General features: G+C 71.6%; 61 protein-coding genes, 1 tRNA gene and 1 pseudogene (2 of these 63 cut by a window edge). 23 read left to right on the plus strand and 40 right to left on the minus strand.

Features of this window, described 5'->3' with window-relative positions:
* The 4 genes in view from DQ244_RS04105 to DQ244_RS04120 are tightly spaced (at most 42 nt apart) and all read left to right on the plus strand, a layout consistent with a single transcriptional unit that may run on beyond the window.
* Positions 1–1,111, plus strand: the 3' portion of a protein-coding gene (locus tag DQ244_RS04105; protein WP_113810133.1) for a copper resistance CopC family protein. 659 nt of this gene lie to the left of the window's left edge; only the last 1,111 of its 1,770 coding nucleotides appear in the window; its start codon lies off the left edge, out of view; it ends in the stop codon at positions 1,109–1,111.
* Between the two features lie 42 nt (positions 1,112–1,153).
* On the plus strand, positions 1,154–1,885 hold the full coding sequence (locus DQ244_RS04110; protein WP_113810134.1) for a YcnI family protein: 732 nt from the start codon (positions 1,154–1,156) through the stop codon (positions 1,883–1,885).
* Complete coding sequence (locus DQ244_RS04115) at positions 1,882–2,556, plus strand: SCO family protein (RefSeq protein WP_113810135.1); 675 nt, start codon at positions 1,882–1,884, stop codon at positions 2,554–2,556. Before DQ244_RS04110 ends, DQ244_RS04115 begins: the two co-directional genes overlap by 4 nt.
* Positions 2,553–3,656, plus strand: coding sequence for a hypothetical protein (locus DQ244_RS04120; RefSeq protein ID WP_113810136.1), 1,104 nt, complete (start codon positions 2,553–2,555; stop codon positions 3,654–3,656). Before DQ244_RS04115 ends, DQ244_RS04120 begins: the two co-directional genes overlap by 4 nt.
* Here the strand turns inward: DQ244_RS04120 and DQ244_RS04125 are convergent.
* From DQ244_RS04125 to DQ244_RS04140, 4 genes are read right to left on the minus strand one after another with little or no spacing between them, the layout of a single operon-like run.
* Positions 3,653–4,468, minus strand: a complete 816-nt coding sequence (locus DQ244_RS04125) for an NTP transferase domain-containing protein (protein WP_233491155.1) — start codon at positions 4,466–4,468, stop codon at positions 3,653–3,655. The genes DQ244_RS04120 and DQ244_RS04125 overlap by 4 nt on opposite strands.
* A complete protein-coding gene (locus DQ244_RS04130; protein ID WP_113810138.1) occupies positions 4,455–5,585 on the minus strand; it encodes a CDP-glycerol glycerophosphotransferase family protein in 1,131 nt (376 codons plus the stop codon). The genes DQ244_RS04125 and DQ244_RS04130 overlap by 14 nt, the downstream gene beginning before the upstream one ends.
* The gene (locus DQ244_RS04135) at positions 5,582–6,343 is read right to left on the minus strand and encodes an HAD family phosphatase (protein ID WP_233491156.1); all 762 of its coding nucleotides are present in this window, start codon (positions 6,341–6,343) and stop codon (positions 5,582–5,584) included. Before DQ244_RS04135 ends, DQ244_RS04130 begins: the two co-directional genes overlap by 4 nt.
* Before the next feature lie 44 nt (positions 6,344–6,387).
* Positions 6,388–7,911 (minus strand): mannitol dehydrogenase family protein, encoded by a 1,524-nt coding sequence (locus DQ244_RS04140; protein ID WP_233491157.1) that lies wholly within the window; start codon positions 7,909–7,911, stop codon positions 6,388–6,390.
* Between the two features lie 502 nt (positions 7,912–8,413).
* Between DQ244_RS04140 and DQ244_RS04145 the strand changes: the two genes are divergently transcribed.
* The 4 genes from DQ244_RS04145 (at position 8,414) to DQ244_RS04160 (ending at position 10,287) form a co-directional block, all read left to right on the plus strand.
* Entirely contained in the window at positions 8,414–9,196 is a 783-nt protein-coding gene (locus DQ244_RS04145) for a M23 family metallopeptidase (RefSeq protein WP_113810141.1), read from the plus strand.
* 54 nt (positions 9,197–9,250) lie between these two features.
* On the plus strand, positions 9,251–9,682 hold the full coding sequence (locus DQ244_RS04150; protein ID WP_113810142.1) for a helix-turn-helix domain-containing protein: 432 nt from the start codon (positions 9,251–9,253) through the stop codon (positions 9,680–9,682).
* A 2-nt stretch (positions 9,683–9,684) separates the two neighbouring features.
* A complete protein-coding gene (locus DQ244_RS04155; protein WP_113810143.1) occupies positions 9,685–10,098 on the plus strand; it encodes a VOC family protein in 414 nt (137 codons plus the stop codon).
* Positions 10,099–10,214: 116 nt separating this feature from the next.
* A tRNA-Ala gene (locus DQ244_RS04160) sits at positions 10,215–10,287 on the plus strand.
* Positions 10,288–10,439: 152 nt separating this feature from the next.
* Here the strand turns inward: DQ244_RS04160 and DQ244_RS20210 are convergent.
* From DQ244_RS20210 to DQ244_RS04190, 6 genes and pseudogenes are all read right to left on the minus strand, one after another.
* Positions 10,440–10,682: pseudogene (locus DQ244_RS20210) on the minus strand (tyrosine-type recombinase/integrase); the annotation flags it as partial.
* Between the two features lie 12 nt (positions 10,683–10,694).
* On the minus strand, positions 10,695–11,513 hold the full coding sequence (gene xerC / locus DQ244_RS20215) for a tyrosine recombinase XerC (RefSeq protein ID WP_113810144.1): 819 nt from the start codon (positions 11,511–11,513) through the stop codon (positions 10,695–10,697).
* 74 nt (positions 11,514–11,587) lie between these two features.
* Positions 11,588–11,830: a helix-turn-helix domain-containing protein gene (locus tag DQ244_RS04175; RefSeq protein WP_113810145.1), complete on the minus strand. Its 243-nt coding sequence runs from the start codon at positions 11,828–11,830 to the stop codon at positions 11,588–11,590.
* 172 nt (positions 11,831–12,002) lie between these two features.
* Positions 12,003–12,179 (minus strand): hypothetical protein, encoded by a 177-nt coding sequence (locus tag DQ244_RS04180; protein WP_233491158.1) that lies wholly within the window; start codon positions 12,177–12,179, stop codon positions 12,003–12,005.
* A 537-nt stretch (positions 12,180–12,716) separates the two neighbouring features.
* On the minus strand, positions 12,717–13,385 hold the full coding sequence (locus tag DQ244_RS04185) for a hypothetical protein (protein WP_113810146.1): 669 nt from the start codon (positions 13,383–13,385) through the stop codon (positions 12,717–12,719).
* Positions 13,386–13,467: 82 nt separating this feature from the next.
* Positions 13,468–14,112, minus strand: coding sequence for a hypothetical protein (locus DQ244_RS04190; protein ID WP_147251460.1), 645 nt, complete (start codon positions 14,110–14,112; stop codon positions 13,468–13,470).
* A gap of 488 nt (positions 14,113–14,600) precedes the next feature.
* On the opposite strand from DQ244_RS04190, the gene DQ244_RS04200 reads away from it, so the two are divergent.
* The 6 genes from DQ244_RS04200 to DQ244_RS04235 all read left to right on the plus strand — a co-directional run bounded on the left by DQ244_RS04200 (position 14,601) and on the right by DQ244_RS04235 (position 20,909).
* A complete protein-coding gene (locus DQ244_RS04200; protein ID WP_147251461.1) occupies positions 14,601–15,344 on the plus strand; it encodes an HNH endonuclease signature motif containing protein in 744 nt (247 codons plus the stop codon).
* 248 nt (positions 15,345–15,592) lie between these two features.
* A complete protein-coding gene (locus DQ244_RS19170; RefSeq protein ID WP_147251462.1) occupies positions 15,593–15,910 on the plus strand; it encodes a hypothetical protein in 318 nt (105 codons plus the stop codon).
* Positions 15,911–16,071: 161 nt separating this feature from the next.
* Complete coding sequence (locus DQ244_RS04210; protein ID WP_199580156.1) at positions 16,072–17,202, plus strand: DUF3644 domain-containing protein; 1,131 nt, start codon at positions 16,072–16,074, stop codon at positions 17,200–17,202.
* Positions 17,203–18,195: 993 nt separating this feature from the next.
* The gene (locus DQ244_RS04220) at positions 18,196–18,384 is read left to right on the plus strand and encodes a hypothetical protein (RefSeq protein WP_147251463.1); all 189 of its coding nucleotides are present in this window, start codon (positions 18,196–18,198) and stop codon (positions 18,382–18,384) included.
* Between the two features lie 513 nt (positions 18,385–18,897).
* On the plus strand, positions 18,898–19,464 hold the full coding sequence (locus tag DQ244_RS04230) for a hypothetical protein (protein WP_113810154.1): 567 nt from the start codon (positions 18,898–18,900) through the stop codon (positions 19,462–19,464).
* Positions 19,461–20,909: a hypothetical protein gene (locus DQ244_RS04235; protein WP_113810155.1), complete on the plus strand. Its 1,449-nt coding sequence runs from the start codon at positions 19,461–19,463 to the stop codon at positions 20,907–20,909. Before DQ244_RS04230 ends, DQ244_RS04235 begins: the two co-directional genes overlap by 4 nt.
* Positions 20,910–21,331: 422 nt before the next feature.
* Here DQ244_RS04235 and DQ244_RS19175 read toward each other — a convergent pair whose 3' ends face one another.
* Complete coding sequence (locus DQ244_RS19175; protein ID WP_147251464.1) at positions 21,332–22,456, minus strand: hypothetical protein; 1,125 nt, start codon at positions 22,454–22,456, stop codon at positions 21,332–21,334.
* Between the two features lie 849 nt (positions 22,457–23,305).
* Between DQ244_RS19175 and DQ244_RS19800 the strand changes: the two genes are divergently transcribed.
* Positions 23,306–23,587 carry an ANTAR domain-containing protein gene (locus DQ244_RS19800; protein WP_233491159.1) on the plus strand — a complete coding sequence of 94 codons (282 nt, stop codon included), beginning with the start codon at positions 23,306–23,308 and terminating at the stop codon, positions 23,585–23,587.
* Here DQ244_RS19800 and DQ244_RS04245 read toward each other — a convergent pair.
* The 5 genes from DQ244_RS04245 to DQ244_RS04265 form a co-directional block, all read right to left on the minus strand.
* Positions 23,584–24,771: a PP2C family protein-serine/threonine phosphatase gene (locus DQ244_RS04245; RefSeq protein ID WP_113810647.1), complete on the minus strand. Its 1,188-nt coding sequence runs from the start codon at positions 24,769–24,771 to the stop codon at positions 23,584–23,586. The two genes, DQ244_RS19800 and DQ244_RS04245, sit on opposite strands and share 4 nt — an antisense overlap.
* A 401-nt stretch (positions 24,772–25,172) precedes the next feature.
* On the minus strand, positions 25,173–26,159 hold the full coding sequence (locus tag DQ244_RS04250) for a sensor histidine kinase (protein ID WP_233491160.1): 987 nt from the start codon (positions 26,157–26,159) through the stop codon (positions 25,173–25,175).
* 204 nt (positions 26,160–26,363) lie between these two features.
* Positions 26,364–28,904 carry a SpoIIE family protein phosphatase gene (locus tag DQ244_RS04255; RefSeq protein ID WP_113810156.1) on the minus strand — a complete coding sequence of 847 codons (2,541 nt, stop codon included), beginning with the start codon at positions 28,902–28,904 and terminating at the stop codon, positions 26,364–26,366.
* Positions 28,901–30,031: an acyl-CoA dehydrogenase family protein gene (locus DQ244_RS04260; RefSeq protein WP_233491161.1), complete on the minus strand. Its 1,131-nt coding sequence runs from the start codon at positions 30,029–30,031 to the stop codon at positions 28,901–28,903. Before DQ244_RS04260 ends, DQ244_RS04255 begins: the two co-directional genes overlap by 4 nt.
* Positions 30,032–30,185: 154 nt before the next feature.
* On the minus strand, positions 30,186–30,827 hold the full coding sequence (locus DQ244_RS04265) for a dihydrofolate reductase family protein (RefSeq protein WP_113810157.1): 642 nt from the start codon (positions 30,825–30,827) through the stop codon (positions 30,186–30,188).
* Positions 30,828–30,980: 153 nt separating this feature from the next.
* On the opposite strand from DQ244_RS04265, the gene DQ244_RS04270 reads away from it, so the two are divergent.
* Together DQ244_RS04270 and DQ244_RS04275 are read left to right on the plus strand one after the other, a co-directional pair.
* A complete protein-coding gene (locus DQ244_RS04270; RefSeq protein WP_113810158.1) occupies positions 30,981–31,847 on the plus strand; it encodes an SGNH/GDSL hydrolase family protein in 867 nt (288 codons plus the stop codon).
* 154 nt (positions 31,848–32,001) lie between these two features.
* Positions 32,002–32,655 (plus strand): ScbR family autoregulator-binding transcription factor, encoded by a 654-nt coding sequence (locus DQ244_RS04275; RefSeq protein WP_113810159.1) that lies wholly within the window; start codon positions 32,002–32,004, stop codon positions 32,653–32,655.
* Between the two features lie 3 nt (positions 32,656–32,658).
* Here DQ244_RS04275 and DQ244_RS04280 read toward each other — a convergent pair whose 3' ends face one another.
* From DQ244_RS04280 to DQ244_RS04295, 4 genes are all read right to left on the minus strand, one after another.
* The gene (locus DQ244_RS04280) at positions 32,659–32,931 is read right to left on the minus strand and encodes a flagellar FlbD family protein (protein ID WP_158544459.1); all 273 of its coding nucleotides are present in this window, start codon (positions 32,929–32,931) and stop codon (positions 32,659–32,661) included.
* 127 nt (positions 32,932–33,058) lie between these two features.
* Positions 33,059–34,363: a hypothetical protein gene (locus DQ244_RS04285; protein WP_113810161.1), complete on the minus strand. Its 1,305-nt coding sequence runs from the start codon at positions 34,361–34,363 to the stop codon at positions 33,059–33,061.
* Positions 34,360–34,788 (minus strand): hypothetical protein, encoded by a 429-nt coding sequence (locus DQ244_RS04290; protein ID WP_113810162.1) that lies wholly within the window; start codon positions 34,786–34,788, stop codon positions 34,360–34,362. The genes DQ244_RS04285 and DQ244_RS04290 overlap by 4 nt, the downstream gene beginning before the upstream one ends.
* The gene (locus DQ244_RS04295) at positions 34,785–36,620 is read right to left on the minus strand and encodes a hypothetical protein (protein WP_113810163.1); all 1,836 of its coding nucleotides are present in this window, start codon (positions 36,618–36,620) and stop codon (positions 34,785–34,787) included. The genes DQ244_RS04290 and DQ244_RS04295 overlap by 4 nt, the downstream gene beginning before the upstream one ends.
* Before the next feature lie 108 nt (positions 36,621–36,728).
* Between DQ244_RS04295 and DQ244_RS04300 the strand changes: the two genes are divergently transcribed.
* Positions 36,729–37,496 carry a MerR family transcriptional regulator gene (locus tag DQ244_RS04300; protein WP_158544460.1) on the plus strand — a complete coding sequence of 256 codons (768 nt, stop codon included), beginning with the start codon at positions 36,729–36,731 and terminating at the stop codon, positions 37,494–37,496.
* Here the strand turns inward: DQ244_RS04300 and DQ244_RS04305 are convergent.
* Positions 37,474–37,692, minus strand: coding sequence for a hypothetical protein (locus DQ244_RS04305; protein ID WP_113810165.1), 219 nt, complete (start codon positions 37,690–37,692; stop codon positions 37,474–37,476). The genes DQ244_RS04300 and DQ244_RS04305 overlap by 23 nt on opposite strands.
* Before the next feature lie 45 nt (positions 37,693–37,737).
* Positions 37,738–38,667 (minus strand): siderophore-interacting protein, encoded by a 930-nt coding sequence (locus tag DQ244_RS04310; protein WP_113810166.1) that lies wholly within the window; start codon positions 38,665–38,667, stop codon positions 37,738–37,740.
* A 135-nt stretch (positions 38,668–38,802) separates the two neighbouring features.
* Between DQ244_RS04310 and DQ244_RS04315 the strand changes: the two genes are divergently transcribed.
* The gene (locus DQ244_RS04315) at positions 38,803–39,756 is read left to right on the plus strand and encodes an ABC transporter substrate-binding protein (protein WP_113810167.1); all 954 of its coding nucleotides are present in this window, start codon (positions 38,803–38,805) and stop codon (positions 39,754–39,756) included.
* A gap of 69 nt (positions 39,757–39,825) precedes the next feature.
* Here the strand turns inward: DQ244_RS04315 and bfr are convergent, their stop codons facing one another.
* The 3 genes from bfr to DQ244_RS04330 form a co-directional block, all read right to left on the minus strand.
* On the minus strand, positions 39,826–40,311 hold the full coding sequence (gene bfr / locus DQ244_RS04320) for a bacterioferritin (RefSeq protein WP_113810168.1): 486 nt from the start codon (positions 40,309–40,311) through the stop codon (positions 39,826–39,828).
* Entirely contained in the window at positions 40,298–40,528 is a 231-nt protein-coding gene (locus DQ244_RS04325; RefSeq protein ID WP_113810169.1) for a bacterioferritin-associated ferredoxin, read from the minus strand. The genes bfr and DQ244_RS04325 overlap by 14 nt, the downstream gene beginning before the upstream one ends.
* A 119-nt stretch (positions 40,529–40,647) precedes the next feature.
* Positions 40,648–41,715: a response regulator gene (locus DQ244_RS04330; protein WP_199580160.1), complete on the minus strand. Its 1,068-nt coding sequence runs from the start codon at positions 41,713–41,715 to the stop codon at positions 40,648–40,650.
* A gap of 251 nt (positions 41,716–41,966) precedes the next feature.
* On the opposite strand from DQ244_RS04330, the gene DQ244_RS04335 reads away from it, so the two are divergent.
* Positions 41,967–42,674 carry a response regulator transcription factor gene (locus DQ244_RS04335; RefSeq protein ID WP_113810170.1) on the plus strand — a complete coding sequence of 236 codons (708 nt, stop codon included), beginning with the start codon at positions 41,967–41,969 and terminating at the stop codon, positions 42,672–42,674.
* 73 nt (positions 42,675–42,747) lie between these two features.
* On the opposite strand, the gene DQ244_RS04340 is transcribed toward DQ244_RS04335, so the two are convergent.
* The 14 genes from DQ244_RS04340 to DQ244_RS04405 all read right to left on the minus strand — a co-directional run bounded on the left by DQ244_RS04340 (position 42,748) and on the right by DQ244_RS04405 (position 53,340).
* On the minus strand, positions 42,748–43,173 hold the full coding sequence (locus DQ244_RS04340) for an Hpt domain-containing protein (RefSeq protein WP_147251465.1): 426 nt from the start codon (positions 43,171–43,173) through the stop codon (positions 42,748–42,750).
* Positions 43,167–43,766, minus strand: a complete 600-nt coding sequence (locus tag DQ244_RS04345) for a hypothetical protein (RefSeq protein ID WP_113810172.1) — start codon at positions 43,764–43,766, stop codon at positions 43,167–43,169. The genes DQ244_RS04340 and DQ244_RS04345 overlap by 7 nt, the downstream gene beginning before the upstream one ends.
* 37 nt (positions 43,767–43,803) lie before the next feature.
* Positions 43,804–44,406 carry a TasA family protein gene (locus tag DQ244_RS20120; RefSeq protein ID WP_113810173.1) on the minus strand — a complete coding sequence of 201 codons (603 nt, stop codon included), beginning with the start codon at positions 44,404–44,406 and terminating at the stop codon, positions 43,804–43,806.
* 168 nt (positions 44,407–44,574) lie between these two features.
* Positions 44,575–45,000, minus strand: coding sequence for an Hpt domain-containing protein (locus DQ244_RS04355; RefSeq protein ID WP_113810174.1), 426 nt, complete (start codon positions 44,998–45,000; stop codon positions 44,575–44,577).
* Positions 44,994–45,482, minus strand: a complete 489-nt coding sequence (locus tag DQ244_RS04360; protein WP_113810175.1) for a hypothetical protein — start codon at positions 45,480–45,482, stop codon at positions 44,994–44,996. Before DQ244_RS04360 ends, DQ244_RS04355 begins: the two co-directional genes overlap by 7 nt.
* Complete coding sequence (locus DQ244_RS04365; protein ID WP_199580162.1) at positions 45,479–46,123, minus strand: signal peptidase I; 645 nt, start codon at positions 46,121–46,123, stop codon at positions 45,479–45,481. Before DQ244_RS04365 ends, DQ244_RS04360 begins: the two co-directional genes overlap by 4 nt.
* Positions 46,124–46,155: 32 nt before the next feature.
* Complete coding sequence (locus DQ244_RS04370) at positions 46,156–46,758, minus strand: TasA family protein (RefSeq protein ID WP_113810176.1); 603 nt, start codon at positions 46,756–46,758, stop codon at positions 46,156–46,158.
* Between the two features lie 161 nt (positions 46,759–46,919).
* Positions 46,920–48,698 carry a cell wall metabolism sensor histidine kinase WalK gene (locus tag DQ244_RS04375; protein WP_113810177.1) on the minus strand — a complete coding sequence of 593 codons (1,779 nt, stop codon included), beginning with the start codon at positions 48,696–48,698 and terminating at the stop codon, positions 46,920–46,922.
* Positions 48,695–49,111: a response regulator gene (locus tag DQ244_RS04380; protein WP_199580164.1), complete on the minus strand. Its 417-nt coding sequence runs from the start codon at positions 49,109–49,111 to the stop codon at positions 48,695–48,697. The genes DQ244_RS04375 and DQ244_RS04380 overlap by 4 nt, the downstream gene beginning before the upstream one ends.
* A gap of 208 nt (positions 49,112–49,319) precedes the next feature.
* The gene (locus DQ244_RS04385) at positions 49,320–49,985 is read right to left on the minus strand and encodes a DUF3618 domain-containing protein (protein ID WP_113810178.1); all 666 of its coding nucleotides are present in this window, start codon (positions 49,983–49,985) and stop codon (positions 49,320–49,322) included.
* A 41-nt stretch (positions 49,986–50,026) separates the two neighbouring features.
* Complete coding sequence (locus DQ244_RS04390) at positions 50,027–50,545, minus strand: phage holin family protein (protein ID WP_113810179.1); 519 nt, start codon at positions 50,543–50,545, stop codon at positions 50,027–50,029.
* A 1-nt stretch (position 50,546) separates the two neighbouring features.
* On the minus strand, positions 50,547–51,338 hold the full coding sequence (locus tag DQ244_RS04395) for a hypothetical protein (RefSeq protein ID WP_113810180.1): 792 nt from the start codon (positions 51,336–51,338) through the stop codon (positions 50,547–50,549).
* A gap of 296 nt (positions 51,339–51,634) precedes the next feature.
* Positions 51,635–52,423, minus strand: a complete 789-nt coding sequence (locus tag DQ244_RS04400) for an enoyl-CoA hydratase/isomerase family protein (protein WP_233491162.1) — start codon at positions 52,421–52,423, stop codon at positions 51,635–51,637.
* Complete coding sequence (locus DQ244_RS04405) at positions 52,420–53,340, minus strand: neutral zinc metallopeptidase (protein WP_113810181.1); 921 nt, start codon at positions 53,338–53,340, stop codon at positions 52,420–52,422. The genes DQ244_RS04400 and DQ244_RS04405 overlap by 4 nt, the downstream gene beginning before the upstream one ends.
* A 110-nt stretch (positions 53,341–53,450) precedes the next feature.
* Between DQ244_RS04405 and DQ244_RS04410 the strand changes: the two genes are divergently transcribed.
* The gene (locus DQ244_RS04410; protein WP_113810182.1) at positions 53,451–53,897 is read left to right on the plus strand and encodes a nitroreductase family deazaflavin-dependent oxidoreductase; all 447 of its coding nucleotides are present in this window, start codon (positions 53,451–53,453) and stop codon (positions 53,895–53,897) included.
* Positions 53,898–53,901: 4 nt separating this feature from the next.
* On the opposite strand, the gene DQ244_RS04415 is transcribed toward DQ244_RS04410, so the two are convergent.
* Positions 53,902–54,960, minus strand: coding sequence for a winged helix DNA-binding domain-containing protein (locus DQ244_RS04415; protein ID WP_113810183.1), 1,059 nt, complete (start codon positions 54,958–54,960; stop codon positions 53,902–53,904).
* Between the two features lie 65 nt (positions 54,961–55,025).
* Between DQ244_RS04415 and DQ244_RS20055 the strand changes: the two genes are divergently transcribed.
* Both DQ244_RS20055 and DQ244_RS04420 read left to right on the plus strand, forming a co-directional pair.
* Positions 55,026–55,151 (plus strand): hypothetical protein, encoded by a 126-nt coding sequence (locus DQ244_RS20055; protein WP_255411588.1) that lies wholly within the window; start codon positions 55,026–55,028, stop codon positions 55,149–55,151.
* A gap of 9 nt (positions 55,152–55,160) precedes the next feature.
* Positions 55,161–55,540: the 5' portion of a DUF1801 domain-containing protein gene (locus DQ244_RS04420; protein WP_113810184.1), read on the plus strand. It continues 52 nt past the right edge of the window; only the first 380 of its 432 coding nucleotides appear in the window; the start codon lies at positions 55,161–55,163; its stop codon lies off the right edge, out of view.

Consider the following 55,540-nt stretch of genomic DNA (forward strand, 5'->3'; position numbering starts at 1 on the left):
CCTGCGGGCCACCCTGGGGTCCGGGGCCGGCTGGGTCGCGCTGGTCCGTGCGGCGCTCGCCCTGGCGTTCCTGCTGGTGCTCAGCCGGGTGCCGCGGCGTCCGGAGAACCCGCCGCGCCCGGTGCTCGTGGCGACCGGGGTGCTCGCCGTGGGGCTCGTCGTCGCGACCGCGGCCACCGGTCATCCCGTCGCCGGTCCGTGGCCGGGCCTCGCGGTGCTGGTCGCCTCCGCCCACGCCGCGGCGATGTGCGTCTGGCTGGGCGGGCTGGCCGGCCTGCTCCTGGCCCTCCTGCGCCCGTCGACGCCGCCCGCCGAGGTGGCCACGGCGATGCCGGCCTTCTCCCGGCTGGCCTTCGGCGCGGTCGGCGTCCTCGTCGTGTCGGGGGTCGTGCAGTCGGTGCGCGAGGTCGGGTCGCCCTCGGCCCTGGCGGCCACCGGCTACGGGCAGCTGCTCATGGGCAAGCTGCTGCTCGTGGTGCTCGTGCTCGCCGCCGCGGGCGTGTCGCGGGTGTGGGTGCAGCAGCGGCTGGGGATCCGCCGGCCCCGCTCGCGCCGCACGATCACCGCGCACGCCTTCTCCGCTCCCGCCGAGCCCCGCCCCGAGGAGCTCTTGGCAGCGGCCGAGCGCGACCGGGCGCAGGCGGAGAACGCCGCGGAGCACCTGCCCACGCTGCGCCGCTCGCTCCTCGTGGAGGTCGGGCTGGCCGCCGTCGTGCTCGCCCTGACCGCCGTGCTCGTCGGCACCCCGCCGGCCCGTTCGACCCTCGCCCAGCCGGTCGACACCGTGCTGCCCCTGCAGGGCGGCAGCGCCTCGGCCTCGGGCAGCGTCCAGGTGTCGGTCGACCCGGCCCGGCCGGGCGCGAACACCCTGCACGTCTACCTCTTCGACGACGAGGGCCGGCTCACCCAGCCCACGGAGATCCGGGTGACGCTCACCGAGCGCAGCCAGGAGATCGGACCCCTCGACGTCGATCTCGAGCCGGCCGGGCCGGGCCACTTCGTCGGGGACGGCATGACCATCCCCGGCGCCGGCACCTGGTCGCTCGCGGTCACCGTCCGGCTCGACGAGTTCACCGCCCTCAGCGCGGCCACCGAATTCCCGGTGCGCTGACCGGCGATCCCGCACGACCCCCTCACGACGAACTGGAGAACTGTGTCCCTGCCCCGCCCGCTCACCCGCCTCGCCGTCGTGCTGACGGCCGCCGGGAGCGCACTCGCGGCCACCGTGGTGCTGCCCGCCACCGCGTCCGCCCACGTGACCGTCTCCTCCGCGGACGCCACCGCGGGCGGCTACGGGAAGCTGACGTTCCGGGTGCCGAACGAGAGCGACACCGCCAGCACCGTGGCGCTGCGGATCCAGATCCCCGAGGACGCCGCCATGGGTTCCCTGCGCGCCCAGCCGGTCCCGGGCTGGACGGTGACCACGACGAGCGCCGACCTCGCCGAGCCCCTCGAGGTGCACGGGCAGGAGATCAGCTCCTACGTCTCCGTGGTCGAGTTCCGCGCGGCGGCCGGCGGTGGCATCGGACCCGGTCAGTTCCAGGAGTTCGCGCTCTCCGGCGGCCCGTTCCCCGAGGCCGACCAGCTGAGCTTCCCGGCGGTGCAGAGCTACAGCGACGGTAGCGAGTCGGCGTGGATCGAGCCGACCGTCGCCGGCCAGGAGGAGCCCGAGCGCCCCGCTCCGGTGCTGTCGCTGGCCTCGGCGGCCGGCACCGCCGACCACTCCGCGACGGAGGAGGCCGCCTCCGAGGAGGCCGGCCACGAGGGCGGCCACGCCGACGACCCCGGTGCCCTCGCCCTGTTCTTCTCCATCCTGGCGTTCCTCACCGCCCTCGCCGGTGTCGTCCTCGGGGTCCGTGCCAATCGACGTACCGTGTCCTCGTGAATTCCGCCCTCCGTCGCCGTCCTCGCCGTTCCCTGCCGGCCCTTCTGCTCGCGGCGGGCCTGCTCGTCGGCGGCTGCGGGACGTCGGCGGAGGGCGACAGCAGCAGCGGGGACCACGACCACTCGGGGAACGCGCCCGCCACCGTGCAGGGGCCCGAGGACCGGTACGCCGGGCTGGACCTGGCCGAGCCCTACCGCCGTCCGTCCTTCACGCTCACCGACACGACCGGCGCTCCGTACGACTTCGCCGCCGAGACCGCCGGCCGGCCGACCCTGCTGTTCTTCGGCTTCACGAACTGCCCGGACATCTGCCCGACGACGATGGCCGACGTCATGGTGGCGCTGCGCGGGCTGGACGCGACGCTGGCCGAGCAGGTGCAGGTGGTCTTCGTGACCACCGACCCGGCGACCGACACCCCCGAGGTCCTGGGTGAGTACCTGGAGCGGTTCGACGCCGGCCTGCCCACCTCGTTCGTCGGGCTCACCGGCGACCAGGACGCCATCGACCAGGCCCAACTCGCGGCCGGGGTGCCGCAGGCCGAGGACAACGGCCGGCTGCACTCCACGTTGCTGCTCCTGTACGGCGAGGACGACGAGGCGCACGTGGCCTTCGACGGGGGGAACAGCGCCCGCGACATCGCCGACGACCTGCGGCGGGTGGCGGGCGCGTGAGCCGGGGGCCCGCCCGGCTCCTGACGGTCCTGGCCTTCGTCGTCGTGCTGCTGGCGGTGGCAGGCCCCGCCTCGGCGCACGTCGGGGGAGGGGCGGCCGGCAGCGACTTCGACGGCAGGATCGTCTCGGTGACGCCCGAGCTGCCCGGCGTGACCGTGCGGATCCTGCAGTTCGGTGACGAGCTCGAGCTGGTGAACGACTCCGGCACCGAGGTGCTCGTGCCCGGGTACTCCGACGAGCCCTACCTGCGCATCGGGCCCGAGGGCGTGTGGCGGAACGCGAACAGCCCGGCGACCTACCTCAACCTGGACCGCTACGGGCGGGCCGCCATGCCCGAGGGCGTCGACCCGGAGGCGGAGCCCGCGTGGGAGCAGGTGTCCACGCAGCCGGAGTACGTCTGGCACGACCATCGCACGCACTGGATGAGCGAGGGCGTGCTGCCGCCGCGCGTCGCCGCGGACCCCACCCGCGAGCACGTGGTCTCGGAGTGGCTCGTGCCGCTGCGGCAGGGGGGCACCGAGGCCGAGGTGGCCGGGGTGCTGACCTGGAGCCCGCCGCCCTCGCCGTGGGCCGTCTGGCCGGTCGTGGCCGCGCTCGTCCTGGTCGCGGTCGCCGCCGGCCTCGTGACCCGCACGCCGCGGCTGCTCGGCGCGCTGATGGCGGTGGGGGCGGCCGCGGCGCTGTGGCACGCCCTGGCGACGCCGGAGCCGTCGGTGATCGCCGGCTCGCACGCCGGTGCCGTCGTCTCCGCGCTCATGCCGTCCCTCGCCGCGGTGCTGTGCGCGGTCCTGGGGGTGCGGGCGGCGCTGCGCGGCCGCGGCGTGATGACCGGGCTGCTCGCGGTCGTGACCGGCTGGCTGCTGCTGGTGCAGGGGCTCCCGGACGTCGACGTCCTGTGGACGGCGAACGTCGCCTCGGGAGGGCCGCAGGTGCTCGGCCGCATCGCCGTCACCCTGCTGGCGACCCTCGGGGTCGGGCTGGTGATCGGCGGTGTCGCCGCTGCCCGCCGCTTCCGCGAGGCCGACGCACCCGCCGCGGGAACGCGCGAGGCGCGCGCCCCCGCGGGGGACGCGCGCCTCGACGGTCGCACGGGTCGCTAGCCGAGCTCGGCCACGACGTTCGGGGCGTCGGCGGCGAACATCGAGTTGGCCCGCTGCAGGTCGCCGTCGAAGTCGACCTCGACCGCGGCGTACTGCGAGATGTCCACCGGGAGCACGCGCAGCCCGCGCTCGGTGATCGCCGTCTCGATGCCGCGCTCGAAGTAGTCCTCGTGCGAGCACTGCTCGAGGTGCTCGATGAGGACGGCCTTGTCGGCGGCGGAGATGTAGTTGATGCCCACGGCCTCGCCCAGGCCACCGCGGACGATCTTGGACAGCTCGCGGATGCAGCCGTCGCCGTCGAGGGTGTACTTGACCTCCTCCTCGGCGACGGTGCTGGTGTCGACGCAGACGAAGCTCTGGTCGGCCGCGATGTAGGGCTGGGCGACCTCGAGCACCGCCGGGTCGAACACCACGTCGCCGTTGAGCCAGAGCACGCCGCCCTCGCGCGTGGTGCGCAGACCGCGCAGCAGGCTCTTCGACGTGTTGGTCACCGCGAAGTCGGGGTTGTAGGTGAACAGCAGCTCGGGGGCGGCCTTCATGATCCGCTTGCTGCGGTAGCCCACGACGGCGGTCACCGAGACCTCGGCGCCGAAGACGGAGCGCAGGCCGTCGAGCTGGCGCTGCATGATGCTGCGGCCGTCGTCGAGCTGGGTCAGGGGCTTGGGGTCCTTGCGCCCCAGCCGGGTGCCCATCCCCGCCGCCAGGATGATCACCTGGACCGACTGCGTCGGCGTCCGGCGGCCGGCCGCGCGGGCCGACGAGGGGGAGCCCCCCCGACGAATGGGGTTGAGGACGTGGTCACCGGTCCGCACGGACATCATCTCCCTCGGAAATGCTGGTGGACTGCCCGGACGCGGATGCGGACGGGAGGATCAGGTCGAGGACGCGCTCGGTGACCGAGCCGTCCTCGAGGTGGCAGAACGTCTCCTGGAAGCGGGCGTAGGACTCCGCGTACTCCGACCGGATCTGGTCGAGGTCGGCGATCGCGGACACCAGCTCGCGGCTGTCGCGCACCAGCGGGCCGGGGGCGACGTCCTCCAGGTCGAAGTAGAAGCCGCGCTGCTCGTCGCGGTAGCTCTCCAGGTCGTAGGTGTAGAAGATCAGCGGCCGGCCGGTGATCGCGAAGTCGAACATCGTCGACGAGTAGTCGGTGACCATCAGGTCCGCCGCGAGGTACAGGTCGCGGATGTCGGGGTGGCTGCACACGTCGCGCACCGCGGAACCGTCGACGACCTCGAGCCGGTCCATGACCATGTTGTGCAGCCGCAGCAGGAGCACGTGGTCCTCGCCCAACCGCGCCGAGAAGTCCTCGAGGTCGATGGCGAACTCGAAGTCCTGCGACCCGGCCTTCTCGAACACCAGCTTGTCGCGCCACGTCGGCGTGTAGAGCACCGCGGTCTGCTCCGGCCCGATGCCGAGGTCGGCGCGCACCTGGGCGCGCACCTCCTCGCGCCGCGGGCTGCTGAGCAGGTCGTTGCGCGGCAGGCCGGTTTCGTGGATCGGCCCGGTGAAGCCGAAGGACTTGCGCAGCCGCTCGGTGGTGACGGCGTTCGGCGAGAGCAGCAGGTCCCAGCGGGCGATGTCCTGGTCCAGGTAGGCCAGCCGGCCCTCCGGTGCCCACAGCACGTCGTTGTGGATGCGCTTGAGCATCGTGCCGTGCCAGGTCTGGACGTAGGTGGCGCCGGGCTTCTTCTCCCAGTCCAGCGGGATGTGGTCGTTGGAGATGACCAGGTCCGCGGCCTCGAGGGTCGCGATGCACTCGGGGGACCCGAAGGTCACCGTGTCGATCCCCGCCGGGAAGGTGGCCGCGGTGTGCTCGGCGGACAGCCAGGTGTGCGTGGCGTCGACGCCGCGCTCGAGCAGGGCCTCGTAGAGGGCGCGCGGGCTGTCGGAGAAGTGGCCGCGGAAGGCGACGTAGACGATGTTCACCGGGCCACCCCCGCGCGGCCGGCCGCGACGGGGAGCACGAGGTCGGCCAGCTCCTGCCAGGACTCGACGACGGTCAGGGCGCCGGCCGCCAGCAGCGCCTCGGCGCGCTCGGCCCGCTCCTCGGGCAGCACGAACAGCAGGTTGCCGATGGTCGGGCACCCGGCTCCCACGGCCGAGCGCACACCGGCGACGGCGTCCTCGACGGCCAGACCCTGCTCCGGCGCGATGCCGAGGTCGGCGCACGCGTGCCGGTAGACGGCCGGGTCGGGCTTGCTGGTGGGCGTGGGCAGCGAGTCCTCCGCGCTGTAGCGCCGCACCGGCGGGAGCAGCTCGTCCAGCCCGGTCGCGGTGAAGCAGGCGGCGAGCCGCGTCAGCGCGCTCGAGCTCACCACCGCGAGCTCCAGGTGCGACGCCATCCGGGCCAGCGCTGCGCGCGTGGGCTCGTGGGGCGTGAGCGTCGCGCCCAGGTGGGCGGTCACCGCCCGGCGCTCCTCGGCGACCCACGGCTCGATGTCGACGTCGGTGACGCCGGCGCCGGCCGCCAGGGTCAGCGCCGTCGTCCGGAAGTTCATGCCGGTGGCGGCGTGGCGCAGCTCGTCGGCCGTGTACCGGCGGTCGATGCCGAGGGAGGCGAGGAACGCGTTGGTGACCTCGGCCGAGGCGTCGAACGCCGGTTCCTCGGAGGGGAAGAGGTTGCCGTCGGCGTCGCAGAGCAGGTACTGCACCCGCTCGATGAGCGTCGGCGGAACGGTCGGCACCGGATGGGCTCCCTTCGGGGTCGGACGAGGTCGGAGAGCGGCGGTCACCGCGGCAGGGCTGTCGGGAGGAGCGAACGGAGGGCGACGGTGACCCGGGCGCCGTCGCGCTCGAGCGCGACGAGGGCCTCCTCCAGCTCCTCGGCGAAGCCCGGGACGGACCCGAGATCACCGAAGACCGAGGTCTCGCCGAGCAGGGGGCGCGGATCGGCGCCGCCCTCGCGCGCCAGCGCCCGCAGCCGGTCGCCGAGGACGTCCTCGAGCGGCAGCGGACGGCCCGCGTCGTCGGTGCCCTGCAGGTACCGGACCCACCCGGCGACGGCGAGGGTGAGCAGCGCGTGCGGCCGGTCCTCCGCGAGCGCCTGCCGCAGCGAGGGCAGCAGGTGGTGCGGCAGCTTCGTCGACCCGCGCCGGCACAGCCGCGGCAGTCCGTCGGCGATCGCCGGGTTGGCGAACCGCTGCAGCAGCGAGCGCTTGTAGTCGGCCAGGTCGATGCCGTCCGGCGGCGGCAGCAGCGGCGTCACCTCGACGTCCATGAGCCGGGCGACGTAGCCGGCGAACACCGGGTCGGCCATGACCTGGTCCAGGCTGGCGTGCCCGGCCAGCGAGCCGAGGTAGCCCAGCGCGCAGTGGCTGGCGTTCAGCAGCCGGGTCTTCATCAGCTCGTAGCGGCCGACGTCGGCCACGAACCGCACGCCGACCTCGTCCAGCGGCGGACGGCCGTCGCAGAACGTGTCCTCGATGACCCACTGCGAGAACGGTTCGGTGATGACCGGCCAGCGGTCGGCGACGCCGTAGCGCTGCGCCACGACGTCGCGCTCCTCCGGCGTCGTGTGCGGCGTGATGCGGTCGACCATGCTGCTGGGGAACGCCACGCGGTCAGCGATCCAGCGGCCCAGAACCTCGTCGCGCAGCCGGGCGAAGCCGACGACGGCGGTGCGCGCGGCATCCCCGTTGCGGTGCATGTTGTCGCAGGAGACGACGGAGAACGGCGGGAGCCCGGCCCGCCGGCGGCGGTCGAGCGCCTCGACGATGAAGCCGAAGACCGTGCGGGGCCGCGACGGCTCGCGGACGTCCCAGCGGATGTCCGGGTCGTCGGCGTCGAACAGGCCGGTGCACGGATCCAGGCGGTACCCGCTGTCGGTGATGGTCAGCGAGACCATCCGGGTGCGCTCGTCGGTCAGCAGGTCGAGCACCGCGGCCGGGTCGTCGGGGGCGAAGTGGTAGTCGACCATGACGCCGACCACGCGTGCGCGCTCGCCATCGGGGCTGCGCTCGACGACGGTGTACAGGTGGTCCTGCGGTGCCAGGGCGTCCTTCATCGTGCGGCTGCGCAGGCCCACGCCCACGACGCCCCAGTCGGTGCTGATGCGGCGCTCGGCGAGCTCGTCGAAGTAGAGGAGCTGGTGCGCGCGGTGGAACCCGCCGACGCTGAAGTGCACGACGGCGGGCGTGAGCGCCGAGCGGTCGTAGGTGGGGACCTGGAGCTGCGCACCGTGCAGGAGCAGGGTGGCGTCGGCCAGCGGGACGATCTCGGTCGCCGCGGCGACGTTGGCGGCCGGGGTGGTCATCGGAGCCGGGGGTGCGACTTCGGGGGGAAGAACGGTTGCGGTGGACCCGGTGGTGGCCGGGAGGGGCAGGAACTCGGCCTGCGTCATCGCATCCCTCCTTCTTCTGTCCTGGGCACGACCGACCGAGCCCGCCCGGTTCCGGGTGGGGATCGATCAGAAGTACACGGGTGTACTGGGCGCCGCGCAATAAGGTCCGGCGCCGCATCGCGATCGCGGGAGGCGCCGGGCGGCGCGGGATGTTTCACGCCGGAGAACCGACATGCCCGAAGCCGGTCCTCCGCAAACCAGCGCGGGGGCTCCGGGTGCGTGGTCATGATCATAACCGCCCGGTCGGGTGCTGAGGGCCTCCTGAGCGGGTGACGCGTGTGACTACCGGGGCGCGTGGTGCACGTCACTCCGGCGTGTCTCGGAAGACGCGCCGAGCACCCGGTCACGAACGGGTCACGGAATGTTTCGATGTGCGCGGTCCGACGGGGGCCGCAGACCGCGAGACGGACGGTGCATGGACGCGAAGCTCGGCACGGAGGCCCGCACGGAGCTGCTCGGAGCCGTTGGCCCGGGTGCCGGTCGAGCCACCCGGCGGGCGCGGACCGCGGCCGGCCCGCAGGCCCGGCGTCGTCCGGCCCTCCTGCTCGGTGCGCTGCTGGCCGGTGGCGTGACCGCATCCGTGCTCGGGCTGCAGGGCGCCCCGGCCGCCTCGGCCGACGCCACCTCGGTCCTCGAGGCGCAGGACGCGCTGCTGACCTCCGACGAGGGTGTCGAGATGCTGCCGCAGGCGTCGATCACCGTCGCCGAGGCCCAGGCGCGGCTGCAGGAGGTCGCCGCCTCTCGTGCCGAGCGCGATCAGCGCCAGGCCGCGGAGGCGGCCGCCGCGGCGGAGGCGGCCCGGCCCAAGGCCGTGCTGCCCGTCGACGGCGCCCGCTTCACCAGCGGCTACGGCAGTCGCTGGGGCACCTTCCACTACGGCATCGACCTGGCCGCCCCGATGCGCACCCCGGAGTACGCCGCGATGGACGGCGTCGTGCTGCGCGCGGGCTCCGCGAGCGGCTTCGGCCTGGCCGTCTACATCCTCCACGAGAACGGCGACGTCACCGTCTACGGCCACATGGACAAGATCCTCGTGGAGCCCGGGCAGTACGTGGAGGCGGGGGAGACCATCGCCCTCCTCGGCAACCGGGGGCAGTCGACCGGTCCGCACCTGCACTTCGAGGTGCACCAGGGCGGGCTCGGCGGCAAGAAGGTCGACCCCGTGCCGTGGCTGGCCGCCCGCGGCGTCAAGATCTGAGGAAGGACCGGCTCTCCCCGCTCCTGGAGCCGGCCGTTCCCTAGAGTCGCCAGCGTGAGCAGCGCGGCCGAGGCGTCGAACCGTCGGCTGCTCCGGGCGCGCGACGCGATGGACCGCCGCTACGCCGAGCCGCTCGACGTGCCGACGCTGGCCCGGATCGCGCACGTCTCCGAGGCGCACTTCATCCGCACCTTCCGCGCCACGTTCGGCGAGACGCCCAACCGCTACCTGCAGCGGCGGCGGGTGGAGCGCGCGATGTTCCTCCTGCGCTCGACCGACCGCAGCGTCACCGACATCTGCATGGACGTCGGCTTCTCCAGCCTGGGCACGTTCAGCCGGGTCTTCCGCGACGTCGTCGGCGAGCCGCCGTCGATGTACCGCCGCCGCGGACCGCTGCCCGCGGTGCCCACCTGCTTCGCGATGGCCTGGTCGCGACCCAGCAGTTTCGGAGAAGCGTCGGGGACGTCGACCTCCCTACCGTCCTGACCATGCTCACCGCGATCACCATCACCCAGATCTACGTGCCAGACCAGGACGCCGCTCTCGACTTCTACGTGGGGAAGCTCGGCTTCGAGGTCCAGTCCGACATGAACTTCGGGCCCATGCGCTGGCTGACCGTCAACCTCCCCGGTCAGCCCGACCGCGCCGTCCTCCTGGAGAAGCCGGGGGCGCCGTCGATGAGCGAGGAGAACGCCGCCCAGGTGCGCGAGGCGATCAGCAAGGGCGTCGCCGGCGGGCACCTCTTCTTCGCCTGCGACGACGCCTACAAGACCCACGCCGAGCTCAAGGAGAAGGGTGTCGAGATCACCGAGGAGCCCGTCGACCAGCCGTACGGGATCGACTTCGGCCTCCGCGACCCGTTCGGCAACCACATCCGGATCGCCCAGATGAAGCAGCCCTGAGCGACGCCGCGCGGGGGAGCGCCACGACCCGGCGTGCGCCCCACCCCTGCGCGGACCGGCGCGCGGGCTCCTGTACAGTCGTTCCCGGCTCGGACGCACCAGACCGGGCCGGGTTCGGGGCTGTGGCGCAGCTGGTAGCGCACCACACTGGCAGTGTGGGGGTCAGGGGTTCGAGTCCCCTCAGCTCCACCCCGATGACCAGGCCGTTCCCCTTCTGGGGAGCGGCCTGAGTCGTCTCTGGTTGCAGTTGTGGTTGCAGTTTGCCCACCCTTACCTGGCAGCAGCAGAGCGCTCATCCGGTCGGCGGCTTCGCGCGCCAGCGCCGGCATGACGTGGCTGTAGATGTCCATGGTGGTGCGCATCTGGCTGTGGCCGAGCAGCTCCATGACCACGCGGGGATGCACGTTCTCGCTGAGCAGCAGAGTCGCCGCGGTGTGCCGGCCGTCGTGCAGGCGGACATGACGGACGCCGGCCTTCTGGAGCAGGCGCGTCCAGTCGTCGTAGTCGGTCTTCTTGTCGATCGGCCGGCCGTTGGGCTGAGCGAAGACCAGGTCCTCGTCGTGCCACTCGGAGCCGGCCAGCAACCGCTCGCCGAGCTAGGCGGCCTTGTGCTCCCTGAGTGCATCGAGCAGGGGCAGCGGCAGCGCCAAGGTGCGCTGGCTGCGGCGGGTCTTGGGCTCCTCGTAGACCAGCCCGCCGCCGCGGACCCGGTGGACGCTCCGCCGGACCGTCAGCGTGCCCGTAAGCAGGTCGATGTCCTTCCACTGCAGCGCGAGCGCCTCGGACTGACGCAGACCGAGGGCGAGCGCGACGGTCCAGCGGGCGGAGTTGCGGACGCCGGCCGTGGCGTGCAGCACGGCGCGGGCCTCGCCGAGGTCGAGGGCCGTGGCCAGGTCGCTCGGCCGCTGCGCCGGCGGGTCGACGAGCGCGGCGACATTGCGGGGGGCGTGCCCGCGCTGGACGGCGACGGTGAGGGCCCGGAACAGGATGCGGTGGTGCCGGAGCACGGTGGCGGGGGAGTAGCCGTCGTCGAGCAGCGCGGTGTAGAGCTGGTCGAGGTGCTCCGGACGCAGCCGGTCGAGGCGGTGCCGTCCGATGCCGGGGATGAGGTGCTTGCGCACGGCCGACTCGTAGCTCTCCAGCGTCCGCTGTCGCACCCGGCGCGGGGCGATGGTGGTCAGCCAGTGCTCGAGCCACTCTGCGACGGTCGGGGTCGATGTCTCGCTGATCATCCCGGAGTCGCGCTTGCGCTCGAGGTCACGGACCTTCGTGACCACCACGCCCCGGCTCTTGCTGCTGACGTGCCGGCGGTCGAGCTTGCCGGCGAGCGTGAACCCGACGGAGACGTAGCCGTGCCAGCGTCCGTCGGCGCCCTTGTAGATCGTCGACTCGCCGTTCGACGCCCGTCCGGCCATCCGCTACCCCTCGCCGCTGCTTCGAAGGCTCAGTCTCGCCGAGCACTCGGGCGATGAGCAGGCCCGCTGTGAATTCACGCGGCGTCCGGCGAAGGCTGTGGACGGGACGAAGAAGCCTCGAGCCGGCGGACGTAGCGGTCGAGCTCTGCCTGAGAAATCCGGCAGCTGCGGCCGATGTGCACCGGACGCAGATCCCCGCTCTTCATGAGCGCGTACACCGTCGTGCGGCCGACGCGGAGGACCTTCGCGGCTTCTTCGGGCGTGAGAAGGAGCCGATCGGCGATGGAGACCTCAAGGAGCGGCTGCGGATCACCCATGTCGACATCTCCCGGGTCAATTGCTGCCTATGGAAGTTCCAGTACGACGGTGGTGGAGCGGCCTGCCGAATGTCCCCAGTCCGTCTCCCGCCGAGGATTGCGGCCGTTGCCGTGGGCGACTGGAGACTTGAGCGCGCCTCGTGCCAACTGGAGAACTTCTGGAGCCTCGAGCTCAGCGGACGTCGAGGGCGCCAGTGAGGTGGGCGCGTCTCCGGTAGGCCTCCAGTACGGGCTGAAGTGCCCGCGCCAGGGCGGGCAGGTCGCGGTCGTAGACCCGCCCGTCGTCTAGTTGGCCGGCGAGCTGGCCGAGCAGCTGGGGCCAGTCGCGGCGGGTGGGCTCGAGAGGCACCTGGACCTCGACGCGTCGCTCGACGACCTCGACCGCGGACAGACCGGAGGCGGCGGCCCTCGTCTGCTCCCAGGCTCGGTGCCGGCAAGTAGCCGAGCACCACTTCGGGATCGGCCCCCGGCTTCGCGGTGTGATCCGCCCACCGCACCACCCGCATGCCGTCGCCGCACTCCTCCGTTCGGGACCGTGCCCGTCCGATGCGGCCGGGTCCGAGCAGGCCTTCGGGGTCGTCCGCTGGGCTTGCTGACGCCGTTGCCGCTCGCGTTCGCGCCTACGAGCACGGTGTTCGTGGCTACCGCTGGTTCCCATGCCGTCAAGGCTGCGGACGAGTCTCCAGAAACCCGGCACCACGAATCGGCGGACCGTAGGTGCAGAAGGTGTGTCCCTCTTGATCTTGGCGATCTCCGGTGCCGACAGATCGGGGTGTCGCAGGCACCGTGTTGTCGCTCGGCGAGCATGGCCTAGGCGAGTGTGGCGAACCCGTCGTGTGCCAGGTCCAGGTGTAGCTAAAGGCGGCTACAGAGGTAATCGGGCCGATTACTTCTTGCCCTCGCCGATGATCTGCGCGATCACGATGAGGATGGCCACGAGGGATGCGGCCCCACCGGCGTCAGCAACGAGCCCATCAAGGAGTGCCGACTCCTGCATCGCCCACGTCAGGCCAACGACGAGCAGGGCGGTGGAGGAGACCCGGGAGGTCCGGGAGGCGGCCAAGCCGCGTGTCCGCGCCAGGGCACGACGGAGACGTCGTTCGGCCTCCGCGACGGCAGGAGCGGCAGCAGCGATCTCGGAGGCGAGGACCTCGGCGAGGGGGTGAAGGTAGTCCCGGAGCGATCCCAGAGGGTCGGTGACCAAGGCCCCCAAGTCGAGGTGCTCGGTGAGGCTGGCGGCGTAGTCGGCCAGGGGGGTGGTCACCTCACCGAAGGCTGAGGTGAGGTCGAGGTGCTCGGTGAGGCTGGCGGCGTAGTCGGCCAGGGGGGTGGTCACCTCACCGAAGGCTGAGGTGAGGTCGAGGTGCTCGGTGAGGCTTGCGGCGTAGTCGGCCAGGGGGGTGGTCACCTCACCGAAGGCTGAGGTGAGGTCGAGGTGCTCGGTGAGGCTGGCGGCGTAGCTGGTCAGCGAGGTCGTGAGGCCGGCCGAGATCATGCGGGCGGCTCCGGCGGAGGCGGAGCCCGGGACCAGGACCCCACTACCCAGTTCGATCATGTGTCCAAGATAAGGCGCAAGTGTGACTACGTCCCGACTGCCGGGAGGGAGGCCTTGGGTGGGCGTCGCCGCCAGGGGCTATTCAGTCGATGACGTACTCCTGGAGCACTGCAAGCACGTCACGCCCGAGCGTGGTGATCGAGTAGACGTTCCCTCCGCCGAAGCCGGTCGTGGCCTCGGCGAGGCCACGGGCTACCAGCGTGGCCACAAGCAGCGACACAACCCGTGTGGGGAGGTCCGCAGATACCTCAAGGAGATGCATCGTCCAGACCAAGGCAGTACCGGATATGGCTGGTGGATCCGCGCTCAGGAGCAGCAGAACGCGAGCGTGGTGCTCGGTGAGGTCCGACAGGACGGTCAGAACTAACTCCGCCTCGTCGACCCTGCCTGGGTCGGCCGCCGCACGGCCGAGGGCAACCCCCATGGCCTTGAGCGTGCCGTCGTGGCCGTTCATACCTGCGGCGTGGAGGACACGGGTCACGAGAGAGAGGAAGCGAGGATCGTGGCCGATCCGCTCGCCGATCTCCTCCCGGGTCATGCCGGATACGCGCTCGGCGGCCTTGAGGGCCACCGACCGGCGGCGTTCGGTCTCCGCACGGACCCGGCGGACTGCGCGCTCGGTAAGCACCCCAACCCCGGGGATGGGAAGGAGAAGGCCAACGCCGGCGGCCAGGACATCTCCGCCGATCTGATCCACGAGGTCTTGCCGGTCCTGCTGTTCGGCCACGCCGGGAGGCTAACGCGGGCACAGGGGCAAGCGGGCTAGATGCACCAGAGCGCCGCTTCGAGGGAGGTTGCCAGCCGAAGCCACTAGGCCGTCGGCGACCGACCGAGACCTCGGCCGAGCTATCGGGGCCACTTCCTCCTCTTCGCAATCACTCTCCCGCTGGCCACGTCAGGCAAGTGCACAGCGTCAACGGCTCCCAGGAACCACAGCAGAAGTCACAAGATCAAGACGGACGCACCTCATGCCTCAAGGGTCCGGCAGCCGTTGCGCATCGCCCTTCAGGGCCCGGGCCAGTCCTTGCAGCTCGTCACAACGAGTCGACTGACCGCAGATGCAAGAAGTGTGTGGTCCCGTGATCTTGGTTCATCGACGTGATGGAGGCATAGCCGCTGGGAGGCCTCATGCGCGGTCGTGCAGGGAGCGACTGAGCGGCCCGTGCAGGCGTTCAGACGTCGGGATGCGTCGGTGCTACGTGCGACCATGCGCCGGTGGCGGTAGCCGATGAAACTCGGAAGCGGCTGTGGGCGCGGTCCGGGAACCGTTGCGCGGTGTGCCGGCAGGAGCTAGTCCGTGCTGATCTTGAGGAGGTACCCGGCGCCCTGGTCGGTCAGGAGGCGCACATCATTGCGCGGTCGCCCGGCGGACCGCGGTACGAGCCGCTCGCGCCCAAGGTTCGCGACGGTTACGCCAACCTGATTCTCCTGTGCGCCAACGACCACACCGAGGTGGATGCACAACCCACCCGCTACACGGTTGAGCATCTGCGGGCGATCAAGCACCGGCACGAACAGTGGGTCGCCGCCCGACTGGACGGCGGCGATTCCGTCTCGGAGGACGGCACCCTAGCGACGTTGATTCTGTCAGGTGACGACCTTTGGCCACTCCTGGCCGGGGCGCTGGGGTGGCAGATCGGAATGCCGGAAGCCTTGTCGGACGAGGACGCGGATCTCATTGACGAGTCAATGCAGCTCTTCACAGATTGGTGTGACATCTCCTCGGATGTCGAGGCGCAGGGCTTCCGGTCGGTCCGTGACGCGAAGCGATCACTAACAGGGCAGCTCAATCAGATGGCAGCAGCAGGCTTTGTCGTCCTTGGAGGTCGTCGGGAGGCAGCCCTCGGTGCCGGCGTTACCGGTCCTGTCGTCGTGCTCGAGGTCGTCCGACCCGAGGGACTGGAAGCGTTGCGGGTTTCGGTGCCGGGCGGCGCCGCAGCCCCCGGGGATATGCGCTAGCGGTCTCGCAGCGCCAATTGGACAAGGTCCACCTCCCGACCGGCTCTGGTCACAGCACAGGCGGTGGATGCTTAAGTGCGGCTCGGATCGGGCATGCCCGTATATCGAACGAGCCATTCGGCGGCTCTCGCACCCACGCCCAGAACTCGGTGGGTCAGTGCGGCGAGCTCATCCGCCGTCGGAAGTAGCTCGGGGCCGGCCTCACCGTCGGCGCCCCGCTGCCTCGTCTTCAGCATCTCCGTCCTCGGGTGAACGGTGACAGCCTCGCGGACCCCGGCCGCCGTCTCGGTTACGACGTGCAGCGAGTGAGCAATTCGGTGACGTTCATGAAGAACTTTCTGTGCATCCGCTGCGATGGCGCGAGCCTTGTCGTACATCTCGTCCCCCGGCGGCATCCGCCTACCGATCTTGTCGAGCGCTTTGACCGCGAATCCGGGCCTCGACGCAACCGCCCAGAGATCGTCCTCGGATGGGTCCAAGAGGCGGACCATGGTGGCCAACAGAAAGTCGAGGCCAGCCGCGGCCACCACGACTCGCCCTACGCCTTCGTAGAAGGTGCGCTCTAGTTCCACTGGCCTCCGATCTAGCATCTGCGATTGACCCCGTCGGCCTGGCGGCGGAGTACCGGTGCCCCTCCCGGAAATAAGCACGACCTCGTGTCGCGGCTCACATATCCTCCCAGGAGAGCCATACGGGGAGGGGTGCCGTGGCGCCGCCGCGTCGGTACATGCAGATGGTCGACGCCTCCCGAGACGAGGCCTCGCTCGCCGTCCGCCTGTACAACGATCCCGCCGAAGGTAGGTCCTTCGAGGGCTTTGTCGTGCACATGCACTTGGCGTGGCTCTACTTGCTGCATGCCGAGTTCGACCGAGACGGCACCGACATCCGCTACTGGCGGCGGGACAACCCTCGGAAGCTCGACAAGGTGGATGGCGAGGCTCGCCGCTGGGAGCTGTCCCGCTGCGTGCAGGAGCGCTGGCCCAGTGACAAGGATCCGGTGCGGGCGAACCTTACGTTCTTTATCGGCCTGCGGAATAAGATCGAGCACCGGTACGCCCGTCAGCAGCGCGCTCTGGCCGCGGTGGTCGGTGGGCAGGCCCAGGCCCTCCTTCTGAACTATGAGGAAGAGCTCACCAGCCAGTTCGGGACGAAGGTCTCGCTTGCAACTCGGCTCCGCTTCCCTGTTTTCATCGGGAGCTTCACCGAGGAGGGCGAGAAGGCGCTCCGGCGACTGCGCTCGAAGCTCCCGGCCGCGTTGCGCACCTTCATCGCTGACTACACCTCGAGCTTGGATGAATCCGTGGCGGGCGATCCTCACTATGAGCTGCGCCTGCGGGTCTTCCAGGAGCTGGCTTCCAAGCCTGACCCGGAGGCCCTTGCCATCCAGTACACCCGCTGGGACAACATGACCGAGGAGGAGCGGCAGACCCTTGAGGCGATCGGCAAGAAGGGCTACGTCGTCGTCCGAGACCGCAAGGTGAGCGTGGTGGGGCACGGTCTGATGAAGGCCAAGGCGGTGCGGAAGGCGGTCGAAGAGCAGATCCCCTTCCGCTTCCATCAGGGCCACTTCATCAAGGCCTGGCAGAAGCTCAAGGTGCGGCCCGCGAAGGGCGATCCGCACCCGGAGCGCACCGATGAGAAGTACTGCACGTACGACGACCTCAACGACAACTACGGATACACGCCGGCCTACGTGAGGAAGCTCGTCCGAGAGTGCGCCACCGAGGAGAAGTTCCGTGCTTTCTTCGGCACCGCTCCCCAGGACAAGGTGACTGGTGACTGGGTAGGCGAGCCTCCGCCTGGCGCTGTGCCGTCATCGGTGAAGGACGAGGCCGAGTCGGCCGACGACGAGGGCTAGCTTCGCTTGCGGCGCTGACTGGCCGGCGAACGGTCTTCGGGGCGCTAGGTTCCGGCCCCTGGCCTTGAACCCCACCTCAAGAGCTGAGAGTCGGCACTCCCAGGCCCCACACGGCGGGTGTGTGAGCTTGGCGTTCGCCGACGTTCGGCACTGCGAACACCCGGGCAACATCAACGGGCACGTCGGCGGCCTGGTACGCGACGGGAGGTGCAGTCTCAATGCGGTCGTCGTTGTGGACCGTCGAGGACGCGATCGGGACCGACGGTCCCGACTTGGTACTGGCGGTCCAGCAGCTGCCCGATGCACGCATCGGGCAGCTTGCCGAGCATGTGCTGGACAAAGCTGGAGTGCCGGAGCTGGCCATCGGTGCGGACGGTGTGCGGCCTCTGATTAACGCGCGCATGGGAGCGTTCCACGCCGTGCCGTCCCGGGGGAGTACAGCACGGCTCCTACCTTGGGCGGCCTGAACTTGCTCACCGCGACAGATCCTCGGTACTCGGCTTCCTCAGCTTTCGCCCGTGGGGCCGCCCGGGTGCTGCTGTACTGCCATGCGTTGGTAATCGAGGATCCGGTGGCGCTGGCCTCGCACATGTACGTCACTTCGCCGGCGGGCTCGGGGAGCCTGGCACGAAGGTTCATCGAGGCGTCCGTCCAGTCATCGGTCTCCATCGATGAGCTGGTTCGGGCTGGCGTGATCGTTCTGTATTGGGTTCCTGAGGCGCGTCAACGGCAGACCGCCGCGATCCTGACAAGTCTTCGGTCGTCGGCACCGTCGGGCTCGGCGCTGACGCAGCAGGCCTGGGACGCATTCGAAGCCTTGTTCGTCGATGGCTTGCATCCCTCGCTGCAGGCGCTCTGGCGACAGATCCGTGGCGGAAACCGAAGCCTGGTACGGACGGGATCCGAGAAGCCGCTACCTCAGGGCAAGCCCTGCTCACTCAGCAGTTCATCGACGTCGTTTCGGAGCTCAAGCCCTCAGTGGTGGTCGAAAACGTGCTGGAGGCCCTGGCGACGAGTCTGGCTGACGCGGCCGCGATGGGTGGTAAGCCGGACATCTATGCACCCAGCAGTCTGTTCGCGAGGTTGCTCTTTGCCGCTTCGGTCGAACCCGATGATGAAGACGCAGTTCGGATGCGAGAGCTGGTGCATCTCAACGTGCCGCGTCTCGACAATCTCTCCTGAAGGGACGTTGTCGCCATCCGGCAACAAGATCCTGTATTCGCTGAGTGGCGCACCTATCTTGCACGCGGGCTTGACAGGTTGCGGTCAGCTCGCGAGGCGGGACGAGCAGTGGACTTTCGCCGGGTGATGCTTGAGGAGCTCGCAGCCGCACGTGCTCAGCTGGAGAGAAGCACCCATGGCGCAAGCGTCGTGGCCCGTGCCCGCGACGGCGCCATGTCCTTCGTGCTTGGAGGCATGGGGGGAGCCCTCGGCGCCGCAGGCCAGCCCCCCGATGTCATCGCGGCGGCCGCTGGGGGTGCGGGCCTAGGGGCAGCCGTCGTTTCGGCGGCTGTCGGTGACAGTGGCCCATCGGAGGGGACCTGGCGTCATTACGTGCTGTTCGACCGACACGCGGCGAGCTGACGGGATCCTCATCCACGTTTCAAACGATCACAGCCGCGGGAGCGGCAGAACTCAGCGCGGCGGTGAGCCGCGTTACCAGAACGATGCCGTTCCCCTCTAGGCTTGCCGCCCGTGGTAGCCGAGGAGACCCAGGAGAAGGGGCGTCGCGGTGTTGCGGAGGTCAAGACCTGGTTGGAAGCCACCACCCATCTGAGCATGTCCTGGGACGCGTACGAGTTCCCCGTTCAGTGCACTCGGAAGCGGCTAGACGGCGAACTGAAGCGTTACGACCTGGCCGGCAAGTTCATCGGCGAGAAGAAGCGTCCGGTGGTCGTGGAAGCCAAGAGCTACGAGACGCCCGGCCATCAGGGCAGCGCCTACCAGGAGTTCCTGGCCAACGCGTACAGCACGACTGCGTACGAGATCGCGGAGATCGGCGACAGCAAGACCGAGTTCATCTGGGTAACCACCCACCCGTTCAGTCTCAACAAGTGGCCGAACCTCACTAGCCGCTCGATGCTCAAGTCGGCGATCGAAGCCCTACCCGAGTGCCTCGGTGGCGAGTCGATAGATGAGGACCTGTTAACAGCCGTGGCGGAACGTCTGTGGCTGCTGGTACGCCACGAGCGACAGAACGAGATCAGCCTCACCAACCTCGAACTGATGTCGATCTACCAGCACCTTGGGAGACACCCGTGAGCGCGCCAGTCCTCCACAACGCCCAGGAAGCCATCGACGCAGCGTTGTCCGCAACTCGGCCCGAGGACGTTATCGAGGGTGTAAAGGCCGCGGTCCGCCAGGAACTCGCCGAGCTTGATCCCGCAGCGGAGATCGAGGACACCCGCTACTTCAATCACACCTACGTCCCGGACTTCGTGCTGACGTGGCGTGAGGCAGGCCGCAAGAACCGCCGCGATGTGTATCTCCGACCCTCGCTGGCTTCAACCTTGGCCGCGCGGGACCTCCAGTCCATTGGGTCTACCGCACCTGTCCTTCTCGCGCTCCGCCGAAGCGACTCCGGCGACCTCGAAGGTGAAGCCCGCCGTGACGTCGTCGAACATGCACCCAACGCTCTCGTCACCGGCGTAGGCGCTCTCGATGAGTTCACCGGTGACGACGACCTGGACGAGCCGCTGCAGGCGCTCGTCCGCCCGAACTTGGTTCGCGGCGGGCGCGGCGTCATCTCCGGCGACACCCTCTCGTCCCTGCACGTCCCGCTGACCGGTGGCTCCGACGACATTCCGCGCCTAGAAGCGTTCGGCGCGCTGGTCCGTGATGTCTTTCTGCCGGACGCGGCCACGCGATTGGAACGCGCCGCCCAAATCTTGGAGGTCGGCCTCACCGGTGACGTCAGCGGGCTCAGCTTGTCACTCGACGACGACCCGGCCGACGAGTTGGTTCGCGGGCGCCTTTCCGACGTCGAGATGGAGGTGCTCCTGCCCTATCTGCTGTCCAGAGCGGATGTGACGCGGGAGCCGGCCTTCTGGTCGCACGTCGGCAGCATGCTGGACCTCGAGCGTCTTGAGCGGATGACCGACTCTCTCACGGGACTTGACCTCACCCCGCTGATCAACGCGAACCTCAGCGCCTGGGCGGCGACCCGAGCGTTCCTCGCGGCCACAGGCGAGGCCGCTCCCGCCGAGGTGGCCATTTGGCGGATCGTCGGCAAGACGCTGGCGACGCGGCTCGGTGAGTGGCGCCTGCACATCACCGCTGACAATCGGCGGCTCCGTGGGCGCGAGGACTCGCTGCAGGCCCGCTGGGACGAGCTGGCGCCGCGGCTTCGTGGTAGGCCCGTCACGGCGGTCGCGCTCAACGGAGTGCAGCGGCGCGTCAACGTAACCGCCGACCAGGCCGCGGATGTCTTCGGGGACGTTGAGGCGATCCGGACGTCGATCAGGGACGAGTTCTACGTGCCCGCAGTCAGCGCGCGTTCCTCTCAAGACGACGATGCTCCCCGCGTCGACGTCGACTTCACACGGATGCTTGCGACTGCGGCCGCGCCAGCGCCGCTCCGCGACCTCGCTGAGCTTGCGACCGTGCTGCTCGGGCACCGAGTTCCCGTGCCTGAGGACGACCTACGCGCCGCTGTCGGGGACACCGCCCAGATCGCCATCGAGCCGCCCAGCACGGCGGAGGCCTGATCGGCTTAAGACGGATTGCGAGCGGAGTCAGCGCGACTTCGGACCACGCAGCCCTTGCCATGCACCGTGGTCAGCAGCTTGGCGTGCCTGCATTTCCCCCTCCCCGCGCAGGCCAGCTGGAGGTGCGGTCAGGTTCGGTTGCAGTTGCGGTTGCATTTGGCCGCTCTTGCGGTCATTCGTAGCCGTTCCCGACCGTATTTCTCCGCTGGTCGCACGGCTTATGGAACGCAGTGCACCTCCTTGAACGCGATCATGACGGGTTGGCAGCGCGCTGGCCCGAGGACATCTGCCTAGGGTTCGACGCGCGGCTCTAAGGACGGCATGTGGGGCTGCGGAGGGCTGACTCGCGCCCGCTGGCGCCCACGGTGGGGGCTCTTGACGACCGCCTGCCCACCGTCGAGGTTCATCACGCGAGGCCTTGCTCAAGCTTCCGGTGGATGAGAAGTCTCTTCTATGGCAGTCCGGGTTTCGGGGCTGGCGCCGTTAGGTCCCTGTGTATAAGGCGGGTGACCTGCAATCAGTCTTAATACACTGGCCGGGTCGTCGAGAAGAACCCGAGAATTCTCGATCCGGCTCGCCGTTACCGCATCGACGCTCCTGGTCACAATGCGGCCGTTGTGTTTGATGTATAGAATTTGACCCAGAATGATGACGGCATCGTCCACGCTCTCCGTGGCGGCAATCAACCTGCTGGCCGAATCGGCCTTTAGGTTGTCAATCTCGGCCTGCTTGTGATTGACAACGGCATTTTCTAGCGCGATCCGAGTCTTCTCAATAGCCTCGCGCCCCGCGGGTGAGTTCGCTGCCCCCTTGAGGCGAAGGATAAAGTGTTGCCGCCAGGATCCGAGGATCTCCGGACCCTCCGAGGCAACTTCTATCCCATGTTCCTCCAGCAATGAAAGAAGTGCGCTCCTTATCGCTACTCCTTCCTGTACTCCTCCGGACGTGGCAATCGCGGCACGGATTGCGGCTCCGTCTCCGGGGATACTGGCCGCTGCAGTCGGGTTGAGGGCTTGGCCAGTGATCGCCGACGGTGGCGATAGTTGTTCGTCGTCCACTCCAAGCACTTCGGCTACCTCGAAGAGGTAGCCATCATACAATCGCTTTGTCCCTACAAGCTGCAGCCATTGGTCAAAGTATCCCGATCTTGCTGACGTGTCGTGGTCAACGGTCCACTCCTCGATGAGAATCGCCGCCTCATCAAGGACCTCCGCGACGAAACGCAATCCGACCGGGAATAGTGAGGCCGGTATGCGCAGCGGTCTGCGCCTAAGGGATGCCTCGAGCACGAGCATGGTCGACTCATACGAGGCTTCTAGACGGCATGTCGGACCACCGAAAACTTCAACCGCTGCCACTTCTGCGTCGGCGGCAAATAGCTCTTCGGTGTATCCCTCAAGCGTTCGGAGGGGAATCGCGTGCAGTGACTCGTTGTAGAGATCGACGGGCGAACCCGCCTCCAAATGAACGCGTACCACGCTTAGGGCGGGGACTAGGTTCGCCGTCCCCAGGAATTCCTGAAACTCGTTGGTCGCGCCGCTGAACACCAATGCCTGAGGATCTGGTCGCGATTGAGTCGCGATTCTTGACACAAGGCGCCCCCTAGACTCGGAATCCCAGCTAGCTCATGAATCCGCGTTGGTGCGCTTGAGTCTTGCATCGCGGCGGGCGGGTTGCCCAGCCGACCTGCGGGAGGTGGACACATGCGCCGTCACGATCGAGGACCCAGTCCTTAGTGAGCGCGCAATGAGGCCGACACGGGGGTGTGAGTAGTGCGGCCTCCGCGTCGACGTGATGGTTGGCGCGGAGACCCGAGTCATCGACGCTGGCGTCAGCGAGAATCTGGTAGAGCGGCACGTGCCGGTTGTCGCCTGAGCCTTTCAACCTCCTCGGGTCGTCTATCGGCGGTCTTCCTAGCCGGTCGGACCGCGCTCTGACAACGGGGAGCGATGCCGGCAATCCGAAGCCTTCGCTTCGCCCACCTGGTTGCAGTTCTGGTTGCAGTTGGCCGCGTTCGCGACAGTTCGTCCGGATCCACAATTGTGCGAACGAGCACGTGAACCGGCTTACGGAACGCCAGCGAATCGACACGAATGCGGTCATGACGGCCCTGGCAGTGTGGGGGTCAGGGGTTCGAGTCCCCTCAGCTCCACCCCATAGAGCAGGGCGTCCTCCCATCGGGAGGGCGCCCTGCTCCTGTTTCGGCATCCACCGCGGCATCCTCCCGGTCGTGTCGATGGCCACCGTCGGAGCCGTGCGCGATCGCCGCTCCCCGAGTCGCCTGGATCCCGGTGGATGAAGTGCCGGGGATCCGGACCTCGCCACCCGGCGCGGCGTACGGAATCGCTGGTTTACGACGTAAGCGCGCGGCCGCTTCCGGCCGTAGATTGGCACGTGTGACCTGCTTCGAATCGGAGCTCGAGGAGAGCCGTCGCGAGCTGGCAGCGGAGCAGGAGAGGACTGCCGGCCTCAGGGTGGCGTTGCTGAGCAACCGGCAGATCGGCATGGCGATGGGCATCGTCATGGAGCGCTTCACGATCACCGACGATCGGGCGTTCGACCTCCTGCGGCGCTTGTCCCAGGGCATGAACCGCAAGCTGGTGGACATCGCGCGCGACATCGTCGCGACGGGGCAACTGCCTGTCAGCCCTGTGCCGCGACGGCGGTCGGGGGACTAGGGCTTCAGCTGCCGTTCGTTGCCGGTCCGCCACTCCAGGAGCACGATGCTGGCGTCGTCCTGCAGGTGGTCGGCCTGGTGGTCCAGGACGCGGCGCATGAGCCGGCGCAAGGTCTCCGGTGCCGGGTCCCCGTCGGCGGCGGCGCGGTCGATGAAGTCGGCCAGCCGTTCTTCCCCGAAGAACTCCCCCTCCGGGGAGCGGGCTTCGACGATGCCGTCGGTGTAGAGGACGACGCGGTCGCCGGGGTGCAGTTGGGTCTCGCAGACGTCGGGCTTGCGGATCTGCAGCCCCAGGGGCGGGTGTGGCTTGCAGGGCCCGGGGTCCAGCAGGGCGCCGTTGCGCACGATGAGTGGGGCGGGGTGGCCGGCGTTGACCCATCGCAGCTGGCCGGTGTCCAGGTGCAGGCGGGCGATCGCGGCGGTCGCGAACCGGCTGTCGCTGAACTGGCCGGCGATGACGCTGTCCATGGTCGCGGCGACGTCGGGCAGGTCCCAGGCGTTGCGGCGGGCGTGGCGGTAGGCGCCGACGGCGGCCGAAGCCAGCAGAGCGGAGGGCAGGCCGTGCCCGACCGCATCGAGAACCATCAGGTCCACGGTGGGGCCGTTGATGGCGTAGTCGAAGGTGTCCCCGCCGATGTCGTAGGCCGGCTCCAGCGCGCCGGCGATCACCACGCGGTCGGAGGCGAAGGTCAGCGGCGGCAAAAGGTCCCACTGGATCTCGGCGGCCAGGCTGAGGGTCTTGCGGCGGCGCAGCTGGGCGAAGATGTCGGTGTACTGGTCGTTGACGACGAGCAGCTCGGCGAGCAGCCCGGCAAAGGCCCGCAGCCGGCCTTCCAACTCAGACGTGAGATCAGAGACCAGCATCTCGACGACCCCTATGCGCTGCACGCCGTCGACCAACGGGATCCAGAGCCGGCGTACGCGCGGGTTGACGCGGGTGGACTGCACCTCGACACGGCGGAACGCCCGGCCGCCGATCGTGCCGTCGACGGTGAGCTCCTGCCGGACGGGCACGCCTTCGCCGCGGAGGGGCTGCAGGAGCAGCTGCTCGTAGTCGGTCAGGTAGATGACGGTCTCGGCGGCGCCGAGTTCGCGGGCACGACGGGCGGCCACCGCCGACAGCTGGTCGGGCGCCAGCAGGTGGATGTCGTCGAGGAGGGCCTGCAGCGGGTCGACGTCCGTCACGACGGGCACGGTATCCAGAACAGTTGGACGCCACATCATGGCGAGCCATCATCTGGCGCACGCGCGCTGCGACGTTCGTCACCACGGGGCTCGCATGGTTCCTCACCCGCTTCGTGTGACTCGAGCGCTGTGCCCTGCGGATGATCGGGGCCGCCGACGACGGGCATCCGGGCGGCCGCCACGGCAACGGACGGCATGCCGCGTGGCGTCCCGGGTAGAGCCCGGGGAGCGCCTCGTCCGGTTGAGCACCCAGCCGAGCGGGGTGGCCCGGACGGGCGAGGCGCGGCCCCGAGCCACTCGTGCGCGAACGAGCGACCAGGGACGCCGCTAGGACTGAGACGACGTGCCCGGTGCAGAGCAGGCGGGGACAGGGTGCGCGAGCCGTTCGCGCGCTCCGGGCGCTACGAGGGGGAAGGCGTCCAGTCGACCGACAACCGGACGCTCGATCCGTCGCCGTGGCGGCGCAGCGCGACGTGGTTGCACAGCTGGCGCGCCAGCCACAGCCCCATGCCGCCCGCGGACAGGTCCTCGCCGTGCGCGGGTCCGTACCCGGCGAACGGGTCGGTCGGACCGGCGCCGGCGTCGCGGATGGTGCACACCAGCTGCCCGGGCGCGGTCCACAGTCGCACGCCGACGGGGCGCCGTCCGTGCCGGGCGGCGTTGGAGGTCATCTCGTCCACCGCGAGCAGGTAGTCCTCGATGAGATCGGGCGGGCCGTCGACGGTCGTCAGGAGGGCGCGGATGGCGCGACGCAGGCTGATGAAGTCCGTGACGTCCTCGACGGCCAGCGCAGGTGCCGTGCGCTCCAGCGGTTCGTCGGGCACGGGGAGGGAGGCCAGGTAGCTCGCCGGTGCGACGTAGTCGGGATTGCCCTCGCGGCCCGCAGGGGTGACCAGGTGCGGGTGCGTGCTGCGCGCGGTGGCCAGCACGGTCTCCGGCGCTCGCCGTGTGTCGAAGACGCACAGCCCCCAGAGCGGAGAGGTCGCGAAGGCGTGGTTGATCACGGCCTCGTACCGCTGCCACTCGGTGCGGTCGGCGATGCTGGTGCCGAAGTCCACCTCGCCCACGACCCGGATCCGGCGACCCGGGCTGGCTTGCTCGGCGAGCCCGCGGAACGTGGTGATCGCCGTCGGCGTGCGGGAGCGGTACAACGAGTGCTGGTCCAGCACGAGCACGAGCGGGTTGTCGCCGACCGCTTCGCGCAGGACGCCGGCGGTGCCCGGGCTGACGGCGATCACCGCACCATCGCCGACGGCGAGGCCCTCGAGGAGGAAGGTGGCGGCCACTGCGGCCAGCTCCTCGACCGAGTCGTAGAGCAGTGCGTCGTGCCGGAAGCCAGGTGCGCCGCACGTCAGCACGCCGTCGCCTGGACCTTCGTTCGGATGCACAGTTCTTCGTCCTCTGCGGGTGCTGGCCTTCTGTGGCGAGGGCCAACCTCTCGCGCTGCCGCTCCTCTCATGTGTACCCCACGCCAACCCTCCGCGCTTTCGGACGGATGCCCGCCCAGGTCACGCGAGCTCGACAGCCCCGGACGCTCCACCTCGCGGACCGGGCGCGGAGCACGGTCGCAGCTCACGTCCCGCCACGACCGGTCAGTCCGGTGCGACATCGGGCGGCAACCTGTTGGGTCCGGCTCGCACCGGCCGGGGTCGGTCCTGGGGATGGAGCTGGATCGCGAGGAGAGCCACGTCGTCGCCGGGATTGCCGGGAAGCATCCGCGCGAGCACCTCGTCGCACAGGTCGTCGAGATCGCCGCCGGCGAGTTCGCCGAGGGTCGACCGCAAGCGGGCGAGCCCGTGGTCGATGTCCTCGTGACGGCTCTCGACCAGGCCGTCCGTGTAGAAGAACACCACGCTGTGCCACGGCAACGAGACCTGCGACTCCCGGCGGGGCGCGTCCGGGCGGACCCCGAGCAGCAGATCCGGGCGACCCTGCTCGAGGACTTCCACCTGCCCGTCCGGGAAGATGACCATCGGTGGGGGGTGCCCAGCATTGGTCCAGCGCAGCCGTGCCCACCCGGCCTTCCGCTCTGCGTCCTCCTGCTCCAGACGAGCCACCACCGCCGTGGCCAGGATCTCCGACTGCAGCGTCTGCATCACCCGCTCGACCTGGCTCAGGACGGCCACCGGTCCATCGGAGTCGCGCGCGGCCAGCGCGCGGACGATGGTCCGGGCCTGTCCCATCGCGGCGGCCGCCTGCACGTCGTGACCGACGACGTCGCCGATGACCAGCACCGTGGCGCCCGACGGCTGCAGGAACGCGTCGTACCAGTCCCCGCCGACCTCGGCGGCCTCGGCGGCAGGGACGTAGCGCACCACGATCTGCACGTGGTCCGGCTGCGGGGGAGGCGTCAGCAACGAACGCTGGAATCCCTCGGCGAGCTGGCGCTGCTGCCGGTACAGGCGGGCGCTGTCGAGCACGACGCCCGCGCGAGCCGCGACGTGGCGGGCGGCCACCAGGTCCTCCGAGGTGAAGGTCGCGCGGTCCGGGCCGGTGCACAGCGTCAGCATCCCGACGGTCCCGTTGCGGCCGGGGAGCGGCAGCACGGCGATCGAGTTCGGTGCGAGCCCGTCGAGCAGGTCCCGCACCGGGCCGGGCTGGATCATCTCCCGCGCCCGCGCGGTCGCGTCCTCGGCGAGCAGGTGCACCTGCCCGGTCCGCATGGCGCGGACGACGAGCGAGTCGTCGTGCAGCACGCCGAGCCGCGCCTTGGCGTAGGAGTCGACTGCGGCGCGGCGCTCGGGGTCGTGGTGCCAGGACGTCACGCTGCGGAGGGCGCGGTGGTCGCCGCTGTTCTCCTCGTCGTGGACGAGACTGACGATGCACCAGTCGGCGACCGCCGGTACCAGGAGTCGGGTCAACCGTTCCGCTGCCTCGTCGGCGTCCAGCGTGGTCGACAGCTGCTCGGTGATGCGCGACAGGAGCCGCTCGCGTTCGGTCGCCCGCTCGGCCAGCTCCTGGGCGCGCCGGCGGGTCGATATGTCGAGGAAGTACAACGCCAGCCCGTCGGGGGTGGGCACGGCTCGGACCTCTACCCAGATGTTGAGCGGGGCCGGGTAGAAGGCTTCGAAGACCACCGGTCGACCGGTGCTCGTGGCGCGCCGGTAGTTCGTCTCGAACTCGGTGCCGACCGTCGCCGGGAACGCCTCCCACAGCGTCCGCCCGAGCAGTTCGGTCCGCGGCGTCATGGTGATCCGCTCGGCTTCTTCGTTGACGTGCGTCATGACCCACGAGGCATCCATCGCGATGAAGCCGATCGCCATCGACTCCACCAGCGCGGCCACCCGGTCCTGCGCCTCCCGGCGCACGGAGATGTCCCATGCCGCACCGAGCAGGCGGACCGCTGTCCCGGCCTCATCGGGCAGCGCTCGCCCGCGGGCGGCCACCCAGCGCTGCGTGCCGTCGGGCAGGACCACGCGGTACTCCGCCGAGTAGTCGCCGGTCGTCTCGATCGCGTGCTCCAGCAGCGCGCCGACCCGATCGACGTCGTCAGGGTGCAGACGGGCGTTGAACGACTCGATGGTGCGGTCGAACGTGGCGACGTCGTATCCGAAGAGCTCGATCAACCGCGTGTCCCAGCTCAAGGTGCCGGTGACGAGGTCCCAGTCGAACGTGCCGATGCCGGCGGCGTCGATGGCCAGGGTCAGCAGTTCCCAGGCGGAGGCCGGGGAGAGCAGGCCTCCGGCCTGGGCCAGCGCCGCAGGCGCCGCTGCGGGTTCGGCAGTGCTGCGCGCCATGACCGCTGCGAGGACCGCTTCGTGACGGCGGCGCTCGACGGCGGCCGCCCGAAGTGCCTGCAGCCGCTCGAGCAGGTCCGGTTCCGCGGGTCCGGCGACGAGCAGCTCGAGCGGCACCCCTGGGGCGAAGGATGCCTGCCGGCGGACCTCCACCGCCTGATCGGTGAGGACGGCGACCTGTGCGGCGGAGTCCTGCCGATGCACCTTCTGGACCACGGCGATCGGGTTGACGACCGCCGACCCCAGGATGACGAGATCGAACTGGCCGTTGTGCGCGGACAGCTGCGCGAGGAGGGCTGCGCCGTCCAGCAGCTCTGGTGCCAGCGGCGCCAGCGCAGCGCTCTCGGACTGGGAGCCGCCGACGAGCAGGCAGCGTCCCGGTTCGAGCTCGGTCACTCGCCCAGCAAGGGCAGGCCCAGGGCGGCCCGACCCGTCCAGATGCGCAGCAGGTCGGTGGTCGGGCTCATCACATCGGCTGCGCGGGCGTCGCGCAGGTGCCGCTCCAGCGGTGATCGATCCCGGTACCCGATGCCGCCCACCAGGGTCATCGCCTCGTTCGTGACGTGGACCGCGCACCCGGCGACCTCCGCCTTCGCCGAGGTCAGTGCGCCGAGCGCCGCCGGCCCTCCGGCATCGGCCTCCTCGGCGGCCCAGTACACCAGCCGCCGGGTGCGCTCGACCTGCGCCCAGAGCTCGCCGAGCCGGTGCTGCAGCAGCGGCTCGGCAGCCAGTCGGCGACCGGTGTGGGAGTGAGCGCGCGTGCCGAGATGCTCGATGGCCTCATCCAGCGATGCCTGTGCCACGCCGAGGTAGGTACCGGCCATGGCCATGAGGAAGAACGGCGCCACGACCTCGAAGACGAACCAGATCTGATCGCCTTCGGCGCCCAGGAGGTGGTCCTCCGTGACACGGACGCCCTCGAGCTTGGCGCGCTGCGAGGAGTTGCCGCGCATACCGATGCCGTCCCACCCGTCCACCCAGCTCAAGCCTGCGGCGTCGCCGGGCACGAGCACGCAGGAGAACTCGCCGACGGGAGCATCCGGGTCGGCCGCCACGGTGCTCACGACGTACGAGTCCGCTCGCGACCCGTTGGTCACGAAGGACTTCTCGCCGTCGATGCGCATGCCGTCGGGCTCGCGCGTGAGCCGGGTCTGGGGGAGCCAGAAGTGTGCGCCGGTCCCCGGCTCGGACAACGCCAGGGTGGTCAGGTGCTCGCCGGCGACGATGGCGTCGAGGAACTCCTTGCGCTGCCGTTCGGTGGGCTTCGCCGCGATCACAGCGGTGGCGACGCAGTGCATGCCGAAGCACAGACCCGCCGAAGCGTCGACCCTTCCCAGGGCCTCCCCGGCGGCGACGACCCCGCGGAGGCCCAGCCCGCTGCCGCCCAGCTGTCGAGGGGCGGCCAGGCCACCCAGACCAGCAGCCTGCATCGCCGCGAGCACCTCCGCCGGCCACACCCCGGAGTCCGTGCGTGCGACCAGCGGGCGGGCGACCGTCTCGGCCACCTCGGATGCGCGCGTCACGACGTCGGCAACGCTCACGGGGATCGGGGAGGCCGTCACAGCCCAGCAGTCTATTGCGCCTCACCGACATGCGAACGGGCCTGGCGCCTGTCGGCCTCCTCTCCACGCGCCGCCTGCCGACCGGTGCCTCGGTCGGTCCGGGTGCTGATCGGGGTCAGTCCCGCTCGACGCCGCGCTCCGGCGCGGCCATGTCCCCGGTCGCGGGGACGCCGTCGGCGAGGCCGTAGCGCAGGAAGACGGTCCCCATCGGCCCGGCCGCCGGCGGCTCGAGCAGCCGCACGTTCGTGGGGACGGCGCCGCCGTCGAACACCTTCTTCCCGACCCCGAGCACCACCGGGTGCAGCCACAGGTCGAGCCGGTCGAAGAGCTTCTCGCGCAGCAGCGTCTGCACCAGGTCCAGGCTGCCGACCACCTTCACGTTCTCGTGCCGCTCCCGGAGCCCGCGCACCTCGGCGGCGAGGTCCGGACCGAGCTGGGTGGACCCGGCCCAGGAGAGGTCCGGCGTGCCGCGGGAGGCCACGTACTTGGGGATGCGGTTGAACAGCGTCGCGATGCCGTCGTCCTCGCCGCCCTGCTGGTGCGGCCAGTACGCGGCGAAGATGTCGTAGGTCCGGCGGCCGAGGAGCAGCGCATCGGTGCCCTCGTAGGCCGCCGTCACCTGCGCGCCGGCGACGTCGTCGAACAGCGGCGCCTGCCAGCCGCCGAAGGGGAAGCCCTCCGGGTCCTCGTCGGGTCCGCCGGGCGCCTGCCCGACGAGGTCGAGGGTGGCGAACAGCTCGATCTGGACGATGCCCACGGGTGCTCCTTGAAGTCGGTCGGCTGGCTCAGGAGGTAGACCGCCGGACGGCGGTGGACTGAGCGGTCCACCGGATACCTGTGACGCGCGTAACCATCAACCGTCTCCGCCGTTGATCCGGGCACACCGCCCCCCGAACGACTGGAGCCAGACGTGCGCCGTCTCGCCGCTTGCGTTCTCGCCGTCGCCGCCGTCCTGCTCAGCCTGCTGGTCGCCCCGGCCGCCCAGGCGAAGCCGAAGGCGCCGCCCGCGCCGCTGCAGTACGTCGCCCTCGGTGACTCCTACAGCGCCGCGTCGGGGGTGCTGCCGCCCGACCCGCTGGCGCCGCCGCAGTGCCTGCGGTCGATCCTCAACTACCCGAACGTCATCGCCGCCGAGCTCGGCGCGCAGCTCACCGACGTCACCTGCGGTGGCGCCGACACCGGTGACTTCGCCGCCTCCCAGTACGACGGCGTCGCCCCGCAGCTGGACGCGCTGAGCCGGACGACGCAGCTGGTCACCATGACCATCGGCGGCAACGACAGCGGCGTCTTCATCAACTCGATCGTGTCCTGCGGCGTCGCCGGCCTCTCCACCCTCGGCCAGGGCAACCCGTGCCAGCAGAAGTACGGCACCTCCTTCGAGGACACCGTCCGCACCACCACCTACCCCGCGCTGGTCCAGGCGCTCACCGACGTGCGGAAGCGGGCCCCGAAGGCGGAGGTCGTGATCCTCGGCTACCCGTGGATCCTGCCCGCGGAGAAGGGCTGCTTCGACAAGCTGCCGGTGGCCGAGGGCGACGTTCCCTACCTGCGCAGCCTGCAGGCCACGCTCAACGAGGTCATCGAGAAGGCGGCCGCGCAGACCGGGGTCACCTTCGTGGACCTCTCCGAGGCGTCCGAGGGCCACGACGCCTGCCAGGAGATCGGCGTCCGGTGGATCGAGCCCGTCCTGCAGACCACCAACCCGGTCATCGTGCACCCGAACGCCCTGGGCGAGGCCGAGATGGCCGCGCAGACGATGGCGGTCCTGGACCGCTGACCCACCGCGTTCCCCGTCCGGCCCCGTCCCACCGTCATCGGAGGGCGGGGCCGGACGCGCCTCTCACCCGCGGGGACGCGGGAGTGCGCCCGACATCCCGGGTCGAGCCGCTACGCTCGCCCATCGCGAGGACGCCGGACGATGGAGGCACGGAGTGGTCGAACCGGTGGACACGGCGGAGTCCGGCGGTCGTCGTCCCCGCGGCCGGGCCAGTGACAGCGCCGCCACCCGCAGGCTCATCGTCGAGGCTGCCGCCACGCTCTTCAGCACGCGCGGGTACGCCACCGCCTCGCTCAACGACATCGTCGCGGGCACAGGGATGACCAAGGGCGCGGTCTACTGGCACTTCCCCTCCAAGGAGGACATCGCCCTCGAGATCGTGCGCCAGATGTACGCCAGCTGGCCGCCGATGCTGGCCGAGGTCATGGCCGCCCACCCCGACGCGCTCGACGCGCTGGTCGCCTGCACCTACAAGGCCGCCGACCAGTTCAGCAGCGACCTCACCACCCAGGCGGCGAAGCGGCTGCTCGCGGAGCTGCCGCCCGAGGCGATGGCGAAGCTGCCGCAGCCCTACGTGGGCTGGCAGGGGGCGCTGTGCTCGCTGATCACCGAGGGGCAGCGCCGGGGCGAGATCAACCGCGCGGTGGAGGCGGAGGGCACGGCGCAGGCCATCGTGGCGAGCTTCTTCGGCATGCAGCAGGTGTCGTGGGAGCTCACCGGCCGGCGCGACCTGCTCGCCCGTCTGGAGAACTTCTGGAAGCTGGTCCTGCCCCAGCTGCGGCCGGAGGCCGCGGCCACCGAGGGCTGACGGTCAGTCGGCGGTCGTGGCCAGCGATCCTGCACGCCGCGCCAGGCGGGTTGCCGTCGGCGTCGCCGCGTAGCCGTTCACCAGCCGCGACCGGGCGGCGAGCGCTCCCGCGCGGTGCCGGCTGATCGAACGCAGCAGCTCCTCGAACTCGGTCTCGACGACGAAGTGCGTGCCGTCGGTCAGGACGACGACGGTGTCGCCGTGGTGCTCGATGCGCTCGATGTTGTCCGGGTCGACGGCGAAGTGCTCGCCGTTGCGGCAGGTCACTGCGATCACGGGAGCGCTCCTCCGGGTCGGCGTACGGGGCCGGCGGTGGTGCCGGTCCTGCCCTGGGGACATCGACCCCCTCGCGCGCCGGCTGTAGCCCCTGGCCCGGAAGTGCTCCCTAACGGGTGAGACCCGCTCAGAAGCCGAAGAGGAGCCCCAGCCCGCCCACCGTGAACAGCACCATGACGATCACCAGCGGCAGTTGGTCCGAGGCGCGGGCGTGCCGTTCGGAGAGCAGCGCCCGCTCGTGCGCCAGCGTGACCCCGGCGACGTGGCCGGCGACCACGCCGCCCACCTGGACGTAGGCGATGGTGTCGGGGCTGACGGCGGTCAGGTCGACGACGTTGCCGTAGGTGCCGAAGAGGTCCACACCCGGGACGCCGAACGGGTTGCTGGCGAGGATCCACGTCGTCTGCCCATCCAGGAGCAGCAGGCTGAAGTAGTGCGCCACCGTGTAGCCGAGCGCGATCGGGACGACCGTCGCGGCGTAGCGCTGCGGCTGGACGCCCAGCGGCTGGCCGGCCAGCCGGCCCGAGAGCCGGGTGCCCAGCAGGTACAGGACGGCGACCAGGGCGATGCTCAGCACCAGCCCGGCGGTGCCGGAGAAGGAGTCGTCAGCCGCTCCCGGGCCCGTCTGCCACCAGACGGTGCGGGTCAGGCCGTCGAAGGCGGTCGACCCCAGGAGCACCACGACGACGGCGGCGAGCCCCGGTGTCTCGGGCGTGGCGGTCGCGTTGGTCAGCGGGTTGCGGAGCACCAGCCGCCCATCCGCGCGCCGGCCCCACGGGGACAGCCGCGCGACGACGGCGGAGTACACCTCGAAGCCGTCTCCCTGCGCGAACCAGCCGGCCCCGAACCACAGGGCCAGCCCCGTGTGCACGACGGCGTAGGCGATCAGGAACCCGGCGACCGTGCCCGGCTCCGCGCGGCCGGGGAAGACCAGCTCGAACCACAGGAAGACCAGCAGCGATCCCGCCGCGGGCCACAGCCCCAGCGCGGGGAGCCGTCCGGCCCCGGGGGTGGACGGCAGGAGCCGGCTCAGCAGCGCGTGCAGCAGCCGGAGCGGGTTGACCGCCCGCCAGACCGGTCCGAGCAGCAGGCTGGCCGGAACCAGCCCCACCCAGAACGTCACGTACAGCGCCCACGGGGCGAGGTTGCGCGCGGTCTCGGGCGGTCCGGCGAGGGCCGCGGCGACCACGAGCACGAGGAGCGCCAGCGCCACCGCCTGCAGCGCGCGGCGGGTGCCCGTGCCGTCCACGAACCGCTGGACGGCGTCGGGCACCGGCCGACCGGAGGCGGGCCCACCCAGCTTCGGCGTCCGCCAGAACAGCAGCAGCGCCGCGAAGCTGATCAGGATCGCCGCACCCGCCCCGTACAGGGCCAGGCCGAGCGGGATCGGCAGGTCGGTGCGCGACCCGACCCCGTGGGCCAGAAGCGTCACGAGACCTGCAGCGTCAGCAGCACCGTCCCGGCGTCGTGCAGCTCGAGCTCGAAGACGCCGGGGACCGTCGCGTCGAAGGTCAGCTCCGACGGGGTGCCGGGGGCCAGGTCCGCCGTGACGTCGTACCCGTGCAGGTGGGCCTCGTCCGGCGCGTCGCTGGTGATCGTCACCGTCACCCGGTCCCCGAGCGGCACGGGCACCCGGCCGGTGTCACCGGTGACCTGGCCTCCCGCCACGTCCACCGCCAGTTCCGTCCCGGCCGGCTCGGCCGGGGGAGTGGTGGCCGGGGTGCTCCCCGTCGTCCCGCCGGCGGTGCTGGACGCCGCCGAGGTCGGCTCGGCGGCATCGGGCGCCGCGGTGCCGGCGCAGCCGGCGAGGACCAGCGAGAGGGGGAGGAGGGTGACGGCCGCGAACCGCCGGCTCATCGGCCCACCGAACCCTGACGCGTCCCCTCGGCGGGGCTGTCGGCCGGGGCGTCGGCGTAGGGCTCCCGCACGCTGGCGCGGCGGGCGTACCGGCCCACGCCCCAGGCGATCGCGGCGATGAGCGCGAGGGTGCAGGCCAGCACGACCAGGTTCGAGATCGTCCACAGGCTGCCGGTGGCGTCCTTCAGCTCGCGCTGCAGGATCTCCACCTCCGGGATGGCCGAGCGGGTCATGCCGTCCTCGGCCGGGAGCTCGTCCTCGCCGATGGCCTCGTCGGCCGGCAGGTAGATCGGCACCGCGGTCAGGGTGCGCCCGTCGTGGATCCGCAGCAGCGTCTTCCACGTGCCGTGCAGCGGCACCGGCTCGGTGGTCCGGTAGGTGCCCTCACCGGTGCGCTCGAGCTGGGTGACGACCAGGCCGTCGCCCTGCCAGGCGGTGATCTGCACCCAGGACGGGTCGTCGACGAAGTCGGCCGGGTCGATCTCGACGGTCACGTTCGCCGTCCGCGGGTCGGTCTCGACGTCCTCGATGCCGAACGTCGCCTCGACGTCGTCGGGCACGGTGGCCACCAGGCCGTTGGCGACGGCGGCGGCCAGGGCGAGGATGCAGCCCACGACCACGGTCCGCGCGATCGCGGGGCGGGGCAGCCGGCGGCGCAGGCCGGAGGCGAGCAGCGCCCCGAGCAGACCGCCGACGACGCCGCCGACGATCGCCATCAGCGTGCCCTCGACGAGGATGTCGCTGGTCCAGGAGAGGGTCTGGGTGAACTGGGTCCAGCCCGCCTCGGTGGCGTGGCCGACGGTGCCGATCAGCACACCGGCGGCGGCCCCGAAGGCGAGCGGCTTGCGGGCCAGCGCGACCGACAGGGCCAGCAGCTCCACGATGATCGCCGAGCCCAGGTACAGCGGGAAGGAAGGCGTGATCTCACCGAAGGCCGGTCCGACGATCAGCGAGATGCCCCCGCGGATCACGAGGAAGAACGCGACCGCCGCCAGCGCGCCGCCGCGGCCCATGAACAGGCGGGCGGCGACCAGGGCCATGCCCGCGGCGCCCGCGATCATCAGCGGCTCGAGCACCAGCCGGAACTGCGGCACGTCGAAGTCGTACTCGCCCTGGAAGACCGACAGGCCCAGCAGCAGGCCGCCCATGGCCGAGGCCTGGCGGATGAACCGCGCGGTCTGCCCCACCTTGCGGTCGCCGTCGTCGGTGGACAGGCCGCCGTGGCCCTCCTGCTCGAGCAGCAGCAGGCCGATGATGGACAGGCCGGCGCCGCCGATGAGCATCAGGTGGGTGGGGCCCCACAGCGTGACGTCCTGGCCGAACATCCGGTGCCAGACGTCGTCGAGGGGGAAGCCGAGCAGGGCGTAGAAGCCGGCGGCGGTGAGGATGATGCCGCCGACGGGCACGTCCCAGCCGCGCAGGAACCGGACGGCGGACGGGCCCGGCTTCTCGTCCAGCGGCATGGAGCAGGCCAGGATGCCGCCGGCGAACACGCCGAAGAGCCCGAAGAGGATGAGGAAGTGCGCCGGGTTGGCGAGCGGGCCCTCGTCGCGGCCCACGCCGATGTGCAGGGCGATGTCCCACAGCATGCCGAGCAGTGCGGTGAGCAGCGAGAGCGTGGTCAGCACGGTGGGCAGCGCCACCCAGGCGGGGACACCGGTGGCGGACCCGAGACGGTTCCCGATCGTGGTCAGGACCGTGGAGCGCCGGGTGCGGTGCAGGAACACCAGCGCGAGCAGTGCTGCGGTGAGACCGAGGCCGATCCCGGTGGCGAGCAGCACCTCTCCGATGGCGGCGCCCCCGGCGGGGCGGGTCTCTGCGGCCAGTGGCATAGCGCTCCCTCGAGGCATGGGGCTATGGAACACCCATCACGGTGACATCGACAACTGATACATAGAACGAGCGGCTTACCGTGGGGTCACGACGGGAAGGAGGTGGCGGTGAGCACAGCACAGGTCGACCCGGTCGGCGAGTCGCCCGAGCACGACCTGACGGTGGACGAGCTGGCGGCCCGGGTGGGGGTCACCGTGCGCAACGTCCGCGCCTACTCCGCGCGGGGGCTGCTGCCGCCGCCGCGGATGGTGGGCCGCACCGGCTACTACGGCCGGGAGCACGTCGCCCGGCTGCTCCTGGTCCGCGAGATGCTGGCCGAGGGCTACTCCCTGGCCATGATCGAGCGGACCCTCTCCAGCGCACCACCCACGGCGAGCTCGGCGACCCTGGCGCTGCACCGCGCGCTGCTGGCGCCCTGGCTGCCGCCGGAGCCGGAGATCACCACCGGGGCCGAGCTCGCCGCGCGCGCCGGGGTCCCCGAGCAGCCCGAGGTGGTCGACCAGCTGGTCGAGCTGGGTCTGGTGGAGCGGCTGGGCGACGGCCGCTTGCGGGTGCTGGACCCCGCGCTGCTGATGGCCGGGCTGCAGGTCGTGGGCCTGGGCGTGCCGCCCGCCGCGCTCATCGCCGCCCAGACGCAGGTCAACCAGCACGTGGCCGCGATCGCACGCACCTACGTGCAGATGTTCGTGGACACCGGCTGGCGCGCGTTCGTCGACGCCGGGGCGCCGCGCGAGGGGCTCGAGGAGATCCTGGCGACGGTCACCCGGCTGCAGCCGGTCGCGGCGCAAGCCGTGCTCGCGGCCTTCCGCACGGAGATGGCCACCGAGGTGGCGGCAGCGGTCGAGGCGGCGCTCAGTCAGCTCGAGGCGGAGTAGCCGTGCCGTCCTCGGGCAGCGACTCGCGGGCCAGCCCCTCCCGGGTGGCCTCCGCGGCGGACTCGCGGGCGGTGAGCCGGCGGTCGCGGACGACCGCGCCGGCCACCAGTGCGACCAGGATCGCGGCGGGCACGAAGAAGCCGACGGTCCCGATGATGCTCAGGCCGTCCATGGCGAGCACGTCGTAGTCAGGCATCCCTCCATGTGACACCGGTCGATGACAGGGTGTCAAACGGAAGGGTCAGTCGCTGTCCCGGCCCTCGCGCCAGTAACCCATGAACGCCACCGAGCGGCGGTCCACGCCGACGTCGCGCACCAGGTGCCGGCGCAGGCCCTTGACCACACCCGCCTCGCCGGCGAGCCACGCGTAGACGCCCGAGGAGCCGCGGCCGGGGGCGGCATCGGGCACCTCCCAGAGGATCTCGGCGTCCACGTCGACCTCGGCGAGCTCAGCGGTGGGGGAGGGGGCCAGTCGCTCGCCGAGCTCGCGCACGGTGGCGACGACGGCGGCGGTCAGGAGCTGCCCTCTCGGGGCGCTGCCCGAGCCGGTCCGGCGGGGGAGCCAGCTGATCTCGACGCCGCGGGGAGCGGCCACGTTGAGCGCGTCGCCCGCCGTGGGCACCTCGAGGAGCACCCGGGCGTGCCGGCCCTCGGGCAGGCTCTCGACGATCGCGCAGATGGCGGGGACCGCGGTCTCGTCGCCGGCGATCAGCAGGCAGGACGCGTCGGCCGGCGGGTGCCACTCGTAGCCGCCCGTGGGCCCGGGGAAGCGGGCGTTCGGGCCGACGAGGACGACCTCGTCGCCGGCGGCGGCGGACTCGGCCCAGGCCGACGCCGGGCCGGTGGCGCCGTGCAGCACGAAGTCGACGTCGACCTCGAGCAGCTCGGGGCGGGCCGCCCGCACCGTGTAGGTGCGGATGGGCATCTGTCGCTCCGGCGGCAGGGCCCGCCACTCGCCGTACCAGTCGTCGCCGGCCGGGCAGTCGACGACGCCGCGGCCGGGCAGCGGGAGCATCACCTTGATCCGCTGGTCCCAGCCGTTGGAGGCGAAGACGTCCAGCTCCGGGCCGGTGAACGTGACTCGTAGAAAGCTCTCGCCGAGGCGCTGCACCCGCGCCACCTGCACCGGGAAGGTGCGGTACGCGGGGACCTGCGCGGTCTCGACGGTCATATCGGCTCCCCGGGAAGCAGGTGCAGACCGTCTTTCGACTTAGGCTAGCCTCACCTGGCTTCCGGCAGTCTTGCACACCGCCGCGATCGAGACCAGGGCCCCGCCCGACGGGGTCTCCAGGACAGAGGAGAACGAATGACCACACGCACGCTGCGCACGGCCGCACTGGGCCTCGCGACCGCTCTCGCGCTGACCGCCTGCGGGAGCGGAGCGGCATCCGAGGAACCCGCCGAGGGGTCGGCCGCCGCGGAGGAGGGCTTCCCCCGCACCGTCGAGCACGCCATGGGCAGCACGGAGATCCCGGAGCGCCCGGAGCGGGTCGTCGTCCTGGACACCGGGGAGCTGGACTCCGTGCTCTCGCTCGGGGTCACCCCGGTCGGCGCCGTCACCACCGCCGTCTCCGACGGCTTCCTCAGCTACCTCGCCGAGGACGCCGAGGACGTCGAGGTCGTGGGCACCATCGCCGAGCCCGACCTCGAGGCGATCGCCGCGCTGGAGCCGGACCTGATCCTGTCGAACAAGGTGCGGCACGAGGACATCTACGAGCAGCTCGCGCAGATCGCGCCCACGGTCTTCGCCGAGAAGGTCGGCGCGGTGTGGAAGGAGAACCTGCTGCTCGACGCCGAGGCGCTCGGCCTGGAGGACGAGGCGCAGGCCGCGCTGGAGGAGTACGAGGCCGACGCCGCCGCGCTCGGCGAGGACCTGGGCGACCCTGCCGGGACGACGGTCGGCGCCCTGCGGTTCGTCGAGGGCACCATCCGCGTCTACACGGGGCAGTCGTTCATCGGCACGGTGCTGGCCGACATCGGTCTGGACCAGCTGGAGCTGCCCACCGGTGAGACCCCGACCTTCGCGGAGCTCTCCGCCGAGCAGCTGACGCAGGCCGACGCCGATCTCGTCCTGTACTCCTCCTACGGCCCGGCGACGGACTCCGGGGAGCAGGCGGTCGTGGCCGGCCCGCTCTGGCCGCGGCTGACCGCGGTGGCCGAAGAGCGCGCCTACGCCGTCGAGGACGACGTCTTCTACACCGGGATCGGCCTGCGCGCGGCGACCCTGCAGCTGGAGCAGCTGCGCGACCTGGCGCTGTAGGCCCCGCCCGACGACGAGGGCCCTCTCCCGGGATCGGGAGAGGGCCCTCGTGGCGTTCGGGCGGAACGATCAGGCGGGCGTCTCGGTGGAGATCTGCGCGGCCAGGTACTGCGGCGCACCGACCCGCTCGATGGCGGCGAGCTGGGCCTCGAACCAGTCGGCGTGCTTCTCCTCGTCGAGCACCATCTCCTCGAAGACCGAGGCGGTGCCGTGGTCACCGAGCTCGTGGCACTCCTTGGCCGAGGCGTTGAACTGCGCGACGGCGGCCTTCTCGCTGTCGAGGGCCAGGAGGAGCATCTCCTCGGCGGTCTCGCCGATCCGGATCGCGCCGAGGCGCTGCAGGTTCGGGTGGCCGTCGAAGAGCAGGACGCGCTGGATCAGGGCGTCGGCGTCGCGCATCTCGTCGATGGAGAGGTCGTAGAAGACCTTGCCGAGCTTCGGCAGCCCCCACGCGTCGAGCATGCGCGCGTTGAGGAAGTACGTGTTGGTGACGGTGAGCTCGAAAGTCAACGCGTCGTTGAGCAGTTCGACCACACGGGGGCTAACGGGCTGCACCAGCGACTCCCAGTTCTCGCTCCGCCGGGCGCTCGGTCGTGCGCTCGGCGCGGACCGGGCAATGCTTGCACACCAGCTCGCGCATGGAGTCGACGCAGTTGCCGCACGTGCGGCCGGCGCCGGTGACGCGGGCGACGTCGGCGATGCACCGGGCACCGTTGGCGATGGCCTCGAGGATGTCGCGGTCGGTCACCACGCTGCAGTGGCACACGTACATGGAGCGGTCGCCTCACGTCCGGGGCAGGGGTCGCGCTGCTCCGGCGCGCAGGCCGGGCAACCCGCGCAGGTTAGCCTGGCCTAACCGGATCGCGCCAGGTGTCCTGGTCAGCGAGGTGGTCAGATGCCGAAGGGCTCCGTGGAGGTGGCCGGCCGGAAGGCGGAGCCGCTGACGGCGCCGACGACGCCGCCGCCGTCCCGGAGGACCTCGAGGGGCTCGACGAAGCGGCCGCTGCTGCCGTAGCGGGACCAGTAGCGCGCGGTGGCCAGGACGAAGTCGTCCTCGAGGTAGGCGCGGATCCCGGCCTGCGAGCGGAACCGGGCGAGGAGCTCGAGCTTGGTGCGGGTGAAACCGTCGATGTCCACGAAGCGCGTCGGCCGGAAGTCGATCGTGGCCGAGGGGCTCTGGAAGCAGGCGACGGTGGGCACCGACCGGGTGGCCACGCTCGCCGCCTGGTGCACGGCCCGGTGGTCCTGGTGCCGGTCGTTGGCCGAGTGCGTGTAGACGATGGTGGGGCGCACCTCGGCCACCACGCGCTCGATGATCGACATGGTCGGGTCCGCCGGGCTGATCCGGGTGTCCTCGAGGTCCTCCAGGAAGAGCCGGGCGCCGATGAGCTCGGCTGCGGCCAGCGACTCGTCCACCCGGGCGGCGGTGTCCCCGCCGCGGGCGCCGCGGGAGAGCGTGAGGATGACGACCTGGTCGCCTGCGGAGCGGTGGGCGGCCAGCGTGCCGCCGACGCCGATCTCGACGTCGTCGGGGTGCGCGCCGACGGCCAGCACCGTCTGCCGCTGCCGAGCGGCGGCACGCCTGGCCGCGGCGGTCTCCGCCTGCCGGCGGATCGTCGCGGCGAGGGTGTCCTTGGGAACCGGTTTCACGAGGAAGTCGTCGGCCTGCCGGCGCAGCGCGTCCACGGCGTAGTCGACCGACGCGTGCGCGGTCATCACCGTGACCGGCAGGTCCGGGCGGACCTGGCGCAGCCGGTCGAGGAACTCCAGCCCGGTCATGCCGGGCATCTCGATGTCGGTGATCGCGGCGTCGAACTCCACGCGGCCGATCAGGGTGAGCGCCTCGAGCGGGTCCGCGCAGGTGGTCACGGTCATGCCGCCGCGCTCGAGCACGGTGCGCACGAAGAGCGCGGTGTCGGCGTCGTCGTCGACGACGAGCACGTGCAGTGCACCGTCCACGGTTCCGGCTCCCTCGGTCGGGTCCCCGGGTTCGGGCCGGGAGAGGACGCGGTGTCCCCGCACTCATGACGGCGGCAGCGGCTCCCGCCATGAGCCGCGCCCCCCTTTCTCACCCGTCGGGGTGGGGTGCCGGTGCCCCGGTGACCGCCAGGGGCTCAAGCAGCGCTCCTCCGGTGCCGATCACCCGGTCAGGTGACAGGAGGCCGACCGGCCGCCGCACCGGTGGCAGCCCTGCGTGAGGAGGAGACGTCGTGCCCGAACAGTCCGTGCTCGTGGTCGAGGACACCGAGGAGATCCGCGAACTCGTGGTGACCGTCCTCGAGCGGGCAGGCTTCGACGTGCGTGCCGTGGGCACCGGCGCCGCGGCGTTGGAGGAGGTGCGGCGGGACGCGCCGGACCTCATCGTGCTCGACCTCGGGCTCCCCGACGCCGACGGCACCGAGATCTGCCGGCAGATCCGCGCCGAGACCGCGTGCTACGTCCTGATGCTCACCGCCCGCGCCGAGGAGGTCGACCTCCTGATAGGCCTGGCCGTGGGCGCCGACGGCTACATGGCCAAGCCGTTCTCGCCGCGCGAGCTCGCCGCCCGCGTGCAGGCGATGCTCCGGTTCCCCCGTAGCGCCGCCCCGGTCGCCTCGGCCGCGGAGGAGGTGGCGGACTCGGTCCGCCGGCTCGCCGAGCTCGAGGTGGACGAGGACAGCCGGGAGGTCCGGGTCGACGGCGACATCGTCGACCTGACCCGCACCGAGTTCGACCTGCTGGCCGCGCTGGCCTCCCGGCCCGGCCGGGTGCTGCAGCGCGAGACGCTGCTGCGCGAGGTCTGGCAGACCGACTGGGAGGGCAACCTGCGGCTGGTGGAGGCGCACATGTCCAACCTGCGCCGCAAGCTGGTCGCGGCCGGCCTGAACTCGCCCGAGATCAAGACCGTCCGGGGAGTGGGCTACCGCCTGGTCGCCTGACCGCGGACCCCGTCCTCCCCGGACGGGGCCGGAACGACGGAGGACCCCCGCCTCGGCGGGGGTCCTCCGTCGTTCAGGCGCCGGTGAGGGCGTGCAGCTCCTGGATGCGGGAGTGGGCGAGGACCCCGCGGCGGGCGTCGGCGGCGATGGCGCGGCAGACGGAGGCGACCTCGGGGTGGCCCAGCTGGCCGCTGGTGCCGGCCAGGGTGTTGGCCGCGGAGGCGACCGCGCGGGCGTCGCCGGCTCCGGTGGAGGTCTGGATGGCGGAGAGCCGCTCGGGCAGGGCGGTGCGGTAGATCTGCTGCAGGCGGTCCATGAGGTCGGCGTCGAGGTCGTCCTCGTCGTCTGCGGTGGGGGGTTCTGCCTGCGCGGTCGGCCCCGTGGTCCGGCCGCGCAGGAAGTCCAGGAGGGTGCCGGGGACGACGGCGGCGGAGAGCGGCGCGGGGCGCTCGTCGGCCGGGTCCTCGACGGTGTCGGAGGAGTGCACGAGGGTCAGCACGTCAGCACCCGCGTCCGCGCCGAGTCCGCCGTCCACCGGTAGGTGGTCTGCGTCGACACGAGGAGCTTCGGCTGGTAGCCGAGGACGTCGGCGTCCTGCGTCTGGGTGACCGTCGTCGTGGCGGCGCCGGTGCTCATCACCGGGGTGATCGATCCGTCGCCGAGCTGGGCCGAGACGACGTACCCGTTGACGCCGCGCGACGTGCTGCCGGTCCAGCTCAGCGTGACGCGCAGGTCGGTGTTCTTCGTGACCGTGGTGGTCGTCGTCTCGTTCGGCCTCGGGCCGGGCTCGGTCGTCGTCGTGGTCCCCTGGACGTTGCTCGAGCTGGGGGCCGTCGTCGTCGTCGAGCTGTAGGCGGTGGTGGTCGTCGCACCGGTGCCGGGGTTCCGGTACACGGTGTGCTTGACGGTCGTCGTCGTGGTGGTGCACGAGTCGTCGAGCGTCAGCCCCGTGGGAGGCGCGACGGTGTAGGTGCTCAGGGTCGAGCTGACCGACGCCGCGTCGGAGAAGGCGGCCGACGCGGTCAGCGCGCTTCCGAGGACCACGGCGAGGGTCGTTCCGATCAGGGTCATCGTGCGCCGGATGGCGGTCATGTCTTCACCTCCTCGTCTTCTGCCGTCGGACCGGGGGTCAGCGGGCCGAGCCGGTCTGCTGCGTGCCGGTGAAGACGAGGCTGAGCGCGGCGGACTTGCCCTGGAAGGTGTTGTCGGCGGTGGTGGGGAGGGTGACGGTGTAGGCGATGTGGTCGGTGGCGCCGGCGGTGAGGGAGGCGGCGCCGGCGAGGTTGATGGGGCTGGTGACCGGGCCGGAGCCGAAGGTCTTCTCGCCGCTGGCGCAGGTGAAGGTGTTGCCGGTCTGGGTCCAGGCGATGGCGCAGGACTTGACGGCGAGCTGCAGGCCGTTGACGGCGTCGGTGGTCAGCACGCTGGGGGCGGCGGCGGTGGCGGCGAGGGAGACGTTGCCGAGGGCGAGGTTGCCGTCGTTGACCAGGGTGATGGCCCGGGTGATGGTGTCGCCGGGGACCAGGCCCGAGACCGCCAGGGGGAGGGTGCCCTGCGAGGTGGCGTTGATGGACAGGGTGCCGGTGTTCAGGGTGGTGTTCACCGGGGTGGTGCTGTCGGTGAAGGTTCCGAAGGTGCCCAGGCCGGCGACGGCGGCAGCGGCGCCGATGACGCCGAGGGAGCCGACGACCTTGCGGGCGGTGGTGCTGGTGGCGAGGCCGTTCTTGCTCATGTCCGTGTCTCCTGGGTCCGTGTGGTGCCACCGGCGTTCCGGTGACACCAAGGACTCTGGAGGGCCAACCGCAGGCCACCCGCCAGCGATCCGCAAGGAATCCGCAAGAAGACGTCGCCTTTCCCGCGGGTCTGCGGTCCCGGGGGTCCGCGTGGGTTCGCGGGTGGCTCAGGCGCCGATGAGGGCGTGCAGCTCCTGAACGCGGGAGTGGGCGAGGACCCCGCGGCGGGCGTCGGCGGCGATGGCGCGGCAGACGGAGGCGACCTCGGGGTGGCCCAGCTGGCCGCTGGTCCCGGCCAGGGTGTTGGCCGCGGAGGCGACCGCGCGGGCGTCGCCGGCTCCGGTGGAGGTCTCGATGGCGGAGAGCCGCTCGGGCAGGGCGGTGCGGTACATCTGCTGCAGGCGGTCCATGAGGTCGGCGTCGAGGTCGTCCTCGTCGTCTGCGGCGGGGAGTTCTGCCTGCGCGGTCGGCCCCGTGGTCCGGCCGCGCAGGAAGTCCAGGAGGGTGCCGGGGACGACGGCGGCGGAGAGCGGCGCGGGGCGCTCGTCGGCCGGGTCCTCGACGGTGTCGGAGGAGTGCACGAGGGTCAGCACGTGAGCACCGCCGACCGGGGGCTCTCCGTCGTCCAGCCGTAGCTGGTGAGCGTGACGATCGAGACCCGGGGCTGGTAGTTCAGGTAGGCCCGGTCGACCCGCTGGCTCATGGTCCGGGTGGCGGCGTCGGTCTCGCCCAGGCTGACCGAGGTGCCGTTGTTCAGGTGGGCCATCACGCGGTACCCGGTGACGCGGCCGGTCGCCGTGGTGGGAGTCGTGCTCGCCGACCAGGTGACGGTGGCGTCGTACCAGTAGTGCGTCTGGTAGACCGTCGTCCAGCCGTTCCAGTACGACGACGTGGTGGTTGTGCAGCGCCCCGTCGCCGAGACGGTGGCCGGGGCCGTGACGGTGATGGCGGTGACCGACGTCGGCACGGGCAGCTCGACCGTCTTGCTGAAGGTCGCCGACGCGGAGAGCGTCGCGGCGAGGACGGTGGCGATGCCGAGGGCGAGGACCACGAGAGCGCGGCGGACGGCGATCATGCCTGGTCCTCCTTCTCCGGGGCGGTGTCGTCGGTCGGGGTCGGGCGCCAGATGCTCAGGAGCACCCAGGCGGCCAGCAGCAGCGGGGCGCCGTAGAGCAGCACCTGGCTGACCACGGGCGTCCGGAGCGCCGTGACCAGGTGGCCCAGCTCGGGGACGACCGCGCGGACCTCGTAGGCGGTGTCGCCCTCGAGTCGTGCGGTCCAGGGGTCGATCGCCTCGTTGGCGTCACCCTTCGTCTGCACCAGGACGCTGCCGTCGGCAGCGTGCTCCACGGAGACGACGCGGTGGGTCACGAGGGCGCCGTCGTCGATGGGCATGTGGTACGTGATGACCATGCCCTCGGTGACGTCCGAGACGGCGATCGGGCTGGCGACGGTGATGTCGCCCGGCTCGATCTCGGGGGCCATGCTCGCGGTCAGCATGGTCATGGTGCGGTAGCCGAGCACGTGCGGTCCGACGGCCAGGAGAGCGAACACCAGGACGGCGACCACCATGACTCCGCGGACCAGCCACGGGGCCGTGCGGCCCATGATCTGGCGGGCCCGGTCGGCGCGGGCGCCGGCGGGAGAGCGCTCGTCCCCGGCCGGGGACAGCGCGTCGGCTGTCCCCGGGCGACGGACGGGGTGGACGGTGGTCATGGCGTGGTCTCCGTTAGCTCGTCAGGCCGCGGTCAGCGGGCCGAGCCGGTCTGCTGCGTGCCGGTGAAGACGAGGCTGAGCGCAGCGGACTTGCCCTGGAAGGTGTTGTCGGCGGTGGTGGGGAGGGTGACCGTGTAGGCGATGTGGTCGGTGGCGCCGGCGGTGAGGGAGGCGGCGCCGGCGAGGTTGATGGGGCTGGTGACCGGGCCGGAGCCGAAGGTCTTCTCGCCGCTGGCGCAGGTGAAGGTGTTGCCGGTCTGGGTCCAGGCGACGGCGCAGGACTTGACGGCGAGCTGCAGGCCGTTGACGGCGTCGGTGGTCAGCACGCTGGGGGCGGCGGCGGTGGCGGCGAGGGAGACGTTGCCGAGGGCGAGGTTGCCGTCGTTGGTCAGGTTGATGGCCCGGGTGATGGTGTCGCCGGGGACGAGGTTCGAGACCGCCAGCGGCAGGGTGCCCTGCGAGGTGGCGTTGATGGACAGCGTGCCGGTGTTCAGGGTGGTGTTCACCGGGGAGGTGCTGTCGGTGAAGGTTCCGAAGGTGCCCAGGCCGGCGACGGCGGCGGCGGCGCCGATGACGCCGAGGGAGCCGACGACCTTGCGGGCGGTGGTGCTGGTGGCGATGCCGTTCTTGCTCATGTCCGTGTCTCCTGGGTCCGTGTGGGGCCACCGGGTTCCCGGTGACACCAAGGACTCTGGAGGGTCAACCGCAGGCCACCCGCCAGCGATCCGCAAGGAATCCGCAAGGAATCGGCGCGGAGTGCGCAGATCGGCCGAGTCGGTCGCCCGGAGGGCCACGGTCAGGCCGCCGGGTCCAGGGGCAGGGTCATCGTGAAGGTCGTGCCCTGCCCCTCCACGCTGACGAGGTCCAGCGTCCCGCCGTGGGCGGTGGTGATGGCCTTCGTGATGGTCAGCCCGAGGCCGACCCCCGGCACCGCGTTGCGCCGGGCCGTGGAGGAACGGAAGAAGCGGGTGAACAGCTGCCCCTGCTCGCCGGTGGGGATGCCCATGCCCGTGTCGGCGACCGAGAGGAGTGCCACGGGGACGGCGCCGGGACGTTCGTCGGCCACGACCTCGCCGTCCGCCGTCTGCCAGGACCGCCGCAGCGAGAGCCGCACCTGGCCGTCGCGCGGGGTGAACTTGACGGCGTTCGACACCAGGTTGTCGCACGCCTGCCCGAGCCGGACGGCGTCGCCGGAGACGACCAGGCCGTCGGCCGGCACGTCCAGGACGAGGTCCACGCCGGCGGTCGCCGCGGCCACCCGGGCGGTCTCCTCGGCGGCGCGGACCACGGCGGCGAGGTCCACGTCGGCCGGCTGCAGGGTGAAGCGGCCGCTCTCCACCTGGGCGGTGAACAGCAGGTCGCCGACCAGCCGCAGCAGCCGGTGCGCGTTGCGTTCGACCGTCGAGAGGTACCTGCGCTGGTCGTCGGTGAGCGGCTGCTCCTCGTCGTCCATGACCAGCTCGAGGTAGCCGAGGATCGAGCTCAGCGGGGTGCGCAGCTCGTGGCTGATGAGGCTCACGAACTGGTCCTTCATGCGCTCGGTCGCGCGCGTCTCGGTCATGTCGGTGCCGACGAAGTTCCAGCCGGCGTGCGCGCCGCGGTCGTCGGATCGCGGGGTGATGGCGACCGACACGGTGCGGTGGCTGCCGTCGGCGGCGACGTAGGTCCAGTCGCGCACGTCGCTGCCGTCGGTCCGGGCGGCGTGCACGAGCGCCTCCAGCGGCGACGGCGACCCGGTGCTCTCCGCCGCCGCGGCCAGCTCCTCGGGCTCGTGGAAGTCGAGGATGGACCGCTTCCGGACGACGTCGAGCCGCGGCAACCCGAGCATCCGCTCCGCGCCCGGGTTCCAGACGCGGATGGTGCCGTCCCGGTCGGTGCCGATGATCGACTGCTGGGTGACCGCGTCGATGACGCTGGTCATGGTCTGCGCGCGGGCGGCCAGGATGCGGGAGGCGGTGTCCAGCTCGTCGGCGCGGCTCCGCACCTGCTCGAGGAGGACGTCCTGCTCGCGCTGCAGGCGGGCTATCAGGTGCTCCTGGGCGCGGAGGCGACGCCCGCTCTCGTTCACCGCGATGCTGCCGACGGCGACGGCGAGGGGGCCCAGCAGCAGCGCGCCGGGCAGCGGGTGCGTCGCCCCGGACGCGGTGCCCACCAGGTCCGGCACGAGCAGGACCAGCGCCGTACCGCCGACGGCGACCGGGACGCCGGCGCGGGTCGGGTGCGAGGCGAGCAGCCACAGCGGGCCCAGGAGCAGGAGGAGCACGGTCGGCGACGCGGTGCCGGCGTGCAGCAGCGCGACGGCGAGCAGGTGCGCGACCGGGACGGCCATCGACCGGACACCGGGCCGCGAGCGGCGGGTCGCCCAGACGCCGACGGTGGCGGCGACCGCGATCGCGAGGCCGGCTCCGGCGAGCAGCGGGTCCACCACCGGCACCCGGCCGGTTCCGAGGACGCCGGCGGTGGCGGCGAGGACGACGGTGCAGGCGAGCGCGCCGCGGACGTCGGACCACCAGGGCGCCGGGGCGGCCGGGCCGAGGGGAGCGGCTGCGGGCCGGTCCAGGACGGCGAGGGTCATGCCGGCACCCCGGCGGTCAGCGACCGCACCTGGTGCACGAGGCCGGCGATGGTGAAGGGCTTGGCGAGGTAGGCGTCGGCACCGGCCGAGAGACCGCGGGCGACCTCGTCGGGCCAGGCGCCGGCGGAGAGCAGCAGGATGCGGATGCCGGCGGTGGCCGGGTCCTCCCGCAGGGCGGTGCAGACCTCCAGGCCGGTGGCCCCCGGCATGGACACGTCGAGGACGGCGAGGTCGGGGAGGTCGGTGGCCGCGGCGACGAGCGCCTGCGAGCCGTCGGCGACCGACCGGACCACGTCGCAGCCGGCCTTGCGCACGGCCAGGCACACGAGGTCGCGGATGTCGTCCTCGTCGTCGGCCACCAGCACCCGGAACCGGCCGGGCGAGGTGTCGGTGGCGGGCAGGGCCGAGTCCACGAGGGGCTCCCGTCGGTCGTGACCGGCGACCGCGGGGGCGGGCGCCGCCGTTGGCGTCGTCCTGGGGAGGAACGGCGGCCCGGGAGGTGCCCTGCAGCGGGGTCCGGGGGGTCTCACCCGTCGGGGGGAGGGCCCCCGGACAGCACTGCGCCCCGCCGGGAGATCCCGGCGGGGCGCAGGCGTACGACGCGGGTCAGCGACCCGCGGATCAGCTGGAGGCCTGGCTCTGCACGGTCTCCTTGGACTGCTGGGCCTGGCCCTGCACGTCCTGGGCCGCCGACTGGCCCTCCTGCTTGACGGTCTCGGCCGCACCCTGAGCGGTGGACTTGACCTCCTCCACCGCCTGCTGCGCGGCGGGCTTCAGCTGGTCGCCGATCTCCTGCGCGGCCTGCTTGGCCGGCTGGAGGAGGGCGTCCTTGTTCTCGCGGAGCGCGGACTCGGCCTGCTGGGCCAGCTCCTGCTCCTTCTGCGAGGCGGGCAGCAGGCTGGAGACCAGCCAGCCCACACCGAAGGCGATCAGACCCGCGGCGAGGGGGTTGCCCTGCGCCTGCCGGGTGATCGTCTCCGGAGCCTGCTGGACGGCGCCCATCGCGGACTGGGCGGCGTGCTGCACGCTGTCCGCCGCGTTGGAGGCCGTGCCCTGCACCGAGCCGGCCGCGTTGGAGGCCGTCCCGTGCATCGAGGACTTCGTGTCGTGGGCAGTGCCCATGACCTTGTCCTTGAGGTTGCTCACGCGGCCCTTGGCCGCGGTCACCCGACGGTCCATGACGCGGGACGGGTTGACCTTCTCGTTGAGGGCGTCGACGTCGTAGCTGAGCTCGCGCCGGGTGTCCTCGATCTGGCGCCGGATGACATCCGGGTCACTGCTGGTCATGTTCGGCTCCTGCCGTTCAAGAGACCTCAGCGGTCTGCTGGTCAGTTGGGCTTCAGGGCGCCGGGAACCTGCTGGAGGGTCTCGACGGTGCGCTCGGGCTTCGGGTTCACCTGCTGGAACTTCTTCTTGCCCATGAGGCCGGTCACCGCGGCGACGACGCCCCAGAGGATGGCGACGATGAGCGCGGCCAGGCCGGCGTCCATGACGTTCTCCAGCGCCCACCACAGGGCGAAGGACAGGAACATCAGGACCATGTAGCCGGCGAACGCTGCCGCACCGAACATCCCGGCGCCGGTACCGGCCTTCTTGGCCTCGGCCTTCAGCTCGACCTTGGCGAGCTCGAGCTCCTGCCGCATGAGGGTCGACATGTCCTTGGCGACCTCACCGATCAGGGCACCGACGGAGACGCCTTCGACGTCCGGGTGTCCCGAGTCGGTCATGGGGGTCCCCATGGCGCCGCTGTGGGACCCCTGGGAGTAGTCGGCCGCGTAGTTCTGCGTCGGCTCGGCGTATGCCTGCGGCGTTCCCGCCGGTGAGGCCCCGGAGTAGGGGGAGCTCATGTCAGCCCACCTCACCCGGGCGACGTGCCGGGTCGTCCCAGCCCGCGGGCGTGGTCGGCGGGACCATGCTGCCGGCCGGCGGCGTGGTGCCGTACGGCGGCGGGGGGAGCGGAGCGCCGGTGCCCGTGCCGACCCCGGTGCCGGTGGTGGCGCTGGAGTAGTCGGAGTACGTCGGCGCCGGGTCCACGTAGTTGGTCGGCGTGCTCCGGTAGGAGGTACCGCCACCGGTGGTGCCGGAGTCGCTGTGCGCGGCCTTGACGCCGCTGGTCAGCCGGCCGGCGAGCACGCCCGCGGCGGCCGCACCCAGCAGGAACAGGCCGGGCTTGCGACGGGCGAAGGCGCGGACCTCGTCGAGCAGTTCGGCCGGCTCGCGGTTCTGCAGCTTGTCGGCGAAGCCCTCGACGATGCCGGAGGCCTGGTGCAGCAGGTCGCGCGCGGGGCCGGGGGCCCCCTCGCTGGAGCCGTCGGCGAGGCCGCGGAGCTCCTGGGCGAGCGACGTCAGGCCGGAAGCGGCCTTCTGCTGCTGGCCGATGGTCTGCTCCTTGAGCTGGGACCGGCCCTGGTCGAGCAGGTCCTTGGCCTGGCGCTGGGTCTCGTCGACCACCGTCTTGGCCTGGTCGGCGGCGGTCGAGGCGACCTGGCTGCCGGCCTGGGCGGCGGTGTCCTTCACGTTCTGGGCCTCGCTCTTGGCGACGTCGGCCTTCGACGTGCCGGAGCCCGTCGTGCCGGCGGTCGTGGCGCCCGTATCGACGGGGGCCGGGGGCGGGAACGGGGTGTCGATGGAGTGAGTCATCGGTCCTCCTCGGCAATCTTCGTGGTCGGTGGAGGCGCTACCCCCGTGCCGTTGCGGCACACATCCGGCCGGTCGATCACCGGCCCGGACGGCCGCAGCGGCGACGGGATCAGCGCTGGGGGTCGCGCGGGGAAACTGGGTCGTCCACCCGGCGCATCCGTGCATCCCGGGGCGGGATCGGTGTCGCATGAGAAGGGCAGAGACGCGCGCTGCGCCGTCCTCCCGCCGCTCCGCAGAGCACCGTTCCTCGCGGAGGGGCGGATACCCGGGTCAGGGGGCGGACGAAACCGGGAAGATCAGTTCCGCCAGGGAAAGCGCGGCGCGCGGCGCTCGGAGAAGGCCTGCACGCCCTCGGCGAGCTCGCCCGCGGCGATGGTCTCGCGGTAGCGGGCGGCCGCGAGGGCCTCGCCGTCGTCTCCGACCGCGAGGGCGGCGAGGACCTCCTTGGTGGCCCGCTGGGTGAGCGCCGACCGCGAGGCCAGGACGTCGGCGAACCGGCGCACCTCGGTCTCGAGCTCCGCGTCCTCGACCAGCCGGTCGACCAGGCCGGTCCGGAGCGCCGCGTCGGCGTCCAGCAGCTCGCCGCTGTAGAGCAGGTACTTCGTCGTCGCCGGGCCGACCAGGTCCAGCAGGGCCTTCGTCGACGAGGGCGTGTAGACGATGCCGACCTTGGCCGGGGTGACGCCGAAGACCGCGGTGCGGTCGGCGAACCGCAGGTCGCAGCAGGTGGCCAGCTCGACCCCGCCACCGATGCAGTGGCCACGGACCATCGCGAGCGTCGGCTTCGGGAAGTCGCGCAGCGCGGCCTGCGCCGCCAGGTTGTGCCGGCGGACGTCGGCCATCGGGTCGGCCGGGTCCTCGCCGCGCAGCAGGTCGGTGATGTCGGCCCCGGCGCAGAAGCTCGGTCCCTCCCCGGTGACCACGAGGACCCGGACCCCGGGGTCGTCGGCCAGCGGGGCCAGCACCTCCGGCAGGGCCGCCCACATGCCGAGCGTCATGGCGTTGCGCTTGACCGGGCGGTCGATCGTCAGGGTGGCGACGGGGCCGTCGCGGGTCACGCGCAGGTGCTCGGCCACGTCCGTCACCCGAGGTCGTCGGTGGAGAAGGTGTCGCAGTCCCGCGGGTCGCCCGAGGCGTACCCCGTGCGGAACCAGCGCTGGCGCTGCTCGGAGGAGCCGTGCGTGAAGGCGTCCTGGTCCACGGTGCCGCCGCCCAGGTTCTCCTGGATGAAGTCGTCGCCGATGCGTGCCGCCGCGTCGAGGGCCCGGTTGATGTCGTCCTCGGTGATCTCGGCGATGAGCGGCTGCCCCGACTCGTCGGGGACGGTCTCGGCGTGGTTGGCCCAGGTGCCGGCGTAGCAGTCGGCCTGGAGCTCGAGCCGCACGGTGCCGCTGGTCGGCCCGGTCTCGCCGGGGCTCACCTGCCGGTTGGTCCCGAGGAGGTTCTGCACGTGGTGGCCGTACTCGTGGGCGATCACGTAGGCGTTGACGAACAGGCCGCCCTGCGCCCCGAACTGCTGCTGCAGCTGGTCGAAGAAGCTCAGGTCGATGTACACGAGCTGATCGGCGGGGCAGTAGAACGGGCCGGACCCGCTGGTGGCGCCACCGCAGCTGGTCTGCACCGACCCGGAGAAGAACACGGTGTCGGTGGGGACGTAGGCGTCGCCGAGCGCCTGCGACCAGAAGTCCTGGATCGACTCGATGTCGGCCACGACCGCGCAGTCCACCGACTCGTTGGCGTCGGCGCCGGTGCGGCAGTTCTCCGCCAGCTGCCCGTTGTCGGCGGTCTGCCCGCTCCCCAGCCCGCCGAGGCCGCCGAACCCGCTGCCCGAGCCGCCGTCGCCGCCGCCGCCCAGGACCTGGAAGAGCACGAGCACCAGGACGCCGACGAGACCGAGACCACCGCCGCCGACGGCGACACCGCGGCCGCCCCCGAACCCGCCGCGACCGCGTTGGTCGCGGACGTTGGACGTGTCGAGGCCGGCGCCCTCGTTGTACCGCATCCCGTGTGGTCCTCCCCGTCGATCGAGCCGAACGAACCGTGCCATCCGGCCGGAGCGTCCGCGACCCGGGTCGCCGTGCCGGGCCGCTCGCCCCCGCCTAGGTTCAGGCCATGCCATTGCAGGGGGAGTACGAGCCGAGCGCGGCGCAGTGGGTCCGCGAGCAGGTCGAGCGCTACGAGGCGACCGGGGGGCGGGAGGCGAACACCCTCCGCGACACCGGGTTGCCCGTCGTCATCGTGAGCACCCGCGGGGCGAAGAGCGGCAAGGTCCGCAAGCTGGGGCTGATGCGGGTCGAGCACGACGGCGTCTACGCGATGGTGGGCTCCCAGGGCGGGGCCCCGACCGACCCCGCGTGGGTCAGCAACCTCCGCACGCATCCCGACGAGGTGACCCTGGAGGACGGGCCCGAGCCGTGGGACGGCGTCGCGCGGGAGATCTCCGGCGAGGAGCGGGCGCTCTGGTGGGAGCGGTCGGTCGCCGCCTTCCCGGACTACGCCGCCTACCAGGAGAAGACCGAGCGGCAGATCCCCGTCTTCCTCTTCGAGCGGCGCGGCTGACCGGTCAGGGCAGGGCGGCCGCCAGCGCGGGCACGGCCGCGGCGAGGGCGGCGTCCTCGGTGAACAGGGCGGCCTTCGCGACGCGTCGGCGTCCGCTGCCGGTCCACCGCCACGTACCGCTCACCCGGCCGTCGAAAACGACGGTCGGGGCGAACATGCCGTTGCGCCCGGGGCAGATCCGCTCGGCGAACGCCGGGTCGAGGACCGCGGTCCGGTCGCCGTAGCCGAGCACGAACTCGTCGAAGCCCGGCAGCAACCGGACGGCCCGGGCCTCCGCGCGGTGCGCCGCGAGGAGCTCGGGCGTCGCCGGGTCGAGCAGGTGCTCGGTCCCGTCCACCTGCAGCCGCTCCAGCCGGTCGCCGGCCACGGCGAGCCCCGCGCGCACGTCGCGCACGGTGGTCCCGGCCCAGCGCACCAGGTCGGCGACGGTGGCCGGGCCGTGCCCGCGGAAGTACCGGAGCACGAGCTCGCCCAGTGCCTCGTCGCGGTCGAGCCGCCGGCGTGCGCGCACCCACTCCTCGAGCGGGACGAAGGTCTGCTCGCCCCCGTCGGTGGGGCCTAGGCACAGCGTGCCGGTCTGGGACAGGAACCAGAGCAGGTGGTACCCGCGCTGGCCGGTGGTGGCGACACCGCCGCCGTGGATGGCGGTCAGCAGGGCCGCGCGGGACAGCCGCCGGCCGCCGGAGAGCACCGCGACCACGATCTCGCGGGCCCGCTCGGCGTCGGCCCCGGTCAGCTCCAGGGCCGCGCGGCGCCTCTCGAGCCCCGCCAGCGCGCGCGGTCCCAGCAGGTCCAGCATCCAGGGCAGGTCCTCGGCCAGGAGCAGGTGCAGGGTGCCGCGCATCGGCCAGCTGCGCACCACCGTGCCGTCGTCCATCGCGGCGAGCACGTCGGCCCGGCGGTGCCCGGCGGTGCGCAGCGCCACGGACGTCACCGCGCCGGGGAGGTCCTGCCCCTGCACCGCGGCCAGGCCGCGGACCGCAGCCGCCGCGTCCGGGGCCGGGGGCCCGGCGAGCCCCTGCGCGACCAGACGCATGAGCGCGACGTCCTGCAGCGAGGTCATGACCGCACCCTGGCAGGCGCGTCCGACGGTCCTCCCAGGGCGCCGGCTGCACTAGCCTCCGCGTCGTGATGGGAATGGGTGGAGCCGGCGGTCGGGACGCGGAGCGGCGACGGCGGCTGGTTGCGGCGGTCATCGTGTTCGTGATGGTGCTGGCCGCGGGTGCGACGGTGCTCTCGATCGCCCTCGGCTGAGCAGGCCGCATGACCGACGACGACCCGGTGGAGTCCTGGTTCCGGGCGGCGGGACGGCGGGAGGACGACCTGCGGCGGATCGACGCGCTGGTACGGGCCGCCGCGCCCGATCTCGGCCGCGAGCTGGTCCCGGTGGGGTCGGGCACGATGCTCGGCTACGGGCTGCTGCCCTACCGCACCCGGTCGTCGTCGACGACCACGCGCTGGCCGCTGATCGCGCTGGCGGCGCAGAAGCGGCACCTGCCCCTCTACGTCTGCGCCGTCGAGGACGGGCACTACCTGCCCGAGGTCCGGGCGGACCGGCTGGGGACGGTGAGCTGCGGGCGCAGCTGCATCCGGTTCACGACCGCCGACCGGGTCGACGCCGGGGCGCTGGCCGAGCTCGTGCG

The organism is Blastococcus sp. TBT05-19 (genome assembly GCF_003319095.1).
Lineage (GTDB): Bacteria > Actinomycetota > Actinomycetes > Mycobacteriales > Geodermatophilaceae > Blastococcus.

Coding starts and splice junctions, on each gene's coding strand:
- DQ244_RS04185 (WP_113810146.1), bottom strand. CDS start 13,385: ATGATCGAACTGGGTAGTGGGGTCCTGGTCCCGGGCTCCGCCTCCGCC.
- DQ244_RS04410 (WP_113810182.1), top strand. CDS start 53,451: ATGCCATTGCAGGGGGAGTACGAGCCGAGCGCGGCGCAGTGGGTCCGC.
- DQ244_RS20120 (WP_113810173.1), bottom strand. CDS start 44,406: ATGAGCAAGAACGGCCTCGCCACCAGCACCACCGCCCGCAAGGTCGTC.
- DQ244_RS04315 (WP_113810167.1), top strand. CDS start 38,803: ATGACCACACGCACGCTGCGCACGGCCGCACTGGGCCTCGCGACCGCT.
- DQ244_RS04295 (WP_113810163.1), bottom strand. CDS start 36,620: ATGCCACTGGCCGCAGAGACCCGCCCCGCCGGGGGCGCCGCCATCGGA.
- xerC (WP_113810144.1), bottom strand. CDS start 11,513: ATGGCCGGACGGGCGTCGAACGGCGAGTCGACGATCTACAAGGGCGCC.
- DQ244_RS04290 (WP_113810162.1), bottom strand. CDS start 34,788: ATGAGCCGGCGGTTCGCGGCCGTCACCCTCCTCCCCCTCTCGCTGGTC.
- DQ244_RS04310 (WP_113810166.1), bottom strand. CDS start 38,667: ATGACCGTCGAGACCGCGCAGGTCCCCGCGTACCGCACCTTCCCGGTG.
- DQ244_RS04305 (WP_113810165.1), bottom strand. CDS start 37,692: ATGCCTGACTACGACGTGCTCGCCATGGACGGCCTGAGCATCATCGGG.
- DQ244_RS04325 (WP_113810169.1), bottom strand. CDS start 40,528: ATGTACGTGTGCCACTGCAGCGTGGTGACCGACCGCGACATCCTCGAG.
- DQ244_RS04370 (WP_113810176.1), bottom strand. CDS start 46,758: ATGAGCAAGAACGGCATCGCCACCAGCACCACCGCCCGCAAGGTCGTC.
- DQ244_RS04375 (WP_113810177.1), bottom strand. CDS start 48,698: ATGACCCTCGCCGTCCTGGACCGGCCCGCAGCCGCTCCCCTCGGCCCG.
- DQ244_RS04415 (WP_113810183.1), bottom strand. CDS start 54,960: ATGACCTCGCTGCAGGACGTCGCGCTCATGCGTCTGGTCGCGCAGGGG.
- DQ244_RS04390 (WP_113810179.1), bottom strand. CDS start 50,545: ATGAGCTCCCCCTACTCCGGGGCCTCACCGGCGGGAACGCCGCAGGCA.
- DQ244_RS04360 (WP_113810175.1), bottom strand. CDS start 45,482: ATGATCGCCGTCCGCCGCGCTCTCGTGGTCCTCGCCCTCGGCATCGCC.
- DQ244_RS04365 (WP_199580162.1), bottom strand. CDS start 46,123: ATGACCACCGTCCACCCCGTCCGTCGCCCGGGGACAGCCGACGCGCTG.
- DQ244_RS04145 (WP_113810141.1), top strand. CDS start 8,414: ATGGACGCGAAGCTCGGCACGGAGGCCCGCACGGAGCTGCTCGGAGCC.
- DQ244_RS04140 (WP_233491157.1), bottom strand. CDS start 7,911: ATGACCACCCCGGCCGCCAACGTCGCCGCGGCGACCGAGATCGTCCCG.
- DQ244_RS04395 (WP_113810180.1), bottom strand. CDS start 51,338: ATGACTCACTCCATCGACACCCCGTTCCCGCCCCCGGCCCCCGTCGAT.
- DQ244_RS04385 (WP_113810178.1), bottom strand. CDS start 49,985: ATGACCAGCAGTGACCCGGATGTCATCCGGCGCCAGATCGAGGACACC.
- DQ244_RS04405 (WP_113810181.1), bottom strand. CDS start 53,340: ATGCGGTACAACGAGGGCGCCGGCCTCGACACGTCCAACGTCCGCGAC.
- DQ244_RS04210 (WP_199580156.1), top strand. CDS start 16,072: ATGCAGATGGTCGACGCCTCCCGAGACGAGGCCTCGCTCGCCGTCCGC.
- DQ244_RS04175 (WP_113810145.1), bottom strand. CDS start 11,830: ATGGGTGATCCGCAGCCGCTCCTTGAGGTCTCCATCGCCGATCGGCTC.
- DQ244_RS04155 (WP_113810143.1), top strand. CDS start 9,685: ATGCTCACCGCGATCACCATCACCCAGATCTACGTGCCAGACCAGGAC.
- DQ244_RS04345 (WP_113810172.1), bottom strand. CDS start 43,766: ATGACCGCCATCCGGCGCACGATGACCCTGATCGGAACGACCCTCGCC.